Here is a 57,671-nt window from a genome sequence, read left to right as displayed (position 1 = left end):
ACGAGCAGGGAGTCAGCGCTCGATGTCAGGTGCCGACTCCCGTGGCTCGAGATGACGATCAGCGCGTTGTGCCCTCACCGTAAAGACGCGTCCGGCGAACAGCAAACGCGCACCCCAACGCCTTGAGCCGAACGTGAGCCGACGTTTCAGCCGGCGCTGGAACAGGTCACGGCCGGGCGAGCGGGTTCAGGACCTGCGGCGACGAACCCGAACGAGGTGGTTCCCCCGGCAGCGAGCACGGCGTTGTAGCCGGCGTTGGTGACGGTCACCGCGGTCGCGTCCTGGGTCAGGGTGCCGTTCCACAGGTTGCCGATGGTGTGGCCCGCGGCGGGCTGCCACGTGATGGTCCAGCCGGTCAGGCCGCGTGGGCTGGTGTTGCCCACGGTCACCTCGACCTGGTAGCCGCCCGGCCACGAGTTCGTCACCTCGTAACGGGCAACGCAGGCGGTCGTGACCGTGGTCGTGGTCGTGGTGGAGTTGGCCTGGGCGTTGCTGCTGGGCCGGTCGCCCTGGACGAGAGTGCCGATCACCACACCGGCGGCGACCAGGACGGCAGCACCTGCGGCCATCACGATCACCCGGCGCAGCAGGTGACGGCGGACGGGCAGCATCCGCGTCCCGCTCTTCGGTGGCGCGGCGGGCAGCGGCAGTCCCTCCGCGACCGCCGCGAGCAGCTTGTGGGCCTCGGCCATCGTCGGGCGTTGGGCCGCGTCACGGTGCAGGAGGCGCAGGAGCACCTCGCCGAGCGGGCCACCCGACCGCGGCGGCTCGAACTCTCCCCGGACCACGCGTTGCAGGAGCGCGTAGGGGTTGTCGTCCACGCCGAACGGCGGCGTGCCCTCCAGTGCCGCGTAGAGGGTCGCGCCGAGGGAGAACACGTCCGAGGCGAACGTCGCCGCCTCGCCCGCCGCCACCTCCGGCGCCAGGAAGGCCGGCGTGCCGACGATCAGGCGGGCGTCGGTCACCGTGCCCTCGCCGACCGCGCGGGCGATGCCGAAGTCGGTGATCTTCGCGATGCCGTCCTCGGCCAGCAGGACGTTGAACGTCGAGACGTCCCGATGCACGATGCCTTCCGCGTGCGCCGCCGCCAGCGCGGCGGCGACCTGCCTGCCCACCGCCGCGACCACACCCGGCGGTAGCGCGCCCCGTTCGGCGATCAGCGCCGCGAGGCTGCGGGAGGGCAGGTACTCCAGCACCAGACAGGGCTTGCCGTCGTGCTCGACGACCTCGTACACGCTGATCGCGTGCGGGTGCCGCAGCCGGCCGGCGACCCGGCCCTCCCGCAGCATCTGCGCCACCGCGTCCGGGGACCGCCGGTCCGTGGTGAGCAGCTTGACCGCGACCATGCGGTCGAGCTGCTCGTCGCGGGCCTGCCAGACCACCCCCATGGATCCTCGCCCGATCGACGACGCCAGCCGGTACCGCCCGGCGATGACCTCACCCTCTTCTGGCACATGCCGACGCTACTTGGCCGAGCCGGCCATCGGCCACCTCCGACTTGCGAGACGTAGCAGTTCAGCATTGACTCCAGGTGCCGACGTCGTCGTGCAGAGGGAATCCGGCACCTGGGAGACTGGATCCTCGACCCACCCGCCAGACCAGGAGTGCACAGTGCAGCAGGGAACCGTCCGCTGGTACGACCTCGAGCGCGGCTTCGGCTTCCTCGCCCCGGATGACGGCAGCGCCGACATCTTCGTGCACGTCTCGCAGGTGCAGGGCGAAGGCGCGGCCCGTGCGCTGCGCGAGGGCCAGACGGTGGAGTTCGAGACCGGTGAGGGCCCCCGCGGTCCGCAGGCGCTGCACGTCGCCGTGACCGGGGACGTCGCGCCCGACGCGGCCCTGGGTGTGCTCGCCACCGTCTCCTGGTACGAGCCGGCCAAGGGCTACGGGTTCGCCCTGCCGGACGGCGGGGGTGCGGAGGTGTTCGTGCACTCCTCCTCCATCGTCACCGGGGGCGTCCTCGCGGCCGGGCAGCGGGTGGCCTTCGTCGTCGTCGCCGGCGAGAAGGGGCCGCAGGCCCAGCACCTGGTACCGCTGAGCTTCGACGCCGGGGTCCGCCGAGCCCCTCTGGCCGCGGCCGGTGACGGTGCCGACGGCACCGTCCTGTGGTTCGACGAGGAGAAGGCGTTCGGCTTCGTGGCCGCCGACGACGGTGCGGGCGACGTCTTCCTGCACGTGCGCGCCCTGGTCGACGAGGTGTACCTGCCGACCGAGGGCGACCGGGTCTCGTTCGACACGGCCACCACGGACCAGGGCCGTCAGGCGCGCGACGTGCGGTTCGTGGCCCCCGGCGAGCCGGTGGAGGCCACCGCGGCCCCCAGCCAGGCCCGTCCGGCGGCCCGCGGCGGCGACGGCACGGTCGCCCGCTACGACGCCGACCGCGGCTTCGGCTTCATCACCCCCGACGCGGGCGGGCCCGACCTCTTCGTGCACGTCTCGGTGGTCTCCGGCAGCGAGCCCCTGGTGGCCGGCGACCGGGTGCGCTTCCGCATCCGGCAGAGCGACCGGGGCCCGCAGGCCGACGCCGTCGAGCTCGCCTGACCGTCCGGGACAGTCCTGCGACGCCTCGAAACAGGCAACGAAACGGCGCTGGCACGGACGGTGCTTGCCCAGCCCTTCACGTGCCGAAGGCGCCCTGCTTCTCCAGCGCCTGCAGGTGCTCGAGGAGCAGATGACTGCCAGGAGCCGACAGCGCGGTCACCTCGGCCGGCCGCGCGTCGCCCTAGACCGGCGTGAGGTACATCGACATGTGATCGCGGCGATCTCGAACTCGGTCATGCCCGGCAGATCGAGCTCGGGCCAGCGCGTGCCAGGTGGGCACGGCAGACGCGTCGTGCGTCCATCGATACCTGCGGCGAGCGTCACGAAACGCCGGACCCAGGCGGTGTGAAGAGCCGTGTGGCTCAGGCTGTCGGCGGGGACCTTCAACTCCGGCATCAGGTTTCTACCCCGGTCGGGCCAGATCGGCGCGGAACGCGGCGGCCAGCCCCCTGGCCGGGTGACCGAACCGGAGGCCGCGGGCGCGTTGCTCATCGGTCATCCGCCCGCGTTCGAGGTTGAGCAACCAACTCGCCCGCCGTGCAACGCAGCGATTACGACTTTTCGAGCAGCACAGGTCGAACAAGGACCGCGGGAGCATCCAGGTGGAGTCGCAACCAGGGAACGCGCGGTTTCCAGCGCCGCCTCCGTTGAAAGTGTCCGCGGTCTAGGAACGGCGCCAGAAGTTCCATCGCGATCGCTTTTCGTCATCGGCAGGAAGAGGAGATGGCGGATCCTCCGGCGCGATGTTCGCCGGGACGACCCGTGGCGGCAGGCGGTTTAGCGCGTGGACCAGATCAACGCGCATTTCCGCGGCCGACTGGTACCGCTTCGACTGAGGCTTTTGCATGGACTTCAGCACGATCGCATCAAGGACTTCCGGCACCTGCGGGTTCAACGACGAAGGCGTACGTGGATCATCGCGGATGTGCTGGTAGGCCACTGCGACAGGACTGTCACCTATGAACGGCATCGAGCCCGTCAGCAGCTCGAACATATTGCAGCCCGCCGAGTAGACGTCAGAGCGCACGTCCAAGGGGTCCCCTCGAATCTGCTCTGGCGACATGTATCCGGCGGTGCCGTACGCCTCGTCCGATTCTCTGGGCCTGGACGCCTCACCGAGGGATGCGGCGAGACCGAGTCCGATCACCTTGACCGCACCCGACTTCGTGATCATGACGTTGCGCGGCGTGATGTTGAGGTGCACGAGTCCGCGACCGTGGAGGTAGTCGAGCGCGGCACAGATATCAGCCATCACCTCACAGGCGCGGTTCGCCGAGATAGGCCCCTGAGTCTGAATGATGGTCCTCAAAGATCTGCCATCGACGTGCTCCATCACGATGTACGGCAGCGGACCGTACTCCGTCTGCGTCTCACCGGCGTCGTACACAGCCGCGACCGCGGGGTGGTTCAGCGCGGCTGCCTTCTGCACCTGTCTGCGGAACCGTTCTTGGCGGTGCGCGTCACGGGCGAGGTCAGCGCGCAGCACCTTGATCGCGACTCCCCTGCCCAGCCGGACGTCACGTCCCTGGTGTACTTCCGCGGTACCGCCGTAACCCAGCGTCTCCCCGAGTTCGTACCTGTTCGAGAGCAGCCTGGGGGTACCCCCAGCAAGAGGTGGCGGAGGCGTCGGCTCCTCATCGACCATCCGTCGCTCTGCTGCTCCGAGCGGTATCACATCGGTTATCTCCTGTTCAACGTATTCCTCCGCCGCTTCCGCCATGACCGGCTGATCCGGCCGCAGAATCCGGTACCGCCCACCCAACTGCATCAACACCGACGCCGTCACCGCCGCAGGCGAGTCCGGGTCAACGCTCTCCCCCGCCCCCGCAGAGGGATTCGCGAGCATCGCGCCGATGTCGAACTCCAGCCCGTACCGCGAAGCGATGAACCCGGTCGTCTCTCGTACAACCTTCAACAGATCGTCGCGCTGCACGAACCCCAGCAACAACTCCCGCGCCCCAGGCAGGAACTCGTACCGGCTCAACTCCGGCCCGCACCGCCTCAGCACCCCGCCCAGCAACACCTCCGCGACGCGTACGTCGTCGGCCTCCGGGAGCATCAGGTCGCGCACCAGCGTGATCACCGGCAACGTCAGCCAGGCCGCGGACAGCAGACACGCCAGGTGGAACGCCTCCGCTGACACTCCGAGACGGAACCGCTGCACCACCTGGTGCGGCGACTCCTCTGACGCAGCGGCAAAAGGCAGCGGAGGTGCGAGCAGCGCCGCGTTGCTCCAGCCGGGAGCACCGGACACAACCCTCGCCCAGGAGGCGAGCCACGGCGCGTCCAGCCGCACCACCGGGATTGGCGCCGAAGCACCGTCGCGGGTGGTCCACGTGGCGTTCGGGGCTCCTGGGCCTGGGACGCGCACCTGTCCAGCGACCGCCCGTGCGCCAGTGCCCGCCCACATGGGCGGTGACAAGACGTGACACACGGTCACCGGGGCTCGGGTGCCCCACTCGCGCAGACGGTCGTGCATCTCGCCGTTGCGCCAAGCCTCGCTGACGCCGTCCGTCATCACCAGCACGGCGTTGCGTTGCCGTAGCGGCTGGCCGCCCAAGGAGAGCACGTCGACGGCGCGGAACAGGCGCAGCTGCTCGGCGAACGTGCGGAACCGCTGGATCTGCGGCCGCCACAGCGCCATCGTGGGGCCTGGGTCGGTGACGAGCGACAGCGTCAGCCAGCGTTCGGTGTCAGGGCGGAACACCGGGCTCCAGATGCCCTCCTCGGCGATCCGGTTGACGGTCTCCGTCTCGTCCAGCAGAACCCTGCGGTGCGACCTGACCTGCCTGCTCAACGGACGCATCGCGCGGCCCAGGACGAGTTGGTTCGACTTGCGGTGCGTGCGCACCGGTGGCCGCACGGCGACGCCGCGGATCCGTTTCAGGTCGCCGCCGCCCGCACGGCGCACGGCGTAGAGCTCAGCCACGTCATCGGCGGGTTCGGCCGACGTGGCCGGTTCTTCCGCAACGACCGGGTCCGGTACGGCGGCAGGATCATCTTCGGCACCAGACGCGATCGTGCCGCCGACGACGGGCACCGCCGCGGGTGGCACGACGACGTGCTGGGCGAGCCACAACGCGTCGCGCAACTCGTGCGCCTCCGGTTCGATGCCCGCCGCCGACAGCACCGCGACGAGGTCGTCGATCACGGTCCGGTCCCGTTCAACGGTCGTAGCACCGCGTCGATCACGTCCTCGACGGAGTGGTGGTGGCCGGAACCCGAGGTGGCCAGGTAGATCGCGTTGAGCAGCTGGTCGGTCGTCACCTCCGCCCTGTCCCGCAGCGCGAGGAAGTCGCGGATCCGCTCCTCCGCCGCGCTCGCCACCTCCGGGCCGAAGTGCGCGCCCAGGATCGATCTGATCTGCTCCGGCGTCGGCGCCTTCATGTCCAGGCGCAGGCACCGCCGCAGGAACGCGGGCGGGAAGTCGCGCTCACCGTTGCTGGTCAGCACCACGAACGGGAAAGCACGGCACTGCACGACACCTCGGCTCACCGGCGCGCGCATACCCCGGTCGGCGGTCATCACGTCCACTTCCTGGATCGCAAGCGGCAACCGGCTCAGCTCGTCGATCTCGTACTCCCCGTCCTCGAAGACGTTGAGCAGGTCGTTCGGCAGGTCGATGTCGCTCTTGTCGATCTCGTCGATGAGCAGCACCCGCGGCCGGTCGTACGGCAGCAGCGCGGTTCCCAGCGGGCCGAGCCGCAGGTGCCGGCCGATGTCCTCGCCCAGTGAGCCGTCCGAGGCAGGTTCGGTGTCACGCTCGCGCAGTTGCCGCAAGTTCTCCTCCCGCAACCGGCCGATCGGGTCGTAGCGGTACAGGCCGTCGCCGAGCGTGGACCGGCTGGTGATCGGCCACCGCAGCACCGGCCCGAGCTTCAGTTCGTTCGCCACCGCGTATGCGAGCGTCGACTTGCCCGTGCCGGGTTTTCCCGTCACGAGCAACGGTCGCCGCAGGTACAGCGCGGCGTTGATCATCTGGATCTCCTCCGCCGCGGCCTCCCGCGACCGGATGCTGCCGAGCCTGCGCGCGGTGCTCGCATCGACGTCCCCAGACGGATGCGCGAGGGCTGGACCACCGGTGAACGTCCGCCAGCCCGGCGGGTCCGGCAACGCGTCGACGCGGTCGTGCGGCACGCCCTCGCCGGTGTAGACGGGCCAGGCGCTCATCGATCTCTCCTCATACTGGTGCTCGCCAGGTCATCGTGGGCGGGATCCGGTTGGGGTCGTCCCACAGCAGCACAACACCCAGTCCGGGATGGTCGCCGGGGACGTGGGACCTGCCCGCGTCGAATCGCTGGTCCTTCACCGCCCCCGGCACAGCGCACGGCTGCCGCCCCAACAAGATCTTTTCAGTCGGTTTCTGGTAGCCGAGGTGCAGGTCGCTCGGCCGGTGCCACAGCACCACCGGGACACCCGCGGCCAGCACGGCCTCGACCGCCTCGAAGATCGGCGTGGTCACGCGGTCGCGGGTGATGCCGATCGTGTGCGCCTCCCTCAACGCACGGGCGTCGTACGCGGAAACGGCGTCCGCCGACATCGGCCGGGCACTACCAGGCTGGTCAGCGCGCACTTGCTCCCACTTCCGCTCCCACTCCGGGCTGAGCGGGCGGTCCTGCGGCCGAACGACCACCGGGCAGAGGTCCCCGAGACGCTGGTCGTACCCGCCGAAGCAGACCACCAGTTCGTCGACCGGGTGCTCCAGCAGGTCCACCGGCAAGCGGAACTCCACGATCGGCTCAAAACCCGCGACCGCCAGGATTTCCTCCAGCAGCCCGCTCAGCGCGGCACGGGTGGCGCCGAGCGCCAGACCGTCCGAAGTAGACATCAGCTGCCATCCGCCGCAGGGCCCGTAGCACCACAGCACCACGTCGAACCCGGCCCCCAACAGGTCAGGCGTCACCTGCACCAGGTACACGTCGCGCAACGGCCCGCTGAACCTCGCCAACGACTCCAGCGCGATTCCGTGCTCCGGAGCGTGCTCCTTGATCCACGACAGCAGCGCGCTGTTCCGGCCACCCGCGCTCGCCAATCTGGCCAGGAACTCGAACAGCGGCACGGCACCCGTCGCGCCTCTCAACGCGCTGACGACACCCCAGACACTGCCGGGAAACGGCGGCATCCTGCCCGCAATGCCGCGCGCGACGTCCCGGTACATCAAAGCGAGATCGGCGGGGACCTCCACACCCTCGACGATCGACCGCAGCCGGCCCACCGCGTCGTCTTCCAGCAGCAACAGGTTGGACGAGAACGCCGTCGCCCGCGGATCCGCCGCACTCGCCGAGAACACCACGTGCTCTTCCGAACCCCGACCGCAGAACGAGACGTAGCTCGGCACCTGATCGGTACGTCCCTCGTCGTACCAGGCTTGAAAGCGCCGCCGCACCCCGTCGCTCAACGCCGCCGGGTCCGGCGGCCAGGTCCCCGGCGCCAGCTGTCCGAGCACCTCCCGCACTGCCTGCGAGAACAAGCCCGTACGCGCGGTGTCGTCGTTGACCGCGAGCTGCCCCGGGCTGGTCGCGAACAGCACGTGCTGATCCCGGGACGACTCCGACCTGCCCATCGCCGGAACGAAACGAGGCAGCGACGTCACCCAGCCGCGATCGTGAACGAACGTCTGACAGGCATCGACGAGCACAAGCTGTCGCGGATGGGAGGAGTAGGAATCGGTCCTCATCGCCCTCAGCAGCGTATTGAGGTCCAGGTTGAGCTTGCTGCGTTCGACGGCGTCGCCGTAGAAGAGCCGGCAGGACTCCATGTTGTCCGCCACGCCGTGCCCACCCCAGTAGACGATGAGCAACTCGCTGCTCAAAGACGTCATCTTCGTGAACGTTTTCTCCACCCGCCACGACACCGGCTCGGACGGCACCACCCCGCACACCGGACCCGCCGGACGCGAGATCAGCAACTCGATGTTCGCTGCGGGCACCCCGCGCGAAACCAGCCACTCCACGAACTTGCGGGCGTCATCGACCGGACCCCGCAGGCTCCAGCCCTCGATGCCGTACTCGTCGACACCGACGACGACCGCCCGTGTCCGCAACGGGTCGACGATCACGGCAGGACCTCGTCGAGCACCTGGTAGAAGCCCTTGTTGGCGACGTACGCGCTGTGCGAGCGAGGGAACCCGATCCGGTTGTCCACCCGACGATCGGTCACCCCCGCTGGGAAGAGCTTCTCGCCGACGAACGCCAACAGGTCGCGCTGGTCGTACACGTTGACCCAGCGCGGCATCCACTCCGGCAACGGCGCACCGAACTCCAGACATGGCAACGCGTTGAGCTCGTACAGCAACGGCGCCTGCGAGCCGACCGTGACAAGTAGTTCGACACCGGGCAGGGCCCGCGACACCAGCAGTTCGAGCGAGGCGATCCCACCCAGGCTGTGCGCCACCAGCACTGCAGGGGGCTCCGCCGCCAGCACCGCCTGCTCGATGAACTCGCGAACCGGTCCACCTCGAGTCAGGTACACCAGCACATCACCAGCCAGCGGCGCCACCGACGACGTGAGCACGTGGCGACGCCGCTCAATCAGCCGCGACAATCCCGACCTGGCCACGAAGCCCGCCAGCACACTCCCCGGTGCCCGCTCCGAGTCTCCGAGCCCCGCCAGCACCGCCGCCAAGACCTCGTCGAGCCGGGCACCGTCGACCGGCACCTGGCCCAGCCTGTCTTCCGCGCGACGCAGCGTCTCGGCGACGAGCGCACGGGCCAGCGCGGGCCGCAGCACGTCGTCCGACGTGGTGAACCTGGCGTGCGCCAGCACATGGTCGACCGCGTCCTGGACGTCGGGCGCGAGCACTGGGTGCCCGGCCAGGTCGAGTCGCCGCGCGGCGGCCGCGAGCCGCTGACCGGGCGCCGGAGCGTTCGGCGCGAGTTCCGCACCACCCTGGGCGGCCAGCAGCTGGAGTTCGCACAGCGGGTCGTTTTCCAGCAGCTCCCACAGGTCCTGCTGGCCATTCAGGACACCTCGGGTGGAATCTCGCACCGGAACCGATACGCCGCCCGCGAGCAATTTTGCTCCGACCTGCTCACCCCAGTAGCACGGCGCGACCGTGAAACCCGGGCGAATTCGCTCGACCCCGCCCCTGAACTCGGCGAATGCGATGTCGTACGCCGGCTGACGGACACCGGTGCCGTGTATGTAGAGGACTGTGGTCAACGCCTTCTCTCCGACTCGATCGCTCTATGTTGTTATCGCCCAACACAGGACAATGTGCGCCGAAGAATCCTATCGTGATGCATCCGAGACATTGAGCGACGCCCGCTGTTCCCGGCGGAGCGGAGCCGCCGACGTGGTCACGACATGCCGGCGGTTGCGAACCAGCACCAGCAATGTCGCCAGCCCGAGCAAGGTCTGGACAGCGATCAACGAGGCCGCCCGAGATGTCGGCCCGTGCCGTTCTTTGCGGAACACATCGCACCGGACGGGTCGTGTGCAACCGACTTACTGGCACGACTTTCGGTCAACACTGAAGCAGCAGAGACAGGTGAGCACTGTCAAGCTCACTCTCCGTGCGTCACTGCGGCGACTTGTCTCCCGCTTCATCGACCACACCCCGATCAATGGCCGAGAACGAAGCCTTGATGCCTGCGAACAGGCCCCTCCAACGATCGGTGCCAGGCTTGAGCAGCCCACCTTGGATACGGAGATAGCCCAGCCGGAATTCTCCCGCGCCGCGAACTCGACCAGCAGCACGACGGTTTCACCGCCCCTGTGCCGCTCGAAAAGGTATCGCACGGCACACCCTCGACCGCGTCGCGCTGCCCGGCTCTGCGTCGTCCGGCACCGTGCGCGCCGTGCGCGCCCACGTGTTTGACGCACCCACCCGACGACAGGGTGTTGGAGCGCGGACACCCGGACGGCCCGAAGATCTGGGCACAGGTCGAGCGCGCCCGCCGCACCGAACAAGTGTCTGAAGTGGACGACTTGCCGCGCCGCCGCACCACCGTGATGGTCGCAGCCTGGACCGGCCTGAGGCGCGCTCGTGGGTGTCAGAGCTGCCGGCTTCCCGGCACCGGATTAGTAGGTGAAACTCCGTTTCCCCCAGTCGGCCAGGCCAGCCGTTGTCACCGCGCTCACGCCGACGACCCGGCCACGCGGTCTGGCGTTCACCGCGCCGGTCACCTGCCCGAACTTGATGCTGCGCGCCCAGACTTCGGCCACGTCGCCCGCGATCTCCACGATCTCGACCTGGCCGATGTCGGCTGGACCGCACCCGGTGCACTTCGGGTTCTGCGCGATCACCCAGACCGTGCTGTCCTGCCACCCATCCGCAAGTCGGCGCTTGTTCTGTTTCGGTTTCTGCCTCAACAGGCGTGGAATCCCATCCCGTTTCAGCACCTCCGCGACAGCACGGTCCCCACGCTCGAGATGTGCTCGACATAGATCCATCGCCGACGAAACCAATTCGACCGCGTCCGGTCGGAGCGGCATTCTTGTCGGGTGCCTGAACACATCGATCAGATCCTCGGCTTCGAACACCGGTTCGCGCGCGCCCAGGCGAGCCACGTGGTGGAGCTGCCGTGGGGATTCGTCCTTCTGCAGCGGGATTTTCCCTTGTCGCACAATCACAACCGGATAGTCGTCACCGCACCGGCTAGTGCGGACGAGGTCATCAGAACCGCTGACGCGGTGTTGGGAGGCGCTGAGCTGGCACACCGGTACGTGACGGTCGACGACGATGCGCTGGGGGTGTGGCTGGCGCCGGAGTTCACCGCCGCCGGCTACCGTCACGACGTCGTCGCCACGATGGTCCACTCGGGCGCGCCGGCCGAGGCGGTGTCGCAACCGGTGTGCGCGGTTTCGCTGGAGGTGGTTCGGCCGGCGTTGATCCGCGACTGGCGACGAGAGCTGCCCGACGCAACCGACGAGCGTCTTGGGCAGCTCGCCGATCGCGTCGGGCTGTGCACCAGGGGTGCCGACCTGACGGTGCTCGCAGCCTACGAGGGCGACGAGATCGCCGCGCATGCCGAGTTGTACGTCGACCGCGGTGCTGCGGTGGCGCAGTTCGAAAGCCTGGTCACGCATCCCGAATTCCGTGGTAGGGGACACGGCGCGGCACTCGTGTGCGCGGCACTCGTCCGAGCGAAGAAGGCTGGATGCGCGCTGTCCTTCCTGACCGCGGACACCCAGGACTGGCCGTACGGCTGGTACCAGCGGCTCGGGTACTCCGAGGTATTCCGAAGCCATCACTTCAGCCGCCGGTGAGTCGGTGGACGCGCGTCGGGCCGGCCTGGGACTACACCTCGCCGGGGTAGGAGCCGGCGCCGCCCATCGCGACGAAGAGCTTCCGCTTGCCGGTGAAGGGGTTCCGCGCATGAGCAACCGCGACGTTGTCGACCGCGAGGACGTCTCCCCTGTGCCACGGGAACGCGGACTCGAGGCTCCGGTAGACGTCGAGGATCTCGGTCATCACAGAGTCCTCGATCTCCGATCCATCGCCGTAACGGCACGACCTCGGCATCTCGTCCTCGCTGAACAACTCCTGGAGCGCCGCGCGCGTCTGCTCGTCCAGGCACGCCGTGTGCCAGTGCTGGGCCTGGTTGAACCACGACATCCGGCCGGAGCCCGCGTGCTTGACCACTGCCGGGCGGACGCACGTGGTGCGCAGCCGGTCACCGTCAAGCCACTCGTGACGCAGACCGGTCTCCGCGCACCGTCGTTCGGCCTCCGCCCTGCTGTCGGTGCCGAACACCTGCTGCCACGTCAGGCCCAGTCCAGCCCGGTACACGCGCTGGTAGCCGACCCCGCGTTCCTCGAACCGGCGGCGAAGAGCGGGATCGAGCGTCTCGTAGACGAGCCGGCTGTCGACCACCGGCGTCTCCCCGCCGGTTTCCGCGGGTTGTCCGCAGCAGAACACGATGCGCAGCGGCCATTCGGCGTTGAAGGAGTTCTCGTTGTGCCACAGCAGGTGCTTGTCCGGTGGGTAGAACACCGGTGTCTGCACGCTGCTGCCGTCGAAGACCGGGTTGTGCTCACCGTTGTCCGCCACCAGTTCGCCGCAGATCAGCTCGGCTACCGGTTCGAACCTGTCCGGTGTCGCGATGTCAAACCCGCGGAACAACACCGCGCCCGCGCGAGCCAGTCCCTCGTCGACCTCGGCGCCGTTGCGGGTGATCCAGTCGAACAGGTCGTCACCCGTCTCAGCTGGGGTGAGCACATGTGGCAAGGAGTCACGCATGGGTCAGTTCCTCTCTCCGGGCCGAAGCACGTACGCGCATTCGGTGTGCCGCCGGCTCACCGAGGCCACGGGGCTCGACCACTGTTCGTGGCGATCAGCGAAGTGGACGCTCAACGGGTGGCCGGACTGACCACCCGGGACTTCGAAGGACGCGTCGCCACCGGGCGACAGCACGGAACGGCCGGCGGCGGCGAAGCCGGGCACGCACGTGCGAACGGCGTGCAGCGCACCCGGCTGAGCGGTCGCCGCGACGCCCAGCAGTGGCGCCGCCCACGGCACCAATGCGGCCAGCGGGTGGTCCAGCCCGACCTGGTTGACTTCTCCCCACCGCGGCGCCCCACCCTCCACCGCCTGGTCGACGCACTCCTCGACAAGGCCATCAGGCACCAACGCGGGGTCGCCGGAGCGCAGGATCGCCAGCAGAGGCCGGTCCACACAACGGAACGCGTACCGGAACCTCGGCTCCAGCTCGCGGCACGGCGCGAAGAACGGCGAGAGCACCCGTCGCGCGAGAACCTCCCGCAGCCTCACCAGCACGGCGAACGCGGAAGAGTCCACATCGGACCTGCCGTCCCACGATGCGAGGAGCGCGGCCGCGATGTCGTCGCGCCCGGCCAGCACACCTACCGCGATGTCGCGGTACGGCTCGTACAGCTCGACCGAGGTGTCGTTCTGCAGCGCGCGCATGTCACCGTCGTGCCCGGCCAGCAGGGACCGGATCCGCCGCGCGCGGAAGCCTGGATCGGTGTCGTAACCGATCCTGAACGGCTCGTCGGGCAACGCGGAGTCGTTGGCGGACACCAGAATCCCGTCCGCCGGGTCGAGCAGTCCGGGGCGCTCTGCTCCGGACAGGTACCCCTCTCCCGGCCTCCGGGGCAGCAGGCCGGTCGCCAGGTGCGCGGTGGCTCCGGCCGAGTCCGTCATGAGGACGTTGAGTGCGATGCCGTCGGCATCCTCCAGGACGCGCACGCCCTCCGCGACGCTCGTCGCGTGGACGAGGCGCTGGAACTTCAGGTCGCACGCACGTGGATCGTGCCCGGTCCAGCGGAGTGCGACCGGTTCACCCATCAGCGGCTCGGGCGACACCGGCAGTGAGCCCGTCCAGACGGTGCGGCACTCGGCCTCCTGACCGCCACGCACACGGATGCGCGCGATCTGGTCCTCGGTCTCCTCGGCCGGGACGAGGTCGAGCACATCGGCGCTGAGATTGGTGACGCCCCAGGCGAGGTGACCGTTCGTCCCGGTGAGCACGACCGGCAGGCCCGGCGTGGCCAGTCCCCGCACCCGCCCTCCCGGCCAGGCCAGGTCGACCTCGTAGAGCATGTTCGGCATGGTCAGCGGTAGGTGGGGGTCGCAGGCGAGCTGATCTCCCGCGACCCAGCAGTTAGACCCGGCGACCGCTGCGCCCACCTCGACCAGGTTCTCGCCGTGACCTCGGAACCGCGCCAACTCCTCGGGCACGCCTCCCCCGCCCGGCAAGAAGAAGGATGCGACGTCCTCCGGGAACGCCCTTCGCACCACGGCTTCCGCCCGCTTGCTCTGCTCGTTCCACGACAGTCCGTGGTACATCGACAGCACGATGAGCAGGCTGTCCTCGACGGTCCACCTTCCCGGCCGGTAGGAGAGGAACCGGCTCTCGAACGGCACGCTCGCCAGCGCCGCGTTCACTCCGTCCGCGAACGCTGTGAGCAGCTCTCGTTCCGGGGCCTCCAGCTTCCCGGCCGCGGCCTTCGCGGCGGCACCGAACCCGAGTCGCCGGTGCTGGACGTCCACGGGCAGCGCTGTCCTGCCCCACACCTCGGCCAGGCGCCCGGCGGCGGTGCGTCGCAGCAGGTCAAGGTGGAAGCCCCGATCGCGGCCCATCACGAACCCGAGCGCCCGGACTGCGTCCAGCCACGACGCGGCCTCGATCCGGGTGACGCCGTCGGACCGCAGTTCTGCCCGCACCTCGTCGTCGAGGCCGGGCACCGAGGCGCCGCCGCAGTCCGCGTGCGACGTCACGAGCGCACGCGCCATCCGGAACTCCAGAGCGACGCGAGCACGGTGCACGCGCAGATAGCCGATCCCCCATCCGAGGGCGACCACCAAGGCGACCGGAACGGCCCACCACAGCGCGAACACTCCAGAGAGAACGACAGCACAAACCGTCGCGGCGGCACTCACCACTGCCGGCTTCGCCGTCGGCAACCGCCACAACCGCCGGTATCGGGGCCTATGAGCCTGGCACACCCTCACGGCGTCACAGTTCCCCTTCGTGCACGACCGGCTCCGCGGCCGCGGTCTCCCGCAGGCGGTCCAGCTCGGCCGCGATCGCCTCGACCGTGCGCAGGTCGTAGAACGACTCCAGTTCCAGCTTGAGTCCGGTGATCTCGATGAGCAGGTAGACCGCCCGCACCGCGAGCATCGAGTGCCCACCCAACGCGAAGAAGTCCGCGTCCGGGTCGAAGGGTGGTGTGCTGAGGAGGTCCCCGAACACCCGCATCACGACGGCTTCCGTCGCGGTTCGCGCACCGGCGTCCGAGAGAACGACCTCATGAGCACCGGCCGCGCCGGGAAGCCGGGACCGGTCGACCTTCCCACCGGGACCGAGGGGCATCTCGCTCGACCACCTGATCTCGGCAGGGATCATGTGCGGTGGCAGGCGGTCGGCCAGGAACTCGTCCAGCGGCACCTGGGGCCCGCCCACGACGTGTGCGACAAGCCGTGGCCCTGCCGTCACCACCGCTGTGTCGACGTGCTCGTGCGAGCACAGCACGGCCTCGATCTCGGCCGGGTGGACGCGGTAGCCGCGGACCTTCGTCTCGGGGTCCGCGCGCCCCAGGTAAACCAGTTCTCCGCCGACATACCGCACGAGGTCGCCCGTGCGGTACAGGCGTGCACCCGGCACACCGCTGAACGGGTCGGGTACGAAGGCGGTCGCCGTCGTTCCCGGACGCCCCCGGTATCCCCGCGACACGGGGGCGCCTCCGACGTAGAGCTCCCCCTCGTCAGTCTCCTGCAGCTTCTCGTCGAGGACGCGCAGAGACGCTCCGGCGATCGCCGTGCCGATGGGCACGGGTCCCTCGGTCACCGCACCTGCCCGGAATTCGTGGGCGCAGCAGGCGACGGTGGTCTCGGTCGGCCCGTACTCGTTGACCACCAGCGTGTCCGGAGCGTTCAACGCCCACGGCCGCAGTGCCTCCGCGGTCAGCGCCTCGCCTCCGACGACGAGGCGGCGGGTCGCCGTCGAGCCCGGACTCAGCAGCTGCGACAGCGCGACGAGGTGCGACGGGGTCAGCTTAACGAAGCTGAAGTCGTTGCCCGGCCACGCTTTCGCGAGCGGGGCGAGTGCCGTGGCACTCTCTGGCAGCACCACCACTGCCCGGCCGGCGACCAGCGGCGTGAACAGGGTGGTGATGCTCATGTCGTATGCGACCGGCGAGTGCAGCGGGGCGCCAGAGCCGCTCCCGGCCTCGTAGGCCGACGCGCACCAGAGGAGATACCCCACCACGGTGTCGTGCTGCACCTGCACGCCTTTCGGCGTCCCCGTCGAACCCGAGGTGTAGATGACGTAGGCGAGGTTGCCTGGAACGACGTCCACCTCGGGCGGCGTCACCGGGAGGTGTGTCAGGTCCTGGTCTCGCAGCCACTCCTCGGTGATCACGACCAGCGCTCCGGCGTCCGCCACGATCCGCTCGCGCCGCCGGGCCGGCTCGCCGGGGTCGAGCGGCAGGTAGGCGGCCCCAGCCACGAGCACCGCGAGGACCGACGTGACCAGCTCCACCGAACGGGGCAATGACACAGCGACCACGGTCTCCGGACCCGCGCCCAGCTCCCGCAGCCGATGGGCGAGCCGGTGCGCGATCCGCACGAGTTCGCGGTAGCTGACGGCGGAGTCGCCGGACGCGACCGCGGTCGCGTCCGGTGTCCGCTGGGCCTGCTCGGCGACCAGTTCATGCACGCAGGACGTCATCAGGGCTCTCTTCCTTCACCAGGAACACGCCGGGATCCGACGCTCCCGCTCGCAGCAGGTCGCCGACGGCCGTGACCAAAGCCGTCGCCGTGGCGGTGTCGAAACCTTCACGCTGGTAGATCAGTTCGAGCCGCAACCCGCTCGACTCACCGGACACGTCGAGCAGCAGGTCGACATCCGTCTCCGGCTCGGACAACGCGACCGGGACCATCTCGACGCCAGGCAGTGACACGCCCTCACGCCAGGCGCCCTGCTGGGTGACCTTGACCTGGAACAACGGGAACCGCCCGGCCTCGCGCGGCGGGTTGACGGCGGCCACGATCCGGTGGAACGGCATCCGGTCGTGCTCGTAGGCGCCCAGGCACTGCCGCCGCGCCAGAGCCAGCAGCTCACCGAACGTCGGCTGGGGCGCGGCGAAGCGCACCGGCAACTGGTTGACGAACATGCCGATCAGCTGCTCGCTGCCAGGCCACGACCGGTTGGCGGCGTCGACACCGATGACAATGTCAGCGCACCCGGTGAAGTCGGCAAGCACCTGGTAGAACGCTGCCATGACCGCCATGAACGGGGTCGCCTTCAAGCTCCGCGCCGTGCCGGCGAGGGCGGCGGTCTCCTGCTCGGTGAGCTCGTGGACGACGCTGCTCGCGGCGAAGCCCCGCCCCGCCGGACGCGATCGGTCCATCGGCAGGTCGATCGTCGCCGGAGCGCCTGTGAGCTGCTCGGTCCAGTAACGCAGGGACTCCACAGCCTCCTCGCCGGCGAGCCAGCGGCGCTCGTCGCGCACGTACTGGCCGAACGTGGTCTCGGGCAGGGGAACCTCGGCGTCACCGTCGACCCACCGCTGGTAGTACGTGGCGATCTCCCGACCCAGCACCGTGAGCGACCAACCGTCGGCCACCAGGTGGTGCAGCACGAGGGTGAGCTCGTGGAGGTCCGGACCCGTCCTGGCGAGACCGGCGGTCATCAGCGGGGGACGCGCGGCACTCGCTGAGAGCTGTGCACCGCGCGGCGCATCGTCCTGCTCGCCGGCGACCTCCAACGTCACGTCGGCCTGCGCCCGCACAGTTCCTGTGGGGATCCCCCTTTGCTGGGAGTAGACCGTGCGCAGCGGCTCGTGGCGGGCGACCACGGCCTCCAGGCCGTGCCTCAGCGCGCGAACGTCCAGCTCACCGCGCAGGGTCAGCGCAAGCCGGATGAGCTGCGGGTCCTTGTTCCTGTGCAGCTGTTCCAAGAACCAGAGCCGTTCTTGGCCGGACGACAGCGCGCCTGGGCTCAGCTCGCCCGACCGCTGCTCACCGGTCTCGCTCGCGGCCAGCACGGCGGCGTGCAGCCCCTGAGGTGTCGGGTCGGAGAGGAACGCGCGCATCGACGTGCCTGGTGCGCCGAACCTCCTGCGCACCAGCGAGACCAGCGTCATCGCGCGCAGGGAGTCGCCACCCGCCTGGAAGAAGTCGTCACCCGGCCGCACCTCTGGCAGGCCGAGAACCTCGGCGAACGCCGCTTGGACTCCGGCAAGCTCATCACCATCAGAGGAAGACGTCTTCCCGATGTCCGGGACCAGCGCCAGCAGCGCCCGGTGATCCACCTTCCCCGACGTGTTGGTGGGCATCCGCTCCAGCACGAACACTCTGTGCGGCAACAGGTAGTGCGGCGCGGACGCCCGCAGCCACTCGTGCACCCCGACACCGTCAAGTCCACTGTGGCCGGTCACGAACCCGTACAACCTGTCCACCGACAGCACGCTCGCCGCCGCGCCGACGCCGGGAACTCGCAGCAGCTCCGCCTCGACGTCACCCAGCTCGACCCGATGCCCGCGCACCTTCACCTGGCGGTCGCGCCTGCCGAGGAACTCGATGGCCCCGTCGGCGGAACGGATGCCGCGGTCGCCGGTCCGGTACAACCGCTTTCCGGGATCTCCGCTCAGGTGGTCCGGGACGAACGCGAGCGCGGTCCGCACCGGGTCCGCGATGTAACCGCGGCCGACGCCGATACCGCCGACCATCAGCTCGCCTTCCGCACCGGGCTCGACCGCACGGCCTCGCCCGTCCACGAGGTGGATCCGGGTGTTGATGATCTCCCGGCCGATCGGCGGGAAGGCGCTGTCCGCGCACTCCTCGTAGGTGACGAAGTGGTGCGTGACGTCGTCGGAGCACTCGGTGGGGCCGTAGGCGTTGACCACGGGGATGTCCGGGCAGTACTCGTACCAGCGCCGCGCGACCTCCGCCGGCAACGCCTCCCCGGTCGCGATCAGGAAACGCAGTGAACCGAGTCCCGCGCGCAGCTCCTCGTCGGCCCGCAGTTCGTCGACCACCACCGACAGAAACGACGGCACGATCTCCAGCACGGTGACGCCTTGTCGCCGCACCCACGCGACCAACTCGGCCGGTTCGGAAATGTTCTTCGGCGACGCGACCGCGGCAACGGCACCGACCGCCATCGCGGTGAAGCACTGCCACACCGAGATGTCGAACGACAGCGGCGCTGTGAACCCGATGACGTCCGCCGGTCCGAGATCGAGGTCGAGGACCTTGGCCTCGATGTGGTTGTTCATGCCCTCGTCCACCACCATCACGCCTTTTGGAGCACCGGTGGAGCCGGACGTGAAGATGACGTACGCGAGGCCACCGGGGTGCCGGACGGCGGTGGTCTCGCCCGCCGCGTCCGGGGTGGCCACAAGCACCTCGGGCCCCAGCCCGGCCGCGTACCTCTCCTGTCCTGGCTGCACGAACAGGAGGTGCGCTTTCGCCGTCTCACACAACTGCCGTGCCCTGCGCGCGGGCATGTACGGCTCGACGGGCACGAACGCCGCACCGGCACGCAGCACGCCGAGAGCCATCGCGACGTATTGGCCGCATCGGTCGGAGACGATCGCCACCACGGTCTCGGGCCCGACACCGCGTGCGTGCAACGCCGAGGCGTAGCCGGCCGACTCGCGGTCGAGATCCGCGTAGGTGCGGGTTGTCCCGTCCTCCGCCACGGCCACCGCACCGGGGGTGTCCGCCACTGACTTCTGGAACGAGATCAACAGGTCCGTGTTCATCGTGCCTCCTGGCAGAGTGACACCGCGGTCGCCGTCAGCGCGGCGCCGATGTCGTCCAGCAGCCCGCGTGCCTCCGCCCGGCCAAGCGTCGCGGGCTTGTACCGCAGTTCCAGCACCAGTTCCCCGTCCTCCACGATGACGCTGAGCACCAGGTCGCACGTCGTGGCGTTGATCGCTCCGGAGAACAGCCCGCTGTCGGACCGGTAGGGCGTCATCCGGGTGTCAGCGACCACGCCGGTGGCGCGGTTCTCCTGCTGCATCACCAACATCGCCTCGAACAACGGCGCGGCGCGCATCTGGTCCGGATGCTCGGCGGTGAGCGCCTCGAGCACGTCCTCGAACGGCAGTTCCTGGTACTGCTGCGCCTCAACGCACACCCGGCGGCTCTGCTCGGACAGCTGTACGGGGTCCGCGTCCTGCTGCACGGTCAGCCGCAGCACCGCCGTGTTCGCGAGCAGACCGACGGTGTCCTCCACGTCTCGTCCGGCGCGGTTGGCGAGCATCGTGGCGATGCGTATGTCGTCCTGCTCGCTCCACCGTCGCAACGTCGAGGCATACGCCGTCAGCACGACCATGAACTCGGTCATGACGTGTCGGTTCGCTGCCTCCCGGACTCGTTCGGTGTCGGCGCGCGAGAGCTTCAGCCGGCAGGCGGCCGAGCGCAACCGTTCCACGACAGTGCCCTGGCCGAACCGTGCGAACCTGGTCGCCTGCCCGGCGCCCAGTCCGGCCCACGGTGGTGCAAGCCTGCCGAGCCAATACTCGCGCTGGCGTGCGGCATCGTCGCCGAGCAGCCATTCCCGCCGCGCCGCGGACAGCTGACCACTGCCCAGCGCGGGCGGCAGTCGATCGGGCTCCGTTCCGGCCACCAGGCTCGCGTAGATCCTGCCCGCCTCGCCGAGCAGCACCGCCAGCGACCAGCCGTCGCAGATGATGTGGTGGACGTTGAGGAACAGGATGTGGCGCTCGTCCGCGATTCGGTAGACGATCGCCCGCATCAGCGGTGCCCGGCAGAAGTCGATCGGTTCGCGAACAGCCTTGGCCATCAGTCGCTCGCACCGCGGGATCGGGTCGGCACGGTCGCTGAGGTCGACGACCTCCACCTCCAACCGCGCCTCGGGTTCGACGACCTGCACCACATCGTCATCAGCGGTGATGCGCGTGCGCAGTGCCTCGTGCCTGCCGATCAGCACCTGGAACGCCTGTTCCAGAGCGGGCAGGTCGAGTCGGCCGTGTATCTCCACAGCCCCCGGCATGCCGAACAGCGACAGCCCCGGCAGCTTCGACTCCAACAGCCACATCTGTTGCTGTGCTTGGGAAAGCGGGTACCGCCCGGTGCCCACCGGCAGGTCGTCCGCGGTTTCCGGGGTGTCGGAGGGCTCCCCGGTGGGTGCGTCGGCGAGCGCCTCAGCGGTCTCCGCGATGGTCGGCGCCTCCATGAACGCCCCCAACGACAGCATCGAGCCGTACTTGGCGCGGAGCCGGTTCACCACCCGCACCGCGGTCAGCGACGAGCCACCGACCTCGAAGAAGTTGTCCTCCACGCGGAACGGACCGGCGCCGAGCACCTGCTCCCAGACATCGGCGACCTCCTGCTCATGCGATGTCCGCGGCGAGGTCGCGCTGGATTCCGCGTCGGTCGTCCGCAGCCGGGCCAGCGCTCGCCTGTCGATCTTGCCGTTCGTCGTGAGCGGGAACCTCTCCAGGATCCCGTAGCTGTGCGGCAGCGCCGTGCGCGGCAGCCGCGGCCGCAGGTGATCTCTGATGGCCCGCCCGTCGACCTGGGCGCCTTCCGCGGGACGGACGAACAACGTCAGCGACGCCGTGCCGTCCGAATGCTGCCGTTGCACGGCGACGGCCTCGGCCACCGCCTCGTGCAGGCGGGCCTGGCTCTCGATCTCGCTGGGGTCGACGCGGACGCCGCCGATCGACAGCTGGCCGTCGAGCCTTCCCAGGAACTCGACCTCGCCGGCCGCGTTCCACCTCGCGCGGTCGCCGGTCCGGTTCAGCCGCCCGCCGGGCACCGTGCTCCACGGGTCGGGCACGAACTTCAGCGCGGTGAGCCTCGGTTCGCCGATGTAGCCTTGGGCGACGCACACGCCGCCGACGTGAAGATCACCGGCAACACCGTAGGGCGCGACGTTCATGTCGCTGTCGAGGATGAGGAGGTCGACGTTGCCGACAGGCCTCCCGATCGGCACGTCACCCCGGCCGCCCGCGGCTACGTCGCACACCGCGGCGTCGATCGTCGTCTCGGTGAGGCCGTAGAGGTTCACCAGCTTCGCAGAGCCATTCTTGAGGAACCGGTCAGCCAGAGTGCGCGGCAGCACGTCGCCGCCGCTCTGCACGAGGCGCAGAGTCGCCAGGTCCTCGGCGGAGGTCGGCGAGTCGCACAACGCGTGCAGCAGGCTGGGCGTCAGCTCCAGGCGGGTGACTCCGTGGTCCCGCACCGCGGCCGCGATGAGTTCCGTGTCGCGGCCACCACCGTCCGGCAGCGTCACGAGGGTGCCGCCGGCGACGATCGTCTCCATCATCTCGCCGACCTGCGCGTCGAAGCTGATGCTGTGCGTCAGCAACACCTTGTCGACGTCATCCTGCTCGAAGTGCTGTCTGCCCCACGAGAGCCGGTTCACGATCGAGTCGTGACCGACGACCACGCCCTTCCGGTTCCCCGACGAACCGGAGGTGTAGATGATGTAGGAAGGTGCCTTCGCCGGTAGGCCTGTCGCCACCGCGACAGGTGCGGAAGGCCTGTGCGGGACCTCCTCGGCCAGCAGCAGCGGGACGCCGTGCCCGCTGAGCCACGTCAAGCTGTCGCGCAGCCTCGTAGCCGACACGACCACGCGAATCGACGCGCTGGTGACGACGTGGGCGTGGTGCAACCAGCCGTCGTCGGGGTTGAGCGGAACGTAGACGGCTCCGATTCGTTGCGTGGCCAGGAATGCCGCTACCTGGTCCTCGGTCGGGTGCATGATGACGCCGACCGTTCCGCCCGCGCCGACGCCATGCGCGACCAGCTGTTCCGCGATGGCTTCCGCGCGCAGGCTCAGTTCGCGGTAGGTCCATACCCGGTCAGGTGTCTCGACCGCGGGCTTGTCCGGCTTGTCCAGCGCCTGCCGTTCGAACATCGCGTGGAGCGTGTCGCCGGAACCGGGGGCTCGTTCGCCACGGCCACGCTCGATGGTGCTCGCCTCGTCGTCGGCACCGAGCAGAACCGTGGCACGGCAGGAGGAGTTCGGCTGAGCGAGCAGCCCCGCCAGCGCGTTGCGGTACGCCCGGTGCGCCAAGTCGACCTTCGCCCGCGGCACCACCGAGGCATCGAAGTCCAAGGACAGCTTGAGCTGCGTTGTGCGCATGTCGACCGCGAAACCCGCGTCGAACGCGTAGTGGGTGGACTCCAGCTCGGCGATGCCGATGATCTCCAGTCGGCCGCTGCGCACCAGGTCGTGCGTGACGTGGAAGTCGGTGAAGTTGAATCCGGTGTCCACGATCGGCCGAGTGCCGTACTGCTGCTGGATCGCCGCGTTCGGGTACCAGCGGTGGCGCATCAGCTCCAGCTCACCCGCGCTGAGCTCCCTGGCCAGTTCGGCCCATGTCTGGCCGCCGATCTCCGCGCGGATCGGCAGGTTGTTCAGGAACAGCCCCAGCACCTTGTCCGCGTCCGGTTCCTCCGGGCGACAGGCCACGGTGAGACCGGTGACCACGGTGTCGTTACCCGACAGCCAGGCCAGCACCCGCATGTGCACGGCGAGCAGCATCGACTTCAGCGGCACTCCGGCGTCTGCGGCGACCGCGCGGAGGTCGTCCACGAGGCCGTCCGGCAGCGACACCTGCTCGTGACACATCTGCGGCGGGCCGGTCCGTTCCTCCGCGAGGTCGGTGGTCGGCATGGTCCGCTCGCGCCAGAAGTCCTGGTTCGCCCGATCCCGCGATGCCCCCCGTTCGAGTGCCACGTAGTCGGCGAATCCGCTGCGCGGCTTGGTGACAGGCCGCGCCGGCCTGCCCTCCAGCAAGTCCAGATACCTGGACGCCAACTCCTCGAAGAAGAGGTTGACCGACCACCCGTCGAGGATCCCGTGGTGGTGCGTGAAGACCACCTGGAAGCTCGTCGGCGAGAGCACCACGATGACGAACCGGAACAGGGGTGCCGTCGTGAGCTCAACAGTCCTTCCGCGTTCCTCCCCCAGCAGCTTCTCGACGTAGGCGGTCTGCCTGCTCTCGTCGAGGTGCTCGATGTTCTCGTACCTCAGCGGAATCTCGACGTCGCGGTGCACCACCTGCATCGGTGCGAACGGATGGCCGAGGTCGAACCGGACACGCAGAACCTCGTGCGCGGCCACAACGGTCTCCAGGGCGTACCGGAACAGGTCGAGTTCCATCGACGCGCGCAGGACGTAGCTCAGCACGATGTGGTACTGGCCCGCTTCCGGGGCGAGCTCACTGTGATAGACCATGCCGGTCTGCAGCGCGGTCATCGGGTAGGCATCCTCGACGGTGTCGGGAAACGACTTCGCGACTCGTTCGGGGAGCAGGCCGAACGGCGGGGTCCTGGTCCCGGTCTGCTCGGCGGTACCGCTCACCGCGGCGAGGTCCGCCAGCACCGGCTTGGCATAGACGTCCCGCACCGTCACATGCACACCGCGTTCCCTGGCCAGCGCCACCAGCCGGATGGCGCGCATGGAGTCGCCGCCCAGCTCGAAGAAGTCGTCTGCCGACGAGACGGCGCCGGTGTCCAGCGCCTCCTGATAGGCCTCGGCCAGCGCCTGCTCCGCCGGGCCGTCAGGCGCTACAGCGTCCTTTGCGGATGCTCGGGACCTGGCAGCAGCAATGGCGGCGCGATCCAGCTTTCCGTTGACCGTGAGGGGAAGCGCGTCGAGAACGGACACCGCGAATGGCACCATGTAGCGCGGCAGCGTCAAACGTGCCTCGCGCAGTACATCAGCGGCCTCCAGGTCGATGCCGTTCGCGGCCACCACGGCAGCCACCAATCGCCCGTCCGACACGGCGACGCCCGCGGCGGCGACCCCTGGCTGCGTCGTGAGCCCGTGCTCGACCTCGGCCAGTTCGACCCGGAATCCGTTGAGCTGCACCTGACCGTCACCGCGGCCGAGGTAGTGGAGGTGTCGGCCACGCCGCCGTCCCAGGTCTCCCGACCGGTACATCCGGGCGCCGGCGACAGGGCTGAACGGGTCGGGCACGAAACGTTCGGCGGTGAGCCGGGCCCGGCCGGGGTACCCGATGCTGACACCGGTTCCGCCCACGTGGATCTCACCGGCGCAGCGGTCCGCGCACGGTCGCCCGTCGCGGTCGAGCAGGTACAGCGACCCTCCTGGCAGAGGCCCTCCGATGTCGCTGGCCTGCCACACGGCGGGGCCGGGCGCGTTGCGCTGCCACGACGCGTGCACCGTCGTCTCGGTGATGCCGTACATGTTGACCAGGTCACCACTGGCGATCTTGTGCCAGCGCTCGGCGAGCCGGTGGTCGAACGCCTCTCCGCCGAAGATCACGTACCGAACGTCCCGGACCCGGTCCGGATGCTCGGCGACCGTGGGCAACAACACGGAGAACGCCGACGGCGTCAGGTTGAGCACCGTCACACGCTCGCGTTCCAGCAACCGGCCGAAGGCCTCCGGCTCCCTGGCAACCCACGACGGCACCACGACGAGCGTGCCACCGGTGAGCAGGCTTCCGAACACCTCCCACACCGAGAAGTCGAAGGAACACGAGTGGAACAGCGTCCACGTGTCCTGCTCGCCGAACCCGAACTCCGCGCTCGTACCGTCCAGCAGGCTCAGCACGTTGCGGTGCGTGACGTGCACGCCCTTCGGCGTGCCAGTCGAACCGGAGGTGTAGATGACGTACGCGACGGCGTCGAGCGGCACCGGCGGACATTCGGGTGCCTCGGAATTCTGTTCCGCCAACGACTGCAGGGTGTCGGCATCGATGACGTGGCGGACCCCGGCGTCTGCGGTGATGGCGTCGGTCCGCGGCCGCGGCCACGCCTCGTCCAGCACCAGGTACGCGGCCCCGGCGCGCACCACGGCGAGCATGGCCACGACGAGGTCGATGCCGCGGCGCAACATCACGGCGACGACATCGCCTGCCCGGACGTCCCGTGCCCGCAGACCGCGTGCGACGGCGTCCGTCCGGTCGCCCAGCTCCTGATAGGACAGCGTCTCGCCCATGTGCCGCAACGCCACCGCGTCCCCGCGCCGCGCGACGACCTCCGCGAAACGGCCGGCCAGTGAGTCCCCTGCGGCGGGCGCCTTCAGCGGCAGAGCGCCGACGGACCAGTCGTGGTCACCGAAAGAGAGATCGGCGACCGGCCGATCCGGGGCCGGCAGCACCAGGCCGACGATCCGGCCGAGCAGCATGCCGAGCGCGGCGACGTCCTCATCACCGATGGCCGCGCGGTCGAACTCGACCGCCACCGACAGCGTGTCGCCGTCGTCCTGGACCAGGAAGTTCAGGTCGTACTTGGCGCTGTTGTGGCGGACGTCCAGCACGGACGTCTCCAGACCGTCGAACCGCGGCGGAGGGATGGCCGCGCCGACGTCGGTGACGACGACGTTGAACAGGCCACCATCCTTCGTCACCGCAGGGACTCCCAGCTCGTCGCGCACTACTTCGACCGGCAGCCGCGCGTGCTCGACGGTGCTCAGCAGAGCCGACCTGACGCGCCCGACGAGGTCCCGGAACGCCGGGCGGCCGGTCAGGTCCACCCGCAGCGGCACCATCGCGACCAGATGTCCGATCAACCGGTCCAGGCCCTCGCGGTCGCGATTGGCCACGGGCGTGCCGACGACCAGTTCCCGCCGGTCGGCGACCTGCGCCAGCAAGATCGAGATCGCGGCCGACATGACGACGAACTGGCTGGTGTGGCACGAGCGGGCGAGGGCGCGCAGCGCGGCCGTGGTCACGGCGTCGAACCGGACCGCGTGCTCGCCGCCGCCCTGCCCCAGGACGGGTTGCGGCAACGGCAGCAGGCCCAGCCAGGGGTCGGCCAGCTGGTCGCGCCAGAACCGCCGCGCCGCGCCGTTGTCCGCGCGAGCCACCCAGTCGCGCTGCCAGGTCGCGTAGTCCACCACGCTGAGGTCGCTGGTGAACAGCTCCTGTCCGTTGTAGGCACGGGCCAGGTCGTCGACCAGCACGCGAACAGCCTCGCCGTCCGCGATCAGGTGGTGCACGGCGAAGAAGAGCACGTGCTCGCCGGGCGCCAGGCGGAACAACCGCGCGCGCAACGGCGGCTCGGAGTCGACCGCGATCGGTGTGCCTGCCAGCTCCTCGCACCGGCGCAGGCATTCCTCTGCGGTGACCTCCACCGCTACCAGCGGTTCTCCCACCATCGGCAGCACGACCTGCCGCGGCACACCACGTTCGGCCGGGAAGACCGTCCGCAACGACGGGTGCGCCGATCGGACGGCATCCAGTGCCGTGGCGAGCGCGCCGACGTCGAGCGCACCACGCAACCGCAGCGCACCGCAGATGTTGTAGACGCTCGTATCAGGCACCAGCTGGCTGGAGGACCACAGGCCGCGCTGGCCCCAGGACAGCTCACCGCTGCCGCCACCGGCGCGCGGCCCTGCGACCGCGGCCCGTTCCTCCAGCACGCCCGCAATGTCGTCGCGGTGCGCCTTCATCTCCGCCAGCAGGTCCGGCGGGACCTCAGCCCCGACCGAGCGGAACTTGATCCTGCCGTCCTCCAGACGCAGCGTCACGCCCAGGTAGTCCAGGCGCCGGATCACGTCGTACGCGGTCATCGCTCCCCCTCGACGGCTGCTTCGGGGTGCACCGCGCACGCGGTGAGCACCCTCAGGTAGCGCTCGGCCAGCCGCGCGATCCCCGTTGCGCTGTAACGGTCTCCCGCATACCGCAGCGAGCAGCGGTAGCCGCCCTCGCGGGGCTCGATGTCGAGCGTGAGCGGATACGGCGCGGTGCCGTTGTCGATCTCCATCAGCTCGGTGGTGACACCGGCGAAGGCAGGCGTCTCCCCGGCCTCGGGCTGCATGACGACCATTACGTCGAACGGTGTGCTCGTGGAATCCGCGTTCCTTGCCACCGCGTTCACCAGCCGTTGGAAGGGCAGGTAACGCGACCGGTACACGCGCAGCGAACTGTCCCGCATCCGTTTGAGCGCGTCGTGGAACGTGTCCGCCGGTCCGAGTTCCACAGCGAGCAGCGACACGTTGAGCAGTGGGCCCACGACCTCCGTCAGCTCGGGGTGGTCCCGGTTTGCGACCAATGTGCCCAGCACGACCGTTTCCGCTTTCGGGCCTCGACGCAGCAGCGCGGCGAGTGCCGTCGCGAACACCATGAACGGCGTGGTCCCGGTCCTGCCGGCGCACTCGCGGACTGCCGCGGCCACCGGTTCGCCGACGTCGAACCAGTGCCGTGGCGCCCCGGCGGCACCTCCCGGCGCCTCGGCGGGCGCGGTGACGACCGTCCCGCCGAGCGAGCCCCGCCACTCGTCGGTGAGGTCGATGGCGGTGGCCAGCCAAGCGTGTTCGTCGATGCAGTACCGCGCGTAGGTGTAGTCCGAACCGGCCGGGGGCTGCCCGTTGTAGTGGCCCGCCAGCTGCCGCAGGAACACCGGCAGGGATTGCCCATCGCACACGATGTGGTCGATCGTGACGACCAACCGCCACTCCTCGTGTCCACTGTGGATCAGCAATGCCTTCACCGGCAGCTCGCGCCGCAGGTCGAACGCCGTGCCCGCCTCGTCCGCGACCACCTGGTCCACGACCCCCGACCCGAACTCGGCGACGGCCCCGCGCAGGTCGGCCTGAGCCAGCTCGAATTCCCCGGCCGGCGCGGGCGCCCAGTGCAGCACGCCCTCCTCCTCGGTGAACCTCGCCAGCAGCACGGGATGCGCGGCGAGCACCGCACGCAGACTCCGCTCCAGGGCCACCGGGTCCAGCGGACCGGTGAACCGCAGGACGCCGGGCATGTTGTAGACCGGGCTGCCGGGGTCGAGTTCCCGCAGGAACCAGAACCGCTGCTGCGAGGCGCTCGCGCGCACCGGGTACACCACCGGCCCCCTGGCCGGGCGGAACGGGGTCCCGGAACGCGGACGCGCCGTCCGAACGGCCCCCACGAACTCGCCCAGGCACGGGTTCACGAACACCGACTCGACGTCCAGTTCGACTGACAGAGCGCGGGACACCTGGTCGAGCATCTGCAGCGCCAGCAGCGAATGTCCGCCCAGCAGGAAGAAGTTGTCGCGCCAGCCGATCTCCTCACGTCCCAGCAACGCCGACCAGCTCGCCCGCACCACCGCACTGACCTGGTCCTCGCGGGCCTGCACGACCTCGGCCGAGGCGGCGGGCACGTATCGGAGGGCCGCGTGGTCGACCTTCCCGTTGGCGATCCGCGGCAAGCGTCCCGTCCTCACGAACACCGACGGGATCATGTGCCGGGGCAACCGGTCCAGCAGTCCCCTCCTGATGCGCTGGTGCTCGTCGCCGGTCAGCTCCCGCACGGGTTCGTCACCGCCGAAAGCCAGATGTGCCACCAGGGACACGCCGTACGGCGTCTCGTGCCTCTTCGCCGCCGCGTCCAGCACACCGTCGAGCTCGCGCAGCGCCGCCTCGACCTCGCCCAGCTCGATGCGCAGACCGCGCACCGCGACCTGGCGGTCCACCCGGCCGAGGAACTCGAGCACCCCGTTCGACGTGCGCCTGCCCAGGTCCCCAGTCCGGTAAAGCCGGGCACCGGGCGCGCCGAAGGGGTCCGGCACGAACGCCAGCGCGGTCTGCCGCGGATCACCCAGGTAACCGCGTCCGACGCCGTCACCGCCCACGCAGATCTCGCCGTGCACACCGAACGGGACAGCTGCCAGCTCTCCGTCCAGCACGTGCGCCGAGCTGTTCGGCAGCGGTGCCCCGATCGGCACCCGCCGCGTCTGGTCATCACGCCGGGTGACCTCTGAGATCGTCACGTCGTCCGCGCACTCGGCGGGGCCGTAAGCGTTGTACAACGCGACCGACGGGCACTCGGAGTGCCATCGTCGAACGACGTCCCAGGTCAGCTCCTCCCCGGTGGAGATCACCGCGCGCAGACGGTTCGTAGCGCGGTGCACGCCCTCGTCCAGCAACGCGGCGATCGTGACCGGCACCACCTGCAGCACGGTGATGCCGTCACCGTCGATCGCGCTCTTGAGCCGTGCCGGGGACGCGGCGTCCGCGATTCTGATCCGCGCACCCGCGACCAGTCCCGCGAGCAGCTGCCACACGGAGATGTCGAACGACGCGGGCGCCGTCTGGCCGACTGAGTCATCTGGGCCGAGGCCGAAGTGCTCGACCATCTGCCACAGGTGGTTCGTCAGACCTCGGGTCGTGACCACAGCCGGCTTCGGCACGCCGGTCGAACCCGAGGTGTGGATGATGTAGGAACTGTCCGAAGGAGACGTTCGAGGCGCAGGACGGATCGAGACGCCGCCGCGTAGTTCGTCCACTTCGAACACCCGCACGCCGTCGTGGTCGACAAGGTGACGGGACTTGGCGTCGGTGATGACCACCTCGGCGTCGAGCTTCGCCACCATGCGCTTCGCCCTGACAGGCGCCTCGGATGAGGAGATGGGCACGTAGCAGCCTCCTGCCTTGTGCACGCCCACCACGACCGCGACGTAGTTCGTGTCCCTTTGCGCACACACCACGACGTTCGCGTTCGGGCCCACCCCCGCGCCGCTCAGCGCCGCCGCCACCTCGTTCGCACGACGGTCGAGCTCCGCGTAGGTCAGCGCCAGAGTGCCGTCGTCGACGGCGACCGCGTCCGGCCTCAGGCAGACCTGCCGGTCGAACGCCATCAGGTAGTGGTCCTCGCGCTGTGCCGGGGTGCCGACTCCGCTCGCGATCACCTCGTCCCGGGATGCCGCGTCCAGCAGCGGAAGCCGCGTCACGTCGGCCTGGGGGTCTTCGGCCAGCGCGGTCAGCATGGCGACGTACGCCGCCACGAGCTGCTCCGCCACTGCCCTGGGCAACAGTTCCCCGTCGAACTGGAGTCCGAACTCCAGCCCGTCGGCCAGTTCCGCGACGTTCAGCGCGATGTCGGCCTGTGCGGCCGGGTCCGGCACGTGGTACGCCCTCAGGACGCTGTCGCCGAAGGCCAGTGCCGCCGACGGGTCGCCGAGCACCAGCCCGGCAGCGGTCTCCCCGCCGGGAAGCGTCCGCGTGTAGTAGCTGAACATCGCCTGGAACACCGGCGGTGCCCCGAGCTCCCTGTCCACGTCCAGCAGCCCGGCGAGCAGCGGGAACGGCAGATCCTGGTGGTCCACGGCGTCCAGCACGCGGGCCTGCACGGCCTGGGCGAACTCGCGGAAACCGATGCGCCGCAACGAGGACCGGATCGGCAGTGGGTTCACCAGGTAACCGACGTGGGACTCGAGCCGCTGGTCCGACCTGCCGGCCACGGGCACACCGGTGATCAGGTCCACCTGGCCGGACACGCGGTGCAGCAGCACCTGGAAGGTTGCCAGCAGCACGTTGTGCTTCGTGAGACCCTCGCGCCGGGCGAACGCGGAAAGCAGGGCCAGGACGCCGGCGGGAACCTGGAACGGGATCGTCGTTCCCTCCCAGCCCCTGCGGTGGGTCGCCGATGGAAGCGACAGCACCGGCAGCTCGCCGCCGAGCCGCTCCCGCCAGAACGCGCCCAGTTCGTCGGAGCGAGCGAGCGCGGCGGACTCCAGCTCGGCCGGCAACTCGCTGTACGGGGCGCCCGGCACCGGGGTGTCGCGCTCGTACTCGTCGGCGAGCTGGGGCAGCAACACCGACAACGACGAGAGGTCGCACACGATGTGGTGCAGGGACAGCACGAGCACCAGGTCGTCGCCGCGGTCGGCCAGCCCCACTCGGACCAACGAGTCGCGCTCCAGGTCGAACGGCGTGGTCGCCAGGCGTGTGATCCAGTCGTCGAGCTGCTCACCGGTCCAGGCACGCGCGTCGACGACCTCCGGCACGACGCCGGCGTCCGGCCGCACCACAGCGTCCGGCACGCCGTCCACGTCCCGGACGTTCAGCCGCAACGACGCGTTGCGGTTGACGACGGCGTTGATCGCACGGGACAACCGTCCGACGTCGGCGGCGAGCGTGAACGCCCTCGTGACGTTGTAGGCACAGCTGCCCGGCTCGGAGCGCTGGATGAACCACAACGCCCGCTGGCCCTCCGTCAGACTCGGGCCGGTGGAGGTGTGGACCACTGCGGCGGTGGCGCAGGCATCAAGGGCGGTCCGGGCGAGCTCGGTGATCGATCCGGCCCGCAGCACCGCACTGGGCCGCATACGCACCCCGAGCAGGTTCTCGATCTCGTGCTGCAGCCGCACCGCGACCAGCGACTCGACGCCGAGTGACGCTGGCGTGTCGGAGACGGCAACGTCCTGGGCGCCGAGCACGTCCCGCAGATGCGCGGCGACCGCATCGGCCAGCCAGTCGACCCTCGCCCGGTCGTTCGCGGCACCGAATCTTCCCGCGCTCACCTCGGCGACCCGGTCGGCGAGCACCGAGCCGGTCTCGGCGTCCGAGACGTCCCGCGCCAGCACCGGCAGGTCGCCGGACAGGAACCGCTGCCTCGCGGCGAACCGCTGCACCTTGCCGCTGGAGGTCTTCGTGATCGCTCCAGGCGGCGCCAGCACGACCGTGTGCGCGCGAACGCCGTAGTTGCGCGCCAGAACGCCCCGGATGCGGTGGATCAGGTGCCGGTGGTGTTCTTCCGACGTGCCCGCCCGCACCTCCTGGACGACGACCAGCACGTCGTCGTCGGCTGTGCTGAAGATCGCCCCGCATCCCGGCCGCAGTGCCGGGTGCGCGGCGGCGACGTCGGCCTCCATGTCCTCCGGGTGCAGGTTGCGGCCGCGGTAGATCACGAGGTCTTTGAGCCTGCCGGTGACGTAGAGCCGCGCGTCGGCAACGAACCCGAGGTCCCCGGTGCGCAGGAACCGTTCCCCTCCGAGGTCGAGGCCGAACGTCCGGCCGCTCGTCTCCGGATCTCCCCAGTAACCGGTGCTGTTGCTCGCCCCGGCAACGCAGATCTCGCCGATCCGGCCGTCGACCACCGGCTCGCCGGACTCGCGGTCCACGATCCGAACAGAAGCGTGGCCGGGCAACCGGTACGAGGCCAGTTCTCTCGCCGCACCGTCCGAGCCCGCCACAGCGACGCCCGACTCGAGGGAGGCCACGTCGAAGGACCGGCTCGCGCTCGGCTCGTCCGGCGACTCGCTCGCCACGAGCAGCGTCGCTTCCGCCAGCCCGTAGCAAGGTGTGTGCGCCGCAGCCTGGAACCCGGTGGCCGCGAAGGTGTCGGTGAACGCCCGCAGCGTCCTCGGCAGAACGGGCGCGGCACCGTTGAACGCCACCCGCCAAGAGCTCAGGTCAAGCCGCTCCCGCTCCTGCTCGGAGACCTTTCGCACGCACAGGTCGTAGGCGAAGTTCGGGCCGCCGCTGACGTCCGCCCGCTCTGCGGAGATCGCCTCCAGCCACGAGGCCGGCCTGCGCAGGAACGTCAGCGGATCGAGAATCAGTGCTCGCGCTCCGGCGTACAGCGGCTGCAGCAGCCCACCGATCAGGCCCATGTCGTGGTGCAACGGCAGCCAGCTGACGATCGCCGAGTCCGGGCGCACGCCGAACGCGCTGTTGATCGCGGCTTCGTTGGCCATCAGGTTGCCGTGCGTAACGATCACGCCGCGAGGAGCACTGGTCGAGCCCGAGGTGTACTGCAGGAAGGCAACGTCGTCGGACCCGCGATCGAGCACCCCCGCACCAGGTCCGGACAACGTCTCGACGTCGATCCACCTGAGGTCCAGTGCACCGGCGAGCCCGGCGGTGACGTACTCCCTCAACGGCGCCACCGAAAGAATCGCGGAAGCACCGCTGTCCTTCGCGACGGTGACCACGCGCCGGAGCGCGGACTCGTTGGCGGGCAACGGCAATGGTACCGCGATCACGCCCGCCTGCAGGCAGCCGAGGAACGCGAACGCGAACTCGGCCGTCGGTGGCAGCAACAGCAGCACGCGATCGCCGACGGACAGCAGGTCGCCCAAGGCGCCGGCCGTGGCCGACACGCCGTCCCGCAGCTCACCGTAGGTCAGCGAGCCGCCTTGCCCGAGTTCCGGCGCGAAAGTCAGTGCTCGTGCCGAAGCCCGCGCCTCGGCATGGTCGTGCAGGGTCGTGATGATATTCCGTCGCACAGGCCCCCCAGGTCCCATAGACGTCAGTTCTTGCTCGCTGCCTGATCCGGAAGGGCGGACAGCCGCGCCCTCAAGCTCGGCCGGTCAGGCCGCGCACACCCGGAAACCCACGTCGTAACAGGTGTAGAGCGGCAGTGAGTACAGCCGCAGCGTGACCCTCAGAGTGGACGGGTTGCAGTCGTTGAAAAAGGAACCCCCACGCAGGACGCCGAGACCAACCTTGCCCTTCTTGGTGTTCAGCGCCTGCACCTTGTTCGGGTCGAACGGATACTGGTGCCATCCCGTGGACACCCATTCCCACACGTTTCCGGCGATGTCGTCGACGCCGTAGGGCCCGGACGCCGACGGGTACTTCCCCACCGGAGTCGTGTCACCGACGAACATGCTGTGGTTGCAGATGTCGGGCGTAGGCGCCTCGTCACCCCAGACGTGCATCCGCCCGTCTACACCACGAGCCGTTTTCTCCCACTCCGCCTCGGTGGGCAGCCGGGTTCCCGCCCACTCGCAGTACGCGAGGCAGTCGACCCTGCTCACATGGGTGACCGGATGGTCTCCCTTGGCGCCGACCCCCGAACCTGGGCCGCGCGGCGTGTTCCACGCCGCGCCTTCGATCTCCAGCCACAGGTGGTCCTGACCCGGCGTTGTGGTGTTCTCGCCACCAACCCACACCCAGCTCTTGCCGATCTCCTCCGCGGTGGTCCGGTATCCGGTCGCTTGGACGAACCTCGTGAAGTCCGCGATCGTCACAGGCGAGCGCGCGATCCGGAACTCCGGCACGTCAACCTCGTGCGCCGGTGAGGCGGTGTCCTGCGTGCCGTCCGGACGCACCCGGTCTACACCCATGGTGAAGGGCCCGCCCGCGATTCCGACCCAGTCGAATTCCACGTTCACGTCACGCTCCAGATGATGGTGATGTCTTCGCTACTTCCACGCCTTCTTCTTCCTCACCGCTCGACCGGATCTTCCGAATCGGACCGAAGAACACGAACAACGCGGACACAGCCGACACGAGCGCTCCCAGGAACACCGTCACGGGAACGCTCGTCCACATGGCGAGGCCACCGCCGAGGAGATATCCGAGCGGCCGCGGGCCGGAGAAGGTCATGCGCATCGTCGCGTTCACGCGGCCGAGCAGGTGGCCCGGCGTTACGGTCTGCCGCAACGTGTACTGGTTGACGTCGTACCAGGCGTTCGTGAACCCGGCGATCACGTTGATCACGATCAGCACGAGGACCGCCGCACCGAAGTCCGAGGCCACGACGAACAGGTATGCGACCCCACCCGCCAGCAGCGAGTAGACGAGGGTCGGGCCGAGTCCGAAACGCGCGACCACCCACGAGATCGTCATGGCGCCCAGCACGTTCGCGACACCCGTGATCGCCGCGAGCAACCCGACCTCGAACGGCGAGAGGTGCAGGGTCTTGTAAAGGAAGATCAGGTACACGGACTGGAAGATCGCGATGCCGAAGTCGAACGTCGCGTTCGCCACCGCCAGCCGCGCCAGGACCGGATGCTTGAACACGAACTGGAGCCCCTCGCGGATCTCCGCCACCATCGTGCGCGCGTCGAGCTTCGGCTTGTTCTTAGGCTCCTCGCGCGTCTTCATCGACAGCAACGCCACAACGGAGACCACATAGGACAGTGCGTCGACGAGTACCGTTCTCGCCGGGCCGATCGCGGCGATCAGCGCGCCGCCGATCGCGGGACCGGCGGTCCCGGCCACCGAGTCGGTAGCGTTCAGCCGGGCGTTCGCACCGAGCAAATCCTTGCTGCCGACCACGTCAGGAACCAATGACAGGTAGGCGATGTCGAACACCACGGTGAAGATGCCCATCACTGCGGCCACCAGGTAGATGACCCACATCTCGCGGTAGCCGGTCAGATATGCAAGCACAAGCGCACCGGCCGCGAGCGCACGGCCGACGTCGCAGACGATCAACGTCCTGCGCCGGGGCCACCTGTCCACCAGTGTGCCCGCCGGCAGGGCGAACAACGCGAACGGGGCCACCTGTGCCGCACCGATCAGGCTGGCCTGCAACGGCGTCGCGTTGTAGACGAGGATGGCGAGCGTCGGAATGGCCAGCACCGACACCTGGGAGCCGAACTGGCTGACTCCCTGCCCCACCCACAGCCTCAGAAAATCCGAGCCAAGCTTTGACCTCACGGGCTGACTCCTGCTCCGTTCTCAACCGGTCGTGCCGTCCAGTACTCCTCGACCGTTGCCAGCGGGGCGAAACCCGCTCGCAAGATCCGGTCGTGAAACGCTCTCAGATCGCCTCCTGCGCCCGACCGCCAGCGCCGGATCGCCAGTTTGCCGAGGCAGTACGCCGTGCAGTCGAAGTCGCCCGGTACCACCAGCGCCTCGCGAACCGCCACCTGAGGCGCCCACCCGCACACCCGCACCAGGTGGTCCGCGGCGTCCTGGAAGGTCCACCGTCGCAGGTGGACGGACAGGAAGATCAGCAGCCGGGACGCGGACACGAGCGCGGACCGCAGTTGCGCCAGTTCGACCAGAGGGCGGCCGTCGGCGAGACCGCACTCCACGGCGAGCTCCTCGGCATAATGCGCCCAGCCTTCGGTGAACCCGCTGGTGCGCAGGCAGCTGCGGACAATGCTCCGCATGCTCTCGCTCATCTTCGCGTGCAGGTAGTGACCGGCGAACGTCTCGTGCACGGCGATCATTTCGAGCATCGGCTCGTTCAGGTAGTTCCGCCACACCGCCGCACTCGGCCCGCCCGCCGTGAGGTCCGGGTCGGGCAGGTACAGCACGTGCGGTCGGCGGATCTCGTCCAGCGGACCGGAGATCACGATCTCCACCGCGGCCGTGCCGTCCCGCTGGCGCATCCGCCTGATGTCCGGCATGGCGGTGGGATCCACGGTCACGAGGCCGGTGCCCAGCCAGAATTCCCGCAGCCGCTCGACGATCTTCTCGGTCGTGCCGAGCACCGAGCCGCGCAGCTCCGCCGCGCTCAGCAGCTCGGCCGCTGTGCCGCCCAGCGCACGGGACTTCCGGTCCAGCTCGGCCGCGAGCCTGCCGACCTCGTCGCTGACCTCGGCCAACAGGTCCTTCGGCGGGGTCTCGACGCCCTCATGGGTCCGCAGCAGCCCGGCGAGGCGTTCCAGGCCGAGAAGTCCCGCCACGGGCTTGGCTGCGGACACCGCGGTGGCGTAGCGGCGGAACGCCTCGGCGGCCGCTTCCGCGCCGGGCACTGACCGCAGGTCTCCCTCCAGGTGTCCGGCCGAGGCCCGCGCGCGTTCGGCCGCTCGCAGCCGCAGTCCCGCGGGCAGCCTGTCGTCCAGCCGCGTAGCGACACGGTCGAGGTAACCGGGTAGTGCGCGCACGTGCTCGGCCAGCGCGCCTTCCCTGCGTTCGGCCGGCAGGTCCGCGTACACGTCGACATCGGTCTCCGCCAGCGGGCCCAGCGGGTCGGTGTGGGCCACGCGCAGCTCCTCTGCCCGGAACCGCTCGGCGTCGACCAGTCGTGCCGCGGCGCTCAGGTCCGCCCGGTGTTCGGAATCGGTGGAGACCACCGATCCGAGTCGCGCGCTCAGTGACGCCAACGCGGCAGGATCAGGTCCCTCGTCGGGCAGCACACCGTAGAACTCTTGTGCACCCGCAAGCCTCGCATTGTGCGGGTGGCACGCGAACAACAGCTCGACTGCCTCTGCCAAGAGCAGGGAGTCCGGAGTGGCAGGCACCCCGGATCGGACGGCTGCGACCATCTACTCGTCGTCGCCCTCTTGCTCGAACGCGACCTCTCCGTCGACCTCCGCGAGCATCGTCTGCAGTTCCTCGTTGGACACCGAGTCGAGCTGCTCCGCGTCGACCAGCTGAGACAAGATCATCTTCATCCTCCGTATCGAGACATTTCGTGGAAGAAGTCGGCCACGACCACTCCGTTTGTGGTCCGGTCGTAGACGTCGCGTGAGACAACGAGGTCCAGCACACCGAGGCCGAACGGCGAGAAAACCACGGTGCGGTCGACCGGCGGCGTGAACGCACCGGTGAGCACGTCGTACAACGTGGCGTGCACATGGTCGCGGTTGCCGGTGGCCTGCTCCGCGAGATGCACGGACGTCGCGGCTTTGAGGCAGTGTTCGACGTCGTCCACGACGTTGCAGCTGTCCAGCACCACCGCCGGCGAAAGGTCGCGCAGCGACACGTTCAGCACCAACGGGTGGTGCGCGAACCAGCCCGGTTCCTCGACGTGCGGTGCCGCCGCCGTCGTCGCGAAGAGCAGGAGATCCGACGACTTCACGAGGCTTTCCGCACTGTCGTGCACGGTGATCCGGACCGTATCCGCACGTCCCAGATAACCGGCAAAGCCCTCGGCGTGCTCCGCGCTGTGGTCGAAGAGACCGACCTCCTCGAACTCGAGTCCTGCGGCAGCGAGGTAGGAGTGCACGAACCGCGCGATCAAACCGGTTCCGACGATCCCCAGTTTCGTGGGCCGAGGGCGGCCGCCGCCAAGCCGCACAGCGGCCAGCGCCGCGGATGCGGCGGTGCGCACCGCGCTGACGATGGAGCCTTCCAGGCACGCCAGCGGGTAGCCGGTTTCCTTGTCGTTCAACAGGATCACCGCAGACGCCCGAGGAATGCCGTTGCCTACGTTCGCGGGGAAGCTGGAGATCCACTTGATGCCGGACACCGCGCCATCACCGCCGACCGAAGCCGGCAGCGCGATGATGCGGTTGGCCGGCTCGTCAGGGAACCGCAGGAAGTAGGACGGCGGGTTGACCGTTCTGCCCTCGCCGTGCAGCCGGTACCCGTGCTCGACGAGGTCGAGCATCTCCTTCTCGCGACCGAGGATCGCGTCATGTACCGCTTTGCCGGAGATCACCACGAAAGGGCGTGGCGCGGTGTTGTCAGCCATGTTCTGCCACCAGATTCCGTTGGAGCGCCGGTGTTGCCGGACCGAAGCGCTCCGCTACCCAGTCGTCGTCGTAAACGGTGTCGGCGTACCTGTCGGCGAGATCGGGTGCTATGGCCACCGCTCGCGGCCGCCACCCCGAGTCCTGCCCGTCGAGCCAGCGCAGCGCGCCGCTGAGAACGGTCCCGGTCGAACCACCGAACAGGAACCCGCCACGGGCCAGCTCACGGCAGCACCGCACCGTGTCCTCCTCGGCGACGTGCACGACATCCGCGAACAGCTCGGGTTCCAGCAGCGGCGGCGCGACGCTGGCGCCGAGACCGGGAATCGAGCGTTGTCCCGCCTCGCCACCGAAGCTCACCGAGCCCACCGCGTCTATCGCGATCACCTTCACCTCGTCGCCGTTGTCCCGGAAGTACTTGGCGCAGCCCGTCGCCGTGCCTCCGGTGCCGACGCCGACGAACAACAGATCGAGGTCGGGGAAGTCCTTCGCGATCTCCGGCGCTGTGGTCTCGTAGTGCGCGATCCAGTTCGCCGGGTTGGCGTACTGGTTCGGCCACAGATACCGGGAGTCCTCAGCGCACCGGGCTCGCACGTAGTCCAGCCGGGTCTGCAGGTACCCGCCCTTGGGGTCCGGATCGGTGACCACCACGAGCTCGGCACCGAGTGAACGCAGCAGGTTCAGCGTGCTCCGGTTGCACCGCGGATCGGTGACGCACACGAACCGCAGTCCTTTGCTGGCCGCAATCATCGCGAGCGCGAGCCCGAGGTTCCCGGACGACGACTCGATGAGGATCGAGTCGTCGTCAAGCCGCCCGCTTTGCTCCGCCGCCGCGACCAGGCCGGCCGCGGCGCGCAGCTTCAACGAGCCCGCGAAGTTGAAGCCCTCCACCTTGAGTTTGAGATCGTGCCCGAACGCAGGGAGCAGGTCGACGTAGACCTGGTAGTCGAACGGCTCGTGCGGGGCGGTGACGAACCGCAGGCCCGGTACTCCCCCGCGACGCTCGTTCATGCGCTTGCTTCCCGGACGCTCTTGGGCCGCATGTCCGTCCAAACAAGCTCGATGTGGTCGAGGCAGTCCGCCCGCGGACGGGCAGGCCCGTCCGCCCGCCAGCCGTTCGGCAACTCGCGGTCCGCCGGCCACAGCGAGTACTGCTCCTCGTCGTTGACGACCACGAAGTACTCGGCGTTCTCATCGTCGAACACGGATGTTGTCCCCCATCTGGAAATCGCACTTGTCAGGCGAGGCGGTCGTCACACCGCGCCGCAGGAAGCCGACAGCAGGTCGAGTCCCTGCGTCAGCTCGTCCACCGTGGTGGTCAGCGGAGGCATGAGCTTCACGACCTCGCCGTTGCGGCCCGACGTCTCCACCAGGAGGCCGCGTTCGAACGCGGCGCCGCACACCGCACGGGCCTGCTCACCGGTCGGGAACACGAGCCCGTTGATGAGCCCGGTGCCCCTGACGCCCAGGTTCCTGTCGCAGGCCAGATCGGCCAGCCGTTCCCGGACCAGCTCTCCCTTGGTCAGGGTGTCCTTCTCCAGCACGTCGTCGGCCCAATACGTCTCGAGCGCCTTGGCCGCGGCGACGAACGCCAGGTTGTTGCCCCGGAACGTGCCGCTGTGCTCACCGGGCGACCAGACGTCCAGATCGGACCTGATCAACGTGAGCGCGAGCGGAAGTCCATAACCACCAATGGACTTGGAGAGGCAGACGATGTCCGGCACGACGCCGCCGACCGACTCGAAGCTGAAGAACGGGCCGGTGCGGCCGCAGCCGACCTGGACGTCGTCGACGATCAGCAGCACTCCGTGCTCGGCGCACAGGGCGGAAAGCCCGCGCAACCACTCGGCCTCGCCGACGACCACACCGCCCTCGCCCTGCACGGTCTCGACGATCACCGCAGCGGGCCGGCTCGCCGCAAACACCTCGGCAAGCCCGTCCAGCCGACCGTGCACGAGCGGCACCTGCCTGGCGAACGGGGCGCTGTGGGCCCGGCTGATCCCGTTGTCGCTGACCATGATCGCGCCGAGACTCATGCCGTGGAACGAGTTCTCGAACCCGAGCACGAGGTGTCGCCCGGTGATCTTCCTGGCGAGTTCCAGGGCCGACTCGACGGTGGCGGCGCCGGTCGGGCCCGTGAATTGGACGCGGTAGTCGAACCCACGCGGTTCGAGCACGTACCGGGTCAGCGCCTCCAGCAGCCTCCGCTTCGCCGTGGTGAGCATGTCCAGGGAGTGGACGACTCGGTCGGCTGAGACGTAGTCGAGCAGCTCCTCCTTGAACAGTGGATTGTTGTGCCCGTAATTGAGGCTTCCCGCACCGGCGAAGAAGTCCAGATATCGGTTACCGTTCTCGTCGACGATCCAGCTTCCCCTGGCCTGGTCAAAGACCACAGGCCAACTCCGGCAATAACTCCGGACCGCCGACTCGACGGCATCAAAAACTAAAGCCATCCGCTGCTGACCCCCCAGGTTGCGCGGCGCACTCGACAGCAACTTGCCCGTGACTGTCTACCCCATCTTCCTCATACTTCGACGAGGTTTGTCAAGGACGCACGGCCACCGCCATCGCCAGCAGTTGTCCTGCACTGTGCTCGTGGCGCCACCTTCCGCGACGCGGTAGCGGGCTGCCCGACCAGCCCGTTCAGCTCGGCCATCCCGACGGAGAGCTTTCCTGAAGAAGCTCTGGCCTGCGGCGATCTGATTCGTCAACGTCCTGCCCGGCAGAGCGGACGACTGGCGGTCCAGTGAGCTGCGTGGTGATCCTCCCGGCAGTTGCCGAACGCCAAACCGTTGCCACGACGCGGTATTCCGACCTCATGCCCGCCTCCAGCCCCTCGGAATGTCACACGATTGGCGCATTGAGGCCTAGTTGACCGTTCAAGTGTTCAACTGCGGATATCGGCGCGCCCGGCAGCACAATCGACCAATGCCCTACTGTGTGTACGTGGGGTTTCTCTCAGCAAATGGGCTGTCTTGCGTGCTGCCCGACGGGCGGCTGTTGTTCAGTGACGTGTCCTTCCGCGTCTCCGACGGGGAAGTCGTGGCGCTAGTGGGAGAGAACGGCGCCGGCAAAACGACGTTGCTGCGGATGATGTCCGGGAAATGGACCCCGGCCGAGGGCAGCGTGCAGGCCCAGGGCGGGCTGGTGGTGATGCCGCAGTTCATCGGGTCGGTGCGGGACGAGAGCACGGTGCGCGACCTGCTGCTGAGCGTGGCCCATCAGGACCTGCGGACGGCAGCGGAGAAGCTGGACACCACCGAGCTCGCGCTGATGGAGGTCGACGACGAGCCGACCCAGTTGCGGTATGCGCAGGCATTGGTGGACTGGGGCGAGGCCGGCGGCTACGAGACGGAGGTGCTGTGGGACACCGTGACGGTCGCCGCTCTCGGGGTCCCGTACGACCGAGCGAAATACCGCGGTGTCACCACGCTCTCCGGAGGAGAACAGAAGCGGCTGGTGCTGGAGGCCCTGCTACGAGGCAAAGAGCAGGTGCTGCTGCTGGACGAGCCGGACAACTACCTCGACGTGCCGGGAAAGCGCTGGCTGGAGCAACGGCTGGCGGAGACCGGCAAGGCGGTGCTGTTGATCAGCCACGACCGGGAGTTGCTGGCCGCTGCGGCGACACAGGTGGTCACCCTGGAGGCGCGCACCGCCTGGACGCACGGCGGTGGTTTCGGCACCTGGCACGAGGCCCGGCGGGCCCGCTGGGAACGTGTGGCGGAGCTGCACCGGCGTTGGGAGGAGGAGCACCAGCGACTCCGCGACCTGACGCACACCCTGCGGGTGCAGGCCGCCGTCAGTGAGGCGGTGGCCCAGAAGTACCGCGCGATGCAGACACGGCTGCGGAAGTTCGAGGAAGCCGGGCCACCACCGGAGATGCCGAACGAGCAGCGCCTCACGCCTCGCCTGAAAGGCGGGCGCACGGGCCTGCGCGCCATCACCTGTCAAGGCCTGGGGCTGACCGGCCTCATGCGCCCGTTCGACCTGGAGGCCTTCTACGGCGACCGGGTATGCGTGCTGGGCTCCAACGGTTCCGGCAAAAGCCACTTCCTGCGCCTGCTGGCCGATCCAGAGGCTACCGCGGTCGCACATACCGGCACGTGCAGGCTGGGCGCACGAGTGGTTCCCGGCCTGTTCGCACAGACGCACGAGCATCCCGAGTGGGTGGGGCGGACTCTGGTGGACGTGCTCTGGCAGGGCCACGATGCCCGGTCGGGCCTGGACAGGGGCCGGGCGATGAGCGCTCTCACCCGCTACGGCCTGGCCGCCGCGGGCGACCAACGGTACGAGGTGCTCTCCGGAGGCCAGCAAGCCCGGTTCCAGGTGCTGCTGCTCGAACTGTCCGGGGCGACGCTGTTGCTGCTCGACGAGCCGACGGACAACCTGGACCTGGCCTCGGCCGAGGCCCTGCAGGACGCGCTGGAGGAGTTCAACGGCACGGTGGTGGCGGTGACGCACGACCGCTGGTTCGCCCGGTCCTTCGATCGGTACCTGCTGTTCCGTTCGGACGGCTCGGTCTTGGAGGTGGACGAGCCGGTGTGGGACGAGGCGCGGGTGACCAGGAACAGGTAGCGGGCGGTAGTTCACGTGGACCGCGCCACGACACGGCACGCGGTGGTGGCGGCGGCCATGGAGGTGGACCGCTTGGGGGGCCTAGAGGTTAGCCGCACTTGCCAGCCAACCGACTACATCACCAGCGGCATCTACCTGGGTCCCCCCTCGGAGGACGAGGCCGAGTCGTGGCTTCTGAGCGTGTCGAGGTCGAGTTGGTGTGGCAGCAACGCGGTGCGAGCACGCCAGCTCGTGCTGTAGCCGCGTTGAACGCCGATTCAAGCCCTCCGCGAAACTGCCGTCGGTTTCGTCGTCGGGACGTGGCGGCGGAGCAGGTACAGGGTGAGCACCGAATCACTCGCCGGCCGGCCTGCAGTGAGAGGGTCCTGACCTCGCCCGTGTCCGCTAACCGCCACTGATGCTCGCCATCGCTCCCTGCAACCCTCGTCACGGTGGCGAGCCACGCGGCGGGCACCGATGCGACGGACCGGCCCCAGACGATCGCGGAATCCAGGTGCCGACTTCCCGCACGTAGTGACCGCCGCCACGACGTGTCGGAGTTCCCGAGTCGGAGAGGGCGGGATCCGAAGCCGCTTGAGCACCCGGATACGTCGGCAACCCCAGCCCGTGTTCTCCCACGCCATACGCGCGACCAACCACGGCGCCACCGCGACACAGCGCCCGGAGACGCCAACCGGTACTCCCGTAGATAGCGAGGTAGTCGCCGTACCGACGCGGCGAGCACCGCACGATCAGCTCACTACAACCAACGCGTTGATTGCCACGACGCAGCACCGCGACTTCGTACCGCAACACCAGCAACTCGACGTACTCGGCCATCGAGAACTGGCCGAGCAAAACCAGCCAGCCACCCCAGCCAGACAAAGAAGAGGTACAACAGTCGCAGCGCCACACCCCACGATAATGCCTGTAGGGCAACAGAACCTGACCGCTGCAGCTCGGCATGTGCGTGTGAAGTTCTGGCACCCACGGGGTTCCGTGGTGTTGTTGCATCGTCGGGGCATGTATTCGTTGTCGTAATGCATGGTGTTGGGCGGCCGATGAGCGGCGTGCCGGCGCGGACCGATATCACCTTTTGTGATGCCGGAGTTGCTCCTGCTCGATTTTCGGACCGAACCCGCCTTGGTGGCGAGTGGAGGGTGTTGTGGACGACAACGTGGCGCAGCCGTTGACAGATCTCGCCGAGGCGGGTGCGGAGGCGCTTGTCTCGGTGATGGCGACCAATGCGTGGGAATCCGCCGGAGCGCGTATCGCGGCTGTCATCGGGATGGAGCGGCGGATGAACGCCGACGACGAACGGCTCGGCAACCTGCCCGAGAACGAGCGCGCGGAGGAACGGGCCGCACTGACGAGCGTGTGGCGCGTCCGCCTGGCCGACCTTCTCGAGGACCACCCCGAACTCGCCGACCAACTGCGCGACGCCCTCACCCACGACCAACCCGCCAAGCCAACGGCCGCTCAACAGAAACTGGAGGCGACCACAACCAACGGTTCGACCGTGATCCAAGGCGGCAGGGATGTCTTCAACGACATCAGCGGAAAGCGTGACGTGTTCATCAACTCGCCTGGAAACACCCGCGGTACGGTCGGCCGCGCTGCAGCAGCAGGGCTTGGCGCAGGCGTCGCGGGAGCAAGCGTCGGCGTTGCCACAGGACACTTCGCCGGAGGTTCCGGTGGTGCTGCCGCCGCGGGCGGGATGGTTGCGTCGACCAAAGTCGTGGTGGTGACCGCGTTGGTCGCCGGCACCACAGCGGTCGGCGGCGGGTACGCGGCATACCAGCATTACACGTGCGGCTCGATATTCGGCGACCGCCCAGCTGTCGAGCTTCTCAACACGGCCGCACGCCGAATCGGTGACGCAAGCTTCAAGTTCAACTTCCGAGCCGACGGAATCCAGACGACGATGTCGGGAGAAGTAGACAATCACAACAAGATCTCCAGCACCAATGGCTCCATCGCAAACGCGAGGTTCGACACGAAGCAAATAGGGGATATCTCCTACTACCGAGTCTCCGGCGGGCAGTGGCAGAGCGAGAAGGGAACACCCAAGGAGCCCGGGATCGCGCAGGGCGACCCCATCAAGACGGCCAGCTACCTGTCTTCAGCAGAAAGCGCGACGCAGTCCAATTGCTCGTTCACGGGCACCATGGATTCGCAGGTTTTCCTTCCGGGCTCATCAGAGCGACCACTGCCGTTTGCCGCATCGATCAGCCCCAATAATGATCTGACTTACCTGAAGATCACGGTCCCATTTCAGGAGAGGATGCTCGACATGGAGTGGCGGCTTTATGATCATGGCACCAAGGTCACCGTGACACCCCCGACCGAGGGGTAGCACCGCAAAACTGACTTGAGGCTGATTTCTCCGCGTTATGGTTGCGGGTTTCTGGTTCGCCAAGCGTGCGCGAAAAGCAATGCGAGTCCGACTACCCGGATTGCTGCTGCGGCAGTCATGGCAGCAGCACCGAGTGTGTACACGCGGAAGGGGCTGGTCAGTTGCTCATACGAGCTTAGAGCAGCCAAAACGAGGATCGCTGCCGTCGGCAGCGCTACGAGCCAGGCCAGCCGGCGAACCCAGGCGGCTGCACCAAAGTTGGCGGCCACCGCCAGCGCCACGGCGATCGCGGTGTCCACGCCGACCAGCCACCCGATCTCGGTGCCGAAAACGGTTTCGGTTCTCAGGCCCCGATAAGTGCTCATGACGGCGTCGAAGGGGGCCACCATGCTGACGATTTCCAGCAGGACGGCCAGTGTCAGCAAGAACGGAATCACTGACGGCAAGCGCCCACTGCTCGTGCCGTTGTCGCCAAAGCGGATTTCCCATGCTTGACGCAGTCGCACCAGGCTTGCAAGCGTCATTACGGCTGATCCCGCAATCGCCGCGTAGACCGTTCCCTCCTGCAGTCCCGACGGGATCAACTCGCGCACAAAGATGTCTCCCGAGTTGTCGCCGAGATACTGGACAGAGAGGAAGAGCGCGACAAAGGCCGCCGCTGCGGCAAACCCGTCCAGCCAAGGTGAACGCACGCCTGTCGGCCTGGTCATGAGCGACCACAACCCAGCTACCAAAGACGCTATCGCCGCAACCGCCACGAGCACATTTCCCTGGTGCGCTTCTGCTGATTCAAACATGTACCACGGCAGAAATGCGACAACGGCAGTTGTGATAGCTGCTGGGATGAACGTGATCTGTAAGACGATGTTGGCACGAGAGGGATGGGTTGCCGTCGGCTTGGCGGGTTGGTCGTGGGTGAGGGCGGCGCGCAGTTGGTCGGCGAGTTCGGGGTGGTCCTCGAGAAGGTCGGCCAGGCGGACGCGCCACACGCTCGTCAGTGCGGCCCGTTCCTCCGCGCGCTCGTTCTCGGGCAGGTTGCCGAGCCGTTCGTCGTCGGCGTTCATCCGCCGCTCCATCCCGATGACAGCCGCGATACGCGCTCCGGCGGATTCCCACGCATTGGTCGCCATCACCGAGACAAGCGCCTCCGCACCCGCCTCGGCGAGATCTGTCAACGGCTGCGCCACGTTGTCGTCCACAACACCCTCCACTCGCCACCAAGGCGGGTTCGGTCCGAAAATCGAGCAGGAGCAACTCCGGCATCACAAAAGGTGATATCGGTCCGCGCCGGCACGCCGCTCATCGGCCGCCCAACACCATGCGTTACGACAACGAATACATGCCCCGACGATGCAACAACACCACGATAAAGTGGGCTTTAGCCAGGCCCGGTTAATTCGTCGACGCTACAGCGCCTTGGGCACGCGGCCGCTGATGTCCGCATCTCGTGCGAACCAACAGCGACAACTGCACAACGGACGTTTCGCCGCTTGGGTGCCCTACGAGGTCGCTCACGCGGGACTTCCAGCCGACCGCGGGGTTCGCCTACGACGACGGCTGCCGGGTCCAGCACGGGACCAGGGATCGAGAACCTGGCGCTGTCCGGTCGGCTCAACGTGCACTGGATCTACGTCCGGTGCCGTAGCTCCCACGGGTCTTGCGAGCGGTCATCAGGTTGCGAACGGGTGTGGTGTAGCGCCTGATGTGGCCGACGTCGGCAGCCCGTCAGCGCAGGTGTCCCGCACCTCGGGCGAGCGCAGATGAGCCCCGCGTTGTGGAAACCCCACCCCCCAACGAGATGTCGGGCTCGTCCTCCACACCTTCGAAGGCTTGTCCAAGCCCACCCGAGGCGATGCCACCAGGTCACCAACATCCGCGATGTCTCACTCAGCACCGCACGCTCGAGGTCGCTTCCTCTCCTGTGGCAACAACTGGCTTACGACCACACCCGGCATCACTCTGGGCGACCGGTTTCTCGTCCTGCAAGCCCTTGAGGACTTCTAGCTGTCCACGACCGCGGAGGGTGGCATCAACCAGACCAACGTCCAGCTGATCGACTACAACCTCAAGAACGAGGCTTCCGTCAGCCGGACCAGCAGACAGGGTGAGTCACCACCAATAGCGCTTCGCGGCGACCTCCTTGATCTTCGTGGCCAGCTCCCAGCAGTCAGAGCACTTGACCTGGTCACGTTCCAAAGGGGCTCCGATCGCCATCAGAAACTGCTTCACCCGGATCTGCGTCTCCTCGAAGGCGTACCAGTCGAGGAACTCGTGCAGGGCATGCAGGAGCACAAGTCGTGCGCACAGCAGCGGATCTGGCCGCTGAGGAGCCTCGATGTCGTGCTCGCCCAGCTTCTTCAGCGGGAACTCGCGAACGCGGATGACCTCGTGACCGCACGACCTCATCCACTCGGTCTTCGCAAGGTCCCTCTCCTTGCGTTCTTCGTGCCAATACGCTCCGTCGTACTCGATGACGAGCACCAGGTTGTCGTTCTGGTCGAGCGAGCCGGTCGGTACCACTCGGAACGCCATGTCGGCCCGGCATCGGCCGACCCGGTAGTCGAGATCACCTCCACCGAACGGCACTTTCAGCAACGTGAACAGGTCCTGCTCCAACTTGGACGTGCCTGGTTCAGCCGCAGCCGCGCATCGACCGGGCGGGCAGTGGCTGCTGTAGCGGCCGACGGCGGATCCCCCTCGAAAGCCAGTCATGATCACACGCTACGAGCAGGCACCGACAATTTCGGGACGCCCGGCAACCTCGATGGCCGCGTTCGACCCCGGTGGGTTCCGCGTCAGGTGCCCGCGTCGTCGTGTTCGAGCAAGACGTGGTGTTCCAGAGAGCCGTTGGTACAGCTCGAATTCCCTGTCGTGATGGAGGTCGGGCCCGTAACGGATCGTGGCCGGGCGGCGACTGCCAGGTGGATCAGTCGCGCGACGAGGGTGGCTGCACATGACGCCGACCAACTGGCTGTGGACGCTTCCGCTGGTGCTCGTCGCCGTCGGGTTCGCCGGTTTCCAGTTGCGTCTGCAGGCCGCTCGGACACGGCAGAACCCCGTCGCCCTGCTGGTCGTCGGGCTGGTGTTGTGGACGCTGATCGGCTGGGTCGCGCACCGGTTCCTGGCGTGGGTCGCCGGACTGGGCTGGGCCGGGGTGCTGGCACTGGTCGTGGTCGGAGTGCTGCTGGGTGGTGTCGGCCTGGCGCAGGCCGGTGCGGGTGCGGCCCTGGTCTACGTGTTCTGGCAGCCGGACGAGATGTTGTTGCTGTGGTGGGTCGTTCCGGTCGTCGCGGGCGCCGTCGCCCAGGCGGTGGCGATGGTCCTCCGCCGGCGTTCTGGACGGCTGGACCTCGGCCGCGCCATCAGCCGGGCCATCACCTACGGCGACGTGATCCAGCCGCCTGTCTTGGTGGATCGGGTTTTGCGCGTGCTGCACCTCGTCGTCGGCGCGGTACCCGTGCTGTTGGCGGTGGTGCTGCCGTTCCCCGGCGGCACCACCGCCGACTGGTGGGCACGGCTCGGGGTGGCTGGGCTGATCGCGGTGGGCGTGTGGTGGTTCGACTGGGAGCTGCGAGGAGTCACGCGCTACCTGCGGCGGGCTGCGCGTGGCGGCCTCTTGGCGGTGGTGCTCGCGCTCGGGCTGGCGGCCACGCCGTTCGGCGCTCTGGTCGTCGATCTGCTGCGGTCGGTACCGCCTCTGGTCGCCGGTCTGGTGCTGATCGGGCTGGATCTGCTGGTGGAGTTCGCGGCGGCGCTGGTGGACCGCACCCGGCACGTCGGTTCGATCACCGCCCGCCGCGCCCGGATGCTGCTGGTCGTGGCGGTTCGGGAGATCGGCGTGCACCGCGGTGTGCTGGTGTTCGCCGCCGTCGGGCTGTTCCACCCGGCGAGCGACCTGATCCTCGCCGCCGCGATGCTCGTGGTCTACGAGCTCGTCACCGGTGCCACCGGCTACCTGAGCAGCCGGCGGGTGGTCAGGGCGTGGTCCGAGGCCGAGCAGCTCGTCGGCTACCAGCCGGGTTATCGGCGGCACGTCCTCGGTTGCTGGTTGTACGACTCGTTCCTCGCGCGGCCGCGGCGTCCCGACTACGGGCCCGTGGTCCGGCTCGCCTGGATGGCGATCCGGTCGATCCACCGGCCGCCCGCGGACGGAGCGACCGTCGCGCTGCGGTGGCTCGACATCGCCGAGGAGGCGGTCGAGCTCGTCGAGTCCGAGGTGGTGCCGCGATTCCCGGTGCGGTACGCCGCACGGTTGCAGCGGGATCAGCACCGGGCGCGGTGGCTGTGCAGCTCCGCCAGGGCGAGGCTCTACCAGTCGCTGAACTGGCGTGACGACGCGCTGGCGGCGTGGCGGGCGGCCGCGGAACACGCCAGGTCCGCGCAGGCGCCGATCCTCGCGGCCCTCGCCCAGGCCTCCGCCGCGGCGGTGCTCACGGACTGGCTCGCCCGGCCGCGCGAGGCTCTCCTGGAACTGGCGGAGCAGGTGGAGGACGAGGATCTCGCGGCACCGGCGAGACGTTTCGCCCTGATCGTCGCCACGTCCGCGCACCTGGCCCTGGACGACGTGGACACGGCGCGCGAACTGCTGGACGAGGTTCGCCGGACGGTGCTCGACCGAGACGGGTGGAAGGCGGCCAGGGCCGAGGAATCCGGTTCCACCGTGCGGGGTTTCGCAGGCGGCGGACGAAGGCTGCACGTCCAGGAGCTCCGCTGGATGGAGTCGACGCTGGCAGCGCGCATCGAGGGCGGTGATCTCACCGACGTTCCGGCCGGCCGGCGCATTCCGGCCATGTCACTCGCGCTGCGGGCGTTGGCCGCCGACGACCGCGGTGATCGGGAGCGAGCAACGAGGCTGTTGCTCGAAGCGGTGGAGGTCGGCACCCGTGACGGGCATCTGACCTGGGTCCACAACGCGTACCTGCGGCTGGCCTGGATCACCGAGGACGTCGTGGAGGCCTACGGCTACGCGTGCGCGGCGATCGACGCCCTGGAGGAGATGCGCGGCCGGGTGCTCGACGCCGACCTGCGCATCGGGGCTGGAGCGGTCTTCCCCGGCAACGCCTACGAGACCGCCGCGGAACTGCTTCTGGTGCAAGGCGAACTGGACGCACCGGACTGGCCGCGCGACCCGTTCGGAAGGGCCTTCGAGCTCGTGGAACGAGCGCGATCCCGCGTGTTCCTCGAGCAGCTGGGCGAGTCGGCGGCGTCCGTTCTGGGGGAAGACGAGGAGGAAGCGGTCGAGCAGCTCCAGCTCGCGATCCGGGAGCAGGCCGAGGCCTCCCCCGCCGAACGTCCCGCGCTGCTCGAACGCGTGCGTGCGGCGCGGGCCCGGCTGGAACGGGTGTGGCACGAGCTGGCCGAGTCCGGAGTGGACGGTGCGACCCACGTCCGGCTGCGGCGGGGCGAACCGATGTCGATCGGGGAGGTCCGCGGCCACCTGGAGGACGGCACCGTGCTCGCCGAGTACTTCGTCACCGAGGACCGGACCACCCTCTTCGTGCTGCGTGCGGACCAGACCGAGCCCGAGGTCGTCGAGATCGAGCTGTCCCGCGACGACCTCCGCGCAGCGGTCGCCGCGTCACGTGCCGACCCGGTCCACCTCGACCTGCGGGCATTTCGCCCGCTGGTGGAACCGTTGCTCGAACGCCGCGCCGAAGGTGAGCGGCTCTGCCTCGTGCCGCACGACGCACTGCACCTCGTGCCGCTGCACGCGGTCGAGGTCGACGGCGCCCCGCTGGTCGATCACAACGCGGTGTCGTACCTGCCCGCGGCCGGGTTGTTGCGGTACACCAGCGCCACCGGCTCCCGGGCGACCGGCGGAACGATCATGGCCGACTCCCGCGCGGACCGGCCGCTGGCGCACGCACGGGTGCAGGCGGCCGAGGTCGCGAGGCTGGCCGAGCCACCGGTCGCGCTGCTGGTCGGTGCCGAGGTCACCGTGGACGCCGTGCGGTCCGTGACGTCCCGCGTGTGGCACGTGGCGTGTCACGGCGAGTTCGACCAGGGTGATCCGCAACGCTCCGGCGTCCTGCTGGCGGACGGGCGGTGCACGGTGGCCGACCTGACGTCGTTGCGGCTGGACTGCGACCTGGTGACGTTGAGCGCCTGCGAGACCGGGCTCGCCGAACAGGCACCCGGCGACGAACTGCTCGGCCTCACCCGTGCGCTGATCTACGCGGGGGCCCGCGCGGTGCTGGTGAGCCTGTGGCCGGTCGACGAGATCTCCACCAGCATCCTCATGCACGCCTTCTACGAGGCGCTGGCGGCGGGCGCGGCCAAGCCGGCGGCGCTGAGCGAGGCCCAGCGGCTGCTGCGCACGACGACCGCTTCCGACGCGATCACGTACTGCCAGAACGCCGCGCGGCACCTCGACACCCCGTTCGTCGTCGAACGCGACATCGCCGACCTGAGGTTCATCGCCCGTGACTTCACCGCGGCCGCGGCGGCCTACACCGACCTCGCGGACCGAGCACCGGCCGACAGCCCGGCTCGCCGTGATCTGGTCGGCGCGGTGGCACGATCCCGCCGCGCCGGGCGGACCGCGGTGACACCCGACTACGAAGTCCGCCCCTACGCCGAGCCCTACCACTGGGCACCTTTCGTCCTGGTCGGTGATTGGAGATGACCGTGGAACCCGACACGTCCTTCGCCGTGCTGCGCGTACCCGTCCCCCCGGCGGAGGCGCTCGGCCTGCTCGGCGACCGGACCTACGCGGTGCTCGTCGACGAGGCCGGGCACGTCCTCGCCCTGGGCACCGCCGCCGACCTGGCCGGGGGACGATCCCTGCCTCCCGGTGTGGAGATCCCGGCCGGGATCTCGCTCGACGACGTGGTCGGCGGCGAAGCGATGACGCTGCTCGATCTCAACCCGCACGGCGCGGTGGTCGTGCGGGACCGCGACGTGCTCGGCGTGATCTCCGCCGCGATGATCGACGAGGCGGCGTCCTCCGGGCAGGTCGCCAGCCGCACGATGGGCGAGGGCACGGACTCCGGGCTGCCCGGCGACATCCGCGTGCCGACCGCCCGTGTCACCTGCGCGTGGCCTTCGTGCGGCCACGTCAACGCGTTGACCTTCTACGATCCGGATCGGCCGGACGACTGCGCCAACCCGGATCTGCCGGCCCACGCCATCACGCTGAGCGGAGGCTGACGCGTGCTCGGTTCGCTCCTCAAGGAATCGGCGGGGATCGTCGGACGCCGGTTCTTCCTCGACGCGCTCGTGCCGAGCTTCACGGTCGGCGCACTCGCTGTCGTCGTCGTGGGCGGCCATCGTGCGCACGGGATCAGCAAGATGGTCACGACGTGGACCGCGCAGAGCGTCGAGCTGAAAACCCTGCAGGTGGTCCTGTTCTTCGCCGTGGTCGCGTTCCTGGCGATCCTGCTGAGCAGCACGTCGACAGCGCTGGTGAGGTTCTTCGAGGGCTACTGGCGACGCCCGTTCTCCACGTTCGGGAAGCACCTGCACCGGTTGCGGCTGCAGCGTCTCGACGACGGCCAGCGGCTGTACCTGCGCTACCCGCCCAAGTCCCGGCCGGAGGAGGTCATGCCGACGCGGCTGGGCAACATCTTCAAGAGCGCGGAGCTGTATCCGGCGCTGCGGTACGGAATGGACGGTGTGCTGTTCTGGCCACGGCTGTACGCGGTGCTGCCGGACCGGGTCGCGACCGGGCTCGGCGAGACGCGGAGCATGCTCGAACGCCTGCTCGCGCTGAGCTGGCTCAGCGCCCTGTCGGCCGCCGGCACGGGCGCGTACCTCCTCGTGGTGCGCGGACCCGCGCTGCTCTACCTCGGTTGTCTGCTGGGCGGCGCGCTGATCGCGCACCTCTGCTACCTCGCTGCCCTGCAGGCCGCGGAGAGCTACGCGGAACAGGTTCGCGCGGCCTTCGACGTGTACCGCCGGGACCTCGCCGTGAAGCTGCGCGGCGAGACGGCGGAGCTCGACCGTCCGCAGTGGAAGGAGATCGGGCAGTTCTGGTTCCACGGCATCCCCGAGGGAACGCGGCTCATGCCCGACGAGTCCTCGCCGCCCGCCGAGAAGAGCAAGGGAAGACTGTGGGTGCCCACGTTGACCACGTGGTGGGCGTTGCTGGTCCTCGTGGCCGCGGTCGCCGGTCTCCTCTGGTTGCGGTGACTCACCTCCAGTCGCCGATCAGCACGAACGGCGCCCAATGGTAGGGATCGGCGTACGGGCGCAGGTCGTAGTCGGCCTCACCCCCGACCCGCCGGGCACGCCGGGTGCGGGCGATCGCCGCGACGAGGCCGCGGTGCCGCGGGTCGTCCGGTGGCGCCTGGTCGGCGAGCGCGGCGTACTCGGCCTCGGCGGTGGTGAAGTCACGGGCTTGGAACCGCAGATCGGCGATGTCGCGGGCGAAGGTGAAGGGGTCGTCCACGGGCCGCACCGCCTGCCGGCAGTACGTGATCGCGTCGGTGATCGTCATGGTGCGGACCCGGTGCTGGGCCTCGGTCAGCGCCGTCACCTTGTTCACGCCACGGGCCAGCGCCCGGTAGAACGCGCTCATCAGGATGCTCGTGGACACCTCGTCCACGTTCCACAGGCTCACCAGCACGGCACGGGCACCGGCGTAGATCAACGCCCTGGCCAGGCCGATGAGCTCGTCGCCAGGTACCCGTTCGGCGAGCCCGGTCTCACACGCGCTGAACGTCACCAGCTCGCAGTCCAGCCGCATGCTCATCAGGTCGGCGACCGCACATCGCCGGTCCGCCAACAGGATCCCGGACCGCTGCGGATCGTCCGGGTCGAACTCGCCGTGGCAGGCGACGTGCCACACGCGAGCCGGCCGGACCGCGGCGACCACGGCCTCCTCACCGAGCAGCAGCTCGACCGGCGGCTCCAGCAGTGCGGCGATCTCCGCCGGCCTGCACCCTGGCGTGGGCGAGTGGACGGTCCGCGCGGGAGTCCGCCATCACCACGGCGCCGGCGGTGCCGGGACCGCTGTCGTTGGTGTACCGCAGCAGGCCCGCGGCGGGCAGGTACGACGCCGGGTTGCGGTCAGCGAACGGGCGGCCGTCGACCTCGATGGCGTGCAACGGCACGAGATGCAGCGCGTCGTGGGGCACCACGCACAGCCGCTCCCCTTCCGCACACGCTTCCAGCACCGGATCCAGCAAGGGACGCAACGCCTGCGGGTTGATCCGGTCGACCGCCACAGCGGCACGGACGGCGTCCCTGCCCATCTCGACCGCGCCGATCCACGGCTCGTCCTGCTCGGCGCGCAGAACGAACACGACGGTCCAGGCTTCGGTGACGAAGAACTCGACGAGCACGACGCCGTCACCCAGGTGTGACCGCACCTCTTCGACCGACGCCGGGGTTCCCCTGCGCAGCCGGGCGTACCGCTCGCCGTCCGGTCCTGACTCGGCCAGTTCGCGCCACACCTCGTCCACCCGGTTGCGCGCCTGCCGCACGCGCTCCAGGGCAGCCGGCCGCTCGCTCTCGGACGCCCCGGCCTGCGCGCGCAGAGCGAGCTGGAACTCCGCGGCGGCCTCGGTCTCCCGCACGGCGACCTCCGAGGCCGCGGCGGCCGAACCCAGCAGTTCGAGGAACACCCTCGACCGGGCCCGCTCCACCAGTTCGAACGCCTCGGCGTACGGCCGGTCCGGCCAGTCGGGCACACCCTCCAGCGGCCCACCCGTGAGCAGGCTCATCGCCGCGATCTCGTAGGCGTTGTAGTTGACGCTCGGGGCGGCGCCGACGCGCAGGTCGGGGTCGATGACCCGGCCGCGCATCTCCTCCAGGACGTCGACGGCGGCACGCGCGTGGCGGTAGCTCTCCGGCATCTCGTCGCTGAGCACGGCGAGCTGCAGATTGCAGTTGTACGCCCAGGTCAGCAGGCCGTCCCTGGTGGCGACCTCGACGGCGGCGAGCGCCAGCCGCCGGGCACGGGGGATGTCGCCGCGCAGCTGCGCGGCCATCGCCCGGTTGTGGAGCACCATCGCCGCCGACCCCGTGTCCGTCAGCGCCACCTCGAAGTCGCCGCCTTCCAGCACGGCCGCCGCCATCGCCTCGAACTGCCTCAGGTCGGCGAGGACGGCCTGCTTCCCGGTCGTGGCGAAGGAGACCGAGGATCCCTTCTCCTCGGCGAAGAACAACCGCCAGGCACGCCGGTTCACCACGACGGCTCGCGCCTGCGCCACCACGCTCCGCGCCGTGTCCCGGTCGCCCAGGTCCGCGTGGGCGAGGGCGGCCACGAGCAGACCCGATCGACGGACCGGCGCGGCGAGCGTGGTGTCGGACAACGGGTCCGCCAGCTCCCGCAACGCGTCGCGGGGACGCGCCAGCAGTGCCCGGAGCAGGGAGGCCGCCTCGATCCGCGAGACCGCCGCGGCGTTCGGCGCGTCCGCCTCCTGGGCGTGCGCGGCCGCCGCACGGTGCGCCGCGAGGGCGTCGTCGCGCCAGTTCAGGTTGGTGTACACGGACGCGCGGGCGACCTGGCACATCCACTTCGCGCGGAGGTGTTCGCGGCGCATCGGTTGCCGTGCGAGGAGGCCGGGCAGTCTCGACTTGACGAGCTCGAGTGCTTCGTCGGCGATGTCGAGCCACTGCAACGCACGCGTGCCGGTGAGAGCGTCCGAGCCGGCGAACAGCGGCGGGCCGGTGATCGTCCTGCCCTGGACCGACCTGACCGCCTGAACGGCCAGGGACGCCACCACCCGGTAGTTCGGCGACTCGGGTCGTTCCGTGATCGAGTCGTGCAGCCAGCGCAGGAGGAGCTCGTGCCGCTCCCCGCCCCAGTACCTGATCATCTGCCCGGCGTCCCACGCCGACATGGTCGCCAGGTCTCTGCGCAGGATCACGGTCAGACCGAGCACGAGCTCGGCGCCGACGAACATCGCCACGCCGACCAGCAGGTCGGGTGCCGGGTGGAACAGGCACACCGCGGCGTACACGAGCAAACCCCGCCGCAGCAGCCCTTCGCGGATGGTCGCGCCCGCGAACTGGAGCAGGCGCGACGCCTGGGCGCCGGTGTCGCGCAGGCGCCGAGTCCGGGTGATCGCGCCCCAGGTCACCACGTCCAGTCCGATGAGGACGAGCCCGCCCACCAGGCCCGCCGGTCCCGGCAGCAGCCGCCACGACCAGACCAGAGCGGCACCGAGAGGCGTCACCGCGACCCCGATCGCGACCAGCTGCGTCACCACGAGGCCGATCCGCGCGCCACGCCGCATGTCCCGCGTGATGCCCCACAGCATGAAGTCGAACCGCCACACGGTGACCGCGATCAGGAGACCGGTCGCGACCCGCAGCCACCACTGCCCGGCCGCGGCACCCGGAAACGGCAGCACCACCGCGAGCACCGCGGGGACGAGCCCGACCGCGAGGTGGACCACCCGCCAGGCGTGGTCGCCGATCCTGAGTGGACGGAGACCCGCGTGGTGGCCGAGCGCGCGGTTGAGGTCTCGCATCGAGTCGCCGCGGCCGGCCCGGAGCAGTGACCGCCACGTCCTGTCGCGGAGGAGCCGCACCGCCGTGGCGGCCACCATCGGCGCCACCCACGCCAGCAGGACGGGTTCGTCGGTCACGAAGAGCCCGTACGCGACCGCGGCGCCCGTGCCGACCAGGGTCCACCGCTCGAACGAGCCCACCAGCACGGCGATCGGCGCCAGCAGCCACCACCCGCCCCACCCGACCACCCAGTCGAGCGGCCATCGCATCAGCAGAGCGACCGCGGTCCACCACGCCAGGGCGGGCACCACCATGCCGAAGACGAACAGCACGGACAACCGGTCGCGATGGACGAGCATGGTGATCCACCACCGCCAGGCGGCGCAGCCGAGCGCCACGGCCACCACCAGAACGCTCACTTCCCGTCCCCGACCAGGACGAACGCGGCCCAGTGGTAGGGCTGCTCGTACGGGTGCACGTCGTAGTTGGTGGTGGCGCCGGCACGCTGAGCCCGTCGAGCACGCGAGACCGCCGCGGTGAGGTCGCGATGTCCCGCCGTGCCCGGTTCGGCACGGGCCGCCAGCTCGGCGTACCCGG

The 57,671-nt window shown here is 69.2% G+C and carries 32 protein-coding genes and 3 pseudogenes (1 of these 35 only partly in view); 8 read left to right on the top strand and 27 right to left on the bottom strand.

All coding sequences use genetic code 11. From position 1 onward, the window contains the following. Window positions 1–146: 146 nt before the first annotated feature. Window positions 147–1,454 carry a protein kinase domain-containing protein gene (locus ACQEU1_RS03530; RefSeq protein WP_433196136.1) on the bottom strand — a complete coding sequence of 436 codons (1,308 nt, stop codon included), beginning with the start codon at window positions 1,452–1,454 and terminating at the stop codon, window positions 147–149. A gap of 157 nt (window positions 1,455–1,611) precedes the next feature. Between ACQEU1_RS03530 and ACQEU1_RS03525 the strand changes: the two are divergent. Together ACQEU1_RS03525 and ACQEU1_RS03520 are read left to right on the top strand one after the other, a co-directional pair. Then, window positions 1,612–1,815: pseudogene (locus tag ACQEU1_RS03525) on the top strand (cold-shock protein); the annotation flags it as partial. After that, on the top strand, window positions 1,810–2,541 hold the full coding sequence (locus tag ACQEU1_RS03520; protein WP_433211295.1) for a cold shock domain-containing protein: 732 nt from the start codon (window positions 1,810–1,812) through the stop codon (window positions 2,539–2,541). The pseudogene ACQEU1_RS03525 and the gene ACQEU1_RS03520, both read left to right, overlap by 6 nt. Window positions 2,542–2,697: 156 nt before the next feature. Here the strand turns inward: ACQEU1_RS03520 and ACQEU1_RS03515 are convergent, their stop codons facing one another. The 7 genes and pseudogenes from ACQEU1_RS03515 to ACQEU1_RS03485 form a co-directional block, all read right to left on the bottom strand. After that, complete coding sequence (locus ACQEU1_RS03515; protein ID WP_433211292.1) at window positions 2,698–2,937, bottom strand: class I SAM-dependent methyltransferase; 240 nt, start codon at window positions 2,935–2,937, stop codon at window positions 2,698–2,700. Window positions 2,938–3,304: 367 nt separating this feature from the next. Then, window positions 3,305–4,186: pseudogene (locus ACQEU1_RS03510) on the bottom strand (protein kinase domain-containing protein); the annotation flags it as partial. Between the two features lie 234 nt (window positions 4,187–4,420). Next, window positions 4,421–5,671 (bottom strand): annotated as a pseudogene (locus ACQEU1_RS03505) (hypothetical protein); the annotation flags it as partial. A 17-nt stretch (window positions 5,672–5,688) separates the two neighbouring features. Then, entirely contained in the window at window positions 5,689–6,711 is a 1,023-nt protein-coding gene (locus ACQEU1_RS03500; RefSeq protein WP_433196134.1) for an AAA family ATPase, read from the bottom strand. A gap of 10 nt (window positions 6,712–6,721) precedes the next feature. Continuing rightward, window positions 6,722–8,599, bottom strand: a complete 1,878-nt coding sequence (locus ACQEU1_RS03495) for a caspase family protein (protein ID WP_433196132.1) — start codon at window positions 8,597–8,599, stop codon at window positions 6,722–6,724. Then, complete coding sequence (locus tag ACQEU1_RS03490; RefSeq protein WP_433196130.1) at window positions 8,596–9,528, bottom strand: hypothetical protein; 933 nt, start codon at window positions 9,526–9,528, stop codon at window positions 8,596–8,598. Before ACQEU1_RS03490 ends, ACQEU1_RS03495 begins: the two co-directional genes overlap by 4 nt. A 1,035-nt stretch (window positions 9,529–10,563) precedes the next feature. Then, window positions 10,564–11,025 carry a hypothetical protein gene (locus ACQEU1_RS03485; RefSeq protein WP_433196128.1) on the bottom strand — a complete coding sequence of 154 codons (462 nt, stop codon included), beginning with the start codon at window positions 11,023–11,025 and terminating at the stop codon, window positions 10,564–10,566. On the opposite strand from ACQEU1_RS03485, the gene ACQEU1_RS03480 reads away from it, so the two are divergent. Beyond that, window positions 10,987–11,751 (top strand): GNAT family N-acetyltransferase, encoded by a 765-nt coding sequence (locus tag ACQEU1_RS03480; RefSeq protein WP_433196126.1) that lies wholly within the window; start codon window positions 10,987–10,989, stop codon window positions 11,749–11,751. The two genes, ACQEU1_RS03485 and ACQEU1_RS03480, sit on opposite strands and share 39 nt — an antisense overlap. A 31-nt stretch (window positions 11,752–11,782) precedes the next feature. Here ACQEU1_RS03480 and ACQEU1_RS03475 read toward each other — a convergent pair whose 3' ends face one another. From ACQEU1_RS03475 to ACQEU1_RS03410, 14 genes are all read right to left on the bottom strand, one after another. Continuing rightward, on the bottom strand, window positions 11,783–12,724 hold the full coding sequence (locus ACQEU1_RS03475) for a TauD/TfdA family dioxygenase (RefSeq protein WP_433196124.1): 942 nt from the start codon (window positions 12,722–12,724) through the stop codon (window positions 11,783–11,785). A 3-nt stretch (window positions 12,725–12,727) separates the two neighbouring features. Then, window positions 12,728–14,809, bottom strand: coding sequence for a penicillin acylase family protein (locus ACQEU1_RS03470; protein ID WP_433196122.1), 2,082 nt, complete (start codon window positions 14,807–14,809; stop codon window positions 12,728–12,730). A 154-nt stretch (window positions 14,810–14,963) separates the two neighbouring features. After that, window positions 14,964–16,676 carry a non-ribosomal peptide synthetase gene (locus tag ACQEU1_RS03465; RefSeq protein WP_433196120.1) on the bottom strand — a complete coding sequence of 571 codons (1,713 nt, stop codon included), beginning with the start codon at window positions 16,674–16,676 and terminating at the stop codon, window positions 14,964–14,966. Next, entirely contained in the window at window positions 16,657–19,716 is a 3,060-nt protein-coding gene (locus ACQEU1_RS03460) for an amino acid adenylation domain-containing protein (RefSeq protein ID WP_433196118.1), read from the bottom strand. The genes ACQEU1_RS03465 and ACQEU1_RS03460 overlap by 20 nt, the downstream gene beginning before the upstream one ends. Next, window positions 19,713–27,476: an amino acid adenylation domain-containing protein gene (locus ACQEU1_RS03455; RefSeq protein ID WP_433196116.1), complete on the bottom strand. Its 7,764-nt coding sequence runs from the start codon at window positions 27,474–27,476 to the stop codon at window positions 19,713–19,715. The genes ACQEU1_RS03460 and ACQEU1_RS03455 overlap by 4 nt, the downstream gene beginning before the upstream one ends. Further along, window positions 27,473–33,892, bottom strand: a complete 6,420-nt coding sequence (locus tag ACQEU1_RS03450; protein ID WP_433196114.1) for an amino acid adenylation domain-containing protein — start codon at window positions 33,890–33,892, stop codon at window positions 27,473–27,475. Before ACQEU1_RS03450 ends, ACQEU1_RS03455 begins: the two co-directional genes overlap by 4 nt. An 84-nt stretch (window positions 33,893–33,976) precedes the next feature. Continuing rightward, window positions 33,977–34,783 carry a formylglycine-generating enzyme family protein gene (locus ACQEU1_RS03445; RefSeq protein WP_433196112.1) on the bottom strand — a complete coding sequence of 269 codons (807 nt, stop codon included), beginning with the start codon at window positions 34,781–34,783 and terminating at the stop codon, window positions 33,977–33,979. 1 nt (window position 34,784) lies between these two features. After that, the gene (locus ACQEU1_RS03440; RefSeq protein ID WP_433196110.1) at window positions 34,785–36,056 is read right to left on the bottom strand and encodes an MFS transporter; all 1,272 of its coding nucleotides are present in this window, start codon (window positions 36,054–36,056) and stop codon (window positions 34,785–34,787) included. Next, window positions 36,053–37,423, bottom strand: a complete 1,371-nt coding sequence (locus ACQEU1_RS03435) for a DUF885 family protein (RefSeq protein WP_433196108.1) — start codon at window positions 37,421–37,423, stop codon at window positions 36,053–36,055. Before ACQEU1_RS03435 ends, ACQEU1_RS03440 begins: the two co-directional genes overlap by 4 nt. A 192-nt stretch (window positions 37,424–37,615) precedes the next feature. Then, complete coding sequence (locus tag ACQEU1_RS03430) at window positions 37,616–37,738, bottom strand: hypothetical protein (protein WP_433196106.1); 123 nt, start codon at window positions 37,736–37,738, stop codon at window positions 37,616–37,618. A gap of 2 nt (window positions 37,739–37,740) precedes the next feature. Then, window positions 37,741–38,766, bottom strand: coding sequence for a 2,3-diaminopropionate biosynthesis protein SbnB (gene sbnB / locus ACQEU1_RS03425; protein ID WP_433196104.1), 1,026 nt, complete (start codon window positions 38,764–38,766; stop codon window positions 37,741–37,743). Then, window positions 38,759–39,745: a 2,3-diaminopropionate biosynthesis protein SbnA gene (gene sbnA / locus ACQEU1_RS03420; RefSeq protein WP_433211289.1), complete on the bottom strand. Its 987-nt coding sequence runs from the start codon at window positions 39,743–39,745 to the stop codon at window positions 38,759–38,761. Before sbnA ends, sbnB begins: the two co-directional genes overlap by 8 nt. A gap of 26 nt (window positions 39,746–39,771) precedes the next feature. Continuing rightward, window positions 39,772–39,969, bottom strand: coding sequence for an MbtH family protein (locus tag ACQEU1_RS03415; RefSeq protein ID WP_433196102.1), 198 nt, complete (start codon window positions 39,967–39,969; stop codon window positions 39,772–39,774). A gap of 48 nt (window positions 39,970–40,017) precedes the next feature. Beyond that, window positions 40,018–41,217, bottom strand: a complete 1,200-nt coding sequence (locus tag ACQEU1_RS03410; protein WP_433196100.1) for a diaminobutyrate--2-oxoglutarate transaminase — start codon at window positions 41,215–41,217, stop codon at window positions 40,018–40,020. A gap of 475 nt (window positions 41,218–41,692) precedes the next feature. Here ACQEU1_RS03410 and ACQEU1_RS03405 point away from each other — a divergent pair, with 475 nt between their 5' ends. Both ACQEU1_RS03405 and ACQEU1_RS03400 read left to right on the top strand, forming a co-directional pair. After that, a complete protein-coding gene (locus ACQEU1_RS03405) occupies window positions 41,693–43,339 on the top strand; it encodes an ABC-F family ATP-binding cassette domain-containing protein (RefSeq protein ID WP_433196098.1) in 1,647 nt (548 codons plus the stop codon). A 1,144-nt stretch (window positions 43,340–44,483) separates the two neighbouring features. Beyond that, window positions 44,484–45,674 carry a hypothetical protein gene (locus ACQEU1_RS03400; RefSeq protein WP_433196096.1) on the top strand — a complete coding sequence of 397 codons (1,191 nt, stop codon included), beginning with the start codon at window positions 44,484–44,486 and terminating at the stop codon, window positions 45,672–45,674. A 35-nt stretch (window positions 45,675–45,709) separates the two neighbouring features. Here ACQEU1_RS03400 and ACQEU1_RS03395 read toward each other — a convergent pair whose 3' ends face one another. Both ACQEU1_RS03395 and ACQEU1_RS03390 read right to left on the bottom strand, forming a co-directional pair. Further along, the gene (locus ACQEU1_RS03395; protein ID WP_433196094.1) at window positions 45,710–46,873 is read right to left on the bottom strand and encodes a hypothetical protein; all 1,164 of its coding nucleotides are present in this window, start codon (window positions 46,871–46,873) and stop codon (window positions 45,710–45,712) included. Window positions 46,874–47,783: 910 nt separating this feature from the next. Further along, the gene (locus tag ACQEU1_RS03390; RefSeq protein ID WP_433196092.1) at window positions 47,784–48,386 is read right to left on the bottom strand and encodes a DUF559 domain-containing protein; all 603 of its coding nucleotides are present in this window, start codon (window positions 48,384–48,386) and stop codon (window positions 47,784–47,786) included. 241 nt (window positions 48,387–48,627) lie between these two features. Between ACQEU1_RS03390 and ACQEU1_RS03385 the strand changes: the two genes are divergently transcribed. The 3 genes from ACQEU1_RS03385 to ACQEU1_RS03375 are packed head-to-tail and all read left to right on the top strand — an operon-like array spanning window position 48,628 to window position 53,804. Further along, entirely contained in the window at window positions 48,628–52,299 is a 3,672-nt protein-coding gene (locus ACQEU1_RS03385; RefSeq protein WP_433196090.1) for a CHAT domain-containing protein, read from the top strand. Beyond that, on the top strand, window positions 52,296–52,823 hold the full coding sequence (locus ACQEU1_RS03380; RefSeq protein ID WP_433196088.1) for a hypothetical protein: 528 nt from the start codon (window positions 52,296–52,298) through the stop codon (window positions 52,821–52,823). The genes ACQEU1_RS03385 and ACQEU1_RS03380 overlap by 4 nt, the downstream gene beginning before the upstream one ends. A 3-nt stretch (window positions 52,824–52,826) precedes the next feature. Continuing rightward, entirely contained in the window at window positions 52,827–53,804 is a 978-nt protein-coding gene (locus ACQEU1_RS03375) for a hypothetical protein (protein ID WP_433196086.1), read from the top strand. A gap of 1 nt (window position 53,805) precedes the next feature. On the opposite strand, the gene ACQEU1_RS03370 is transcribed toward ACQEU1_RS03375, so the two are convergent. The 3 genes in view from ACQEU1_RS03370 to ACQEU1_RS03360 are tightly spaced (at most 7 nt apart) and all read right to left on the bottom strand, a layout consistent with a single transcriptional unit that may run on beyond the window. Further along, the gene (locus ACQEU1_RS03370; RefSeq protein ID WP_433196084.1) at window positions 53,806–54,489 is read right to left on the bottom strand and encodes a CHAT domain-containing protein; all 684 of its coding nucleotides are present in this window, start codon (window positions 54,487–54,489) and stop codon (window positions 53,806–53,808) included. A gap of 7 nt (window positions 54,490–54,496) precedes the next feature. Next, a complete protein-coding gene (locus ACQEU1_RS03365) occupies window positions 54,497–57,493 on the bottom strand; it encodes a hypothetical protein (RefSeq protein WP_433196082.1) in 2,997 nt (998 codons plus the stop codon). After that, window positions 57,490–57,671: the final stretch of a CHAT domain-containing protein gene (locus ACQEU1_RS03360; protein ID WP_433196080.1), read on the bottom strand. Its footprint extends 3,574 nt past the window's final position; the window shows 182 of its 3,756 coding nt (coding positions 3,575–3,756); the start codon falls outside the window, past its right edge; it ends in the stop codon at window positions 57,490–57,492. The genes ACQEU1_RS03365 and ACQEU1_RS03360 overlap by 4 nt, the downstream gene beginning before the upstream one ends.

Source organism: Lentzea sp. CA-135723 (genome assembly GCF_050936595.1).
In the GTDB taxonomy this organism is placed as follows: Bacteria; Actinomycetota; Actinomycetes; order Mycobacteriales; family Pseudonocardiaceae; genus Lentzea.
Note: the sequence above shows the minus strand (reverse complement) of the source record. Positions and strands in the feature narration are given on the sequence as shown.

Excerpts from the sequence above, each read along its gene's own strand:
- ACQEU1_RS03515 (WP_433211292.1), bottom strand. The coding sequence starts at position 2,937 with ATGCCGGAGTTGAAGGTCCCCGCCGACAGCCTGAGCCACACGGCTCTT.
- ACQEU1_RS03500 (WP_433196134.1), bottom strand. The coding sequence starts at position 6,711 with ATGAGCGCCTGGCCCGTCTACACCGGCGAGGGCGTGCCGCACGACCGC.
- ACQEU1_RS03475 (WP_433196124.1), bottom strand. The coding sequence starts at position 12,724 with ATGCGTGACTCCTTGCCACATGTGCTCACCCCAGCTGAGACGGGTGAC.
- ACQEU1_RS03465 (WP_433196120.1), bottom strand. The coding sequence starts at position 16,676 with ATGACGTCCTGCGTGCATGAACTGGTCGCCGAGCAGGCCCAGCGGACA.
- ACQEU1_RS03460 (WP_433196118.1), bottom strand. The coding sequence starts at position 19,716 with ATGAACACGGACCTGTTGATCTCGTTCCAGAAGTCAGTGGCGGACACC.
- ACQEU1_RS03455 (WP_433196116.1), bottom strand. The coding sequence starts at position 27,476 with ATGACCGCGTACGACGTGATCCGGCGCCTGGACTACCTGGGCGTGACG.
- ACQEU1_RS03430 (WP_433196106.1), bottom strand. The coding sequence starts at position 37,738 with ATGATCTTGTCTCAGCTGGTCGACGCGGAGCAGCTCGACTCGGTGTCC.
- sbnB (WP_433196104.1), bottom strand. The coding sequence starts at position 38,766 with ATGGCTGACAACACCGCGCCACGCCCTTTCGTGGTGATCTCCGGCAAA.
- ACQEU1_RS03410 (WP_433196100.1), bottom strand. The coding sequence starts at position 41,217 with ATGGCTTTAGTTTTTGATGCCGTCGAGTCGGCGGTCCGGAGTTATTGC.
- ACQEU1_RS03405 (WP_433196098.1), top strand. The coding sequence starts at position 41,693 with ATGCCCTACTGTGTGTACGTGGGGTTTCTCTCAGCAAATGGGCTGTCT.
- ACQEU1_RS03390 (WP_433196092.1), bottom strand. The coding sequence starts at position 48,386 with ATGACTGGCTTTCGAGGGGGATCCGCCGTCGGCCGCTACAGCAGCCAC.
- ACQEU1_RS03385 (WP_433196090.1), top strand. The coding sequence starts at position 48,628 with ATGACGCCGACCAACTGGCTGTGGACGCTTCCGCTGGTGCTCGTCGCC.
- ACQEU1_RS03380 (WP_433196088.1), top strand. The coding sequence starts at position 52,296 with ATGACCGTGGAACCCGACACGTCCTTCGCCGTGCTGCGCGTACCCGTC.